The sequence below is a fragment of the Streptomyces sp. NPDC101776 genome (genome assembly GCF_044766845.1).
Taxonomy (GTDB): Bacteria; Actinomycetota; Actinomycetes; order Streptomycetales; family Streptomycetaceae; genus Streptomyces.
On sequence record NZ_JBIWMV010000003.1, the window covers coordinates 111,873 to 158,229 of the forward strand.

Sequence of the window (46,357 nt, forward strand, 5' to 3'; positions counted from 1 at the left end):
CACATCACGCACGGAGCCGGGGGACGACTTGCCGTACGAGTAGACGAGCGCGGTGTCGGCGTCGCCGGTGAGGAGTTTGGTCCATGCCTCGTAGAGGGCCCAGGCGCCGTCCATCTCGACGTGCGACTCGGAGATCGGCGGCCAGGCGCCGACACCGTCGAGGGCGAGGGTGAAGGAGAAGGCGCGGCCCGCGAGGTAGTCGCTGGAGCCGGAGCAGGTGAAGTCGATGTCGGCGGTCTTCAGCCCGGTCTGTTCGAGGACGCCGTGCAGGACCGGCATCAGCATCTCCACCTCGGAGAGCTCGTCGGTGGTGCGCCGGTGGTCGGTCTGCGCGAAGGCGACGACGGCGATCTCACGCATCGCGGCAGCTCCATGCATCACAGCAGCTCCTTGTAGACGTCGTAGTCCGCGTCGGGCTCGCCGCTCGGCCGGTAGTGGTCCGGATAACGCCCGCCCTCGCTCCACACCGCCTCGACGCGCAGCCCCATGCGCACCTGGTCGTAGGGGATGCCGCCGATCCGTCCGTGCAGCGCGAGGTCGGCGCCGTCGAGGGCGATGTGCGCGTAGACGTACGGCACCTCGATGTCGAGGTTCTTCGCCTTGATGTTGACGATGCAGAACGTGGTGACCGTGCCGCGCGGCCCCACTTCCACATGTTCCGCAGTGGCGACACCGCAGGTGGGGCAGGCACCCCTCGGCGGGACGTACACCTTGCGGCAGGAGGGGCAGCGTTCGCCGACGGTGCGTTGTTCGGAGAGCGCGTGGATGTAGTCGGTCTGCGCGCGACCGGGCGAGTAGACGTAGTCGAGGCGGGCCGAGGCCACGATGCCGGTGACCATGTTCTCGAACTCGCCGGTGTGGAGGGTGGGTTGAGATCCCTCGTCGCCTTCGTTCCCGTACGACTCGAAGCAGGCGATGTCCGTGATGGCACCGGTGCGTTCCTCGGCCCAGCGGACGCGGACACGCATGCCGGTGTGCACGGCGTCGGGGCCGGAGGCGTCGAGGGCGTGCAGCAGAGCGGTGTCGGCACCGTCGAGCCGGACCAGCACCCAGGCGAAGGGCGCGTCGAGGGGTTGGCCACGCCGGGATTCGTGGTTCCAGGCCCAGGTGGTGACCGTCCCGGTGGAAGCGACCTCGACGAGATCCCGGATCTCCTCGGCGGTGACGGGGTCGTACTCGACGGGAGGGACGAGGGTACGTCCGTCGCCCGTCTTCACCCCGAGCACGACACGTTCCCGCAGCCCGGTGAGAAACGCGCTCTGGACGGGCCCGAGGGAGCGGGTAAAGGGGAATTCCAGAGTCAGGGGCGCTTTGAGCACTTCAGGCACGACATCTCCTCACTAAACAGATGCGGGCCGACTGTCCCCACCCAGGGGCGCGGGGAACTGCGCGACCAGCCACAACGAACCCGCAGACACAAACGGGCCGACCAGCGGAGCACTACGCCCGCTTATAAACAGGCGCCCGCTTCTCCGCAAAGGCACGCGCCCCCTCCTTCGCATCGGCCGTGTCGAACACCGGCCACCCCCGCTTGAGTTCGGCCGCAAGCCCCTCCGTCTCGGTCAACTCCGCGCTCTCGTACACCGACGCCTTCACCGCCTCGACAGCCAACGGCCCACAGGAGTTGACGAGTTCAGCGATCTCCAACGCCTTGGCCAGAGCCGTCCCGTCGGGGACGACATGCCCGATCAGACCGACGTCCGCCGCCTCCCGCGCGCTGTACGGACGCCCCGTGAGCAGCATCTCCAACGCATGCGTACGCGGAATCTGCCGCTGGAGACGGACAGTTGAGCCCCCGATCGGAAACAGCCCGCGCTTGACCTCGAACAGCCCGAACGTCGCCGACTCCCCCGCGACCCGGATATCGGTGCCCTGAAGAATCTCCGTACCGCCGGCCACGCAGTACCCCTCGACCGCGGCGATCACCGGCTTGCGGGGCCGATGGTGCCGCAGCATCGCCTTCCAGTGCAGGTCGGGATCGGCGGTAAGCCGGTCACGGTACTGCTGCCCCTCCATGCCCTTGCCGGCCAGCGCCTTGAGGTCCATGCCCGCGCAGAACGCGCCCCCCGCACCGGTCAGCACGATCGAACGGATCGCGTCGTCCGCGTCGGCCTCGATCCACCCGTCGTAGAGACCGACCAGCATCGGCAACGAGAGCGCGTTCTTCGCCTCGGGCCTGTTGAGGGTGAGCACCAACGTGGCGCCCTCGCGCCGCACGGTCAGGTGTTCCGTACCGCCCATGGTCGTCTCCCGTCGCCGTACCGCCTCCGGAACGAGAACAGGTTGCAGGAGGCGCCCTGCCAGTACAAGAGGTTTCTGACACTCAGTCAGATTTCTTCTGCGCGGACCCTTCACAGTTGCCGCGCCCTTTGCTCTGATGACCGGCGAACCGACGTCAGGAGGAGTGGTGGAGTACAACATTGCCGACCTGTTCGAGTCGGTCGTCGACGTGGTCCCGGACCGCGAGGCGCTCGTGTACATCGACCACCCGGGGACGGGCGCGGAACGCCGCCTGACCTACGCGGAGTTGGACGCGGCGGCGAACCGCGTCGCCCATCATCTGATCGACGCCGGGATACGCCCGGGCGAGCACCTCGGGCTCCATCTCTACAACGGCGTCGAGTACGTGCAGACGGTGCTGGGCTGTCTCAAGGCGCGGGTGGTACCGGTCAACGTCAACTACCGCTACGTCGAAGAGGAGTTGGTGTACCTCTACCAGGACGCCGACCTCGTGGCGCTGGTCTTCGACACGGAGTTCACCGAGCGGGTGGCGGCCGCGCTGCCGCGGGCGGAGCAGCTTCGGCACCTGGTGCGGGTGGGGACACCGCCGCAAGACGCCCCGGACGTACCGGCGGTGGCCTTCACGGACGCGGAGGCGAGCGGGTCTCCTGAGCGCGGGTTCCCGGCCCGTTCGGGCGACGACCAGTTCATCATCTACACCGGCGGTACGACGGGGATGCCCAAGGGTGTGATGTGGCGCCAGGAGGACCTGTTCTTCTCGGGGCTCGGCGGCGGCGCGCCGACCGGTGAACCCGTCAAGAAACCCGAGGAGTTGGCCGAGCGGGTCGCGGCCGGCGGGGCGGGGATCACCTTCTTCCCCGCTCCTCCGCTGATGCACGGCACCTCCACGCTCACGGCGTTCATCGGCTTCAACTTCGGCCAACGCGTGGTGATCCATCGCAAGTTCGTCCCTGAGGAGGTGCTGCGGACCATCGAGAAGGAGAAGGTCACCAGCATGTCCCTGGTAGGCGACGCGATGCTGCGCCCGCTGATCGACGCGCTCAACGGGCCGATGAAGGGCACCGACTGCTCGTCGATGTTCAGCGTCTCGTCGTCGGGCGCGATCATGTCGGAGACGGTGCGGCGGCAGTTCCAGGAGCTGCTCCCGAACACGATGCTCCTGAACAACTACGGCTCGTCCGAGTCCGGGTTCAACGGCACGGCCACGGCCGACTCCGGGGCCGGGCAGTCCTTCCGCATCCGCGTCAACTCCCGTACCCAGGTGGTCGATCCGGCCACGCACGAGCCGGTCGCCGTGGGTGAGATCGGCCGGGTCGCGCAGTGCGGTCATGTACCGCTCGGCTACTACAACGACGCGCGGAAGACCGCCGAGACCTTCTTCGAGAAGGACGACAGGCGGTGGGTGCTGCTCGGCGACATGGCGACCGTGGACGCGGAGGGCGTCGTCACGGTTCTCGGCCGGGGTTCGCAGTGCATCAACACCGGTGGGGAGAAGGTGTACCCGGAGGAGGTCGAGCAGGCGCTCAAGTCGCATCCGGATGTCTACGACGCGCTCGTGGCCGGGGTGCCGGACGTGCGGTGGGGCAACCATGTGGCCGCCGTCGTTCAACTCCGCGGGGGTGCGGAACGGCTGTCGCTGGACGACATCCAGACGCACTGCCGTACCCACCTCGCCGGGTACAAGATCCCGCGCCAACTGGTGATCGCGGAGTCCATCCAGCGGTCGCCGAGCGGCAAGGCGGACTACCGGTGGGCGCGGGAGGTGGCCGTCGCCGCAGATCAGTGAGTCAACAGTGGGTCAATGAGTACACCGGCTTGAACTGCCGGTAGCGTGCGGCCGTACTCATGGTGACGAATCTGGTGGCCCGGGCCAGGTCCGCCATGCCGTCACCGGGCTCAGCACGGAAGGACGTTCGGGTGCCGCTCTTCACTCGCTCTCAACCGCTGGCGCACGACAAGGCCACCGGGGAGACCGACCCGACAGCGGCGACGGAGGCCGCACCGCCCGGACCACAGAAGCCACCCGAGCAACACGGCTCACCGGACTCACGGGACGCGGCCAACGCGTCCGACTCGGCCGACGGGGCCGGCTCACTTGACGAGGTTGACTCGGTTCACGGGGCCGCCCCGGACTCGGCCAGCACGTCCAACTCGGCTGACCCGGCTGACCCGGACGAATCGTCCGACGCGCCGGGGGCGCCCGAGGCGGCCAAGTCCGTCGACGCCGCCGAATCGGCCTCACCCGCAGCATCTGCCGAACCTGGCGAGCCCGCAGAATCCGCAGAGCCCGCCGGGTCCGAAGAGTCCGCTCAGCCCGGCGAATCCGCAGAGCCGGCCGAGCCTGGCAAGTCCGCAGAGCCTGCCAAGACCGCGGAACCCACCGAGTCCGCGGTGTCCGCGACGCCCGGCGAGGCCTCCGTAGGCGTCGAGACCGCGAAGTCCGGCAAATCCGCCAGCCCCGCAGCCTCCGCCACGCCCGACAAGACCTCTGAGCCCGTCGAGCCCGTCGAGCCCGCAGCGTCCGCTGAACCCGCCGAAGCCGTTGAGCCCTCCGGTCCCGCCGCGCTCGCCGATTCCGCACAATCCTCCGAAGACTCCCCCCAACTCCCCCTCCGCACCGGCTGGTTCGGCTGGCGTGCCCGTTACCCCCGTACCGCACGTGCCGTACGGGTGGGCACGAGTGTGTTGGCCGGTGCGCTGCTGCTCGTGGCTCTCGTGGTGCCCGACCGGCTCGACCGGATGACGTTTCAGTCGTTCCTCCGGCTGCCCGTGGAGCTGATCGTCCTCGCGATCGTGCTGCTCGTGCTGCCGTCGAGGGCGCGGCGGATCGCCGCCGTCGTCTCGGGCGCGTTCGTCGGGCTGTCGACCGTCCTGAAGTGCCTCGACATGGGCTTCTACCAGACCCTGGCCCGCCCGTTCGACCTGGTCTTCGACTGGGTCCTGCTGAGCGACGCGGCGGACTGGATGAAGGACTCGTTCGGGCGCTCGGGCGAGGTGCTCTCGATCGTCGCGGTGATCGTCCTGCTCGTCGTCGTGCTCGTGGCGAGCGCGCTCGCGATGGTGCGGCTGGCGGACGTGCTGGCCGAGCACCGCCCCACGGCCGTACGCACCACACTTGTCCTCGGTGTCGCGTGGATCATGTGCTTCACCCTGAGCGTGCAGGTCGGCGGCGTCACCCTCGCCACCAAGGGCTACAGCCAGTTCCTCACCAACCGCGTGAAGTACGTCCGCGAGGGTCTGGGAGACGCCGACGTCTTCAAGAAGCAGCTCACCGTCGACGCCTTCGCCAAGACCCCGCCCGACCAGCTGCTGACCGGCCTGCGCGGCAAGGACGTCCTGTTCACCTTCATCGAGAGCTACGGCCGGGTCGCACTCGACGACCCGACGATGGCACCGGAGATGGACAAGACGCTCACGGCGGGCGACGCCAGGCTCAAGGCGGCCGGCTTCTCGTCGCGCAGCGCCTGGCTCAGGTCGCCGGTGACGGGCGCGGGCAGTTGGCTGGCCCACTCGACGTTCCTGTCCGGCCTGTGGATCAAGAACCAGCAGCGGTACCGCACCGTGACCACCAGCACCCGAGCGACCCTCACGAGCTACTTCCAGAAGACCGGCGCCTGGCGCACGGTCGGTATCGTCCCCGGTGTGCGCAAGTCCTGGCCCGAGGGCAAGTACTTCGGCCTCGACAACATCTACGACTCGACCCATCTCGGATACCAGGGCCCGTACTTCAGCTGGACGCCGGTGCCGGACCAGTTCAGCCTGGAGTCCTTCGAGAAGCTGGAGTTCGGCAAGAAGAACCGCGACCCGATCATGGCGGAGATCATCCTGGCCTCCAGCCACAACCCCTGGTCCCCCATCGCCCACACCATCCCCTGGGACCAGCTCGGGGACGGCACGATCTTCAACCAGATCAAGAAGGAGGGCACGAACCCGACGGAGGTCTGGAAGAGCGCGAAGCGTGTGCGGACCGAGTACCGCAAGGCCATCCAGTACTCCGTGGACAGCCTGACCCAGTGGGTCCAGCGCTACGGCAACAAGAACACCGTCCTCGTCTTCCTCGGCGACCACCAGCCCGTGCCGACGGTCACCGGTGGCACCGCCGACAGGGACGTGCCGATCACCATCGTCGCCCACGACCCCAAGGTGCTGGACAAGATCTCCAGTTGGGGCTGGACGGACGGCCTCAAGCCCGCCGACAGTGCCCCGGTGCTGGGCATGGACAAGTTCCGGGACCGCTTCATGACGGCCTACGCGAAGTAGCGGCCCAAGCGAAGCAGCGCGCTACTCGTCGGCGAACCGCTGCCGCAACTCCCGCTTGAGGATCTTTCCGCTGGCGTTCCGCGGCAGCTCGGTCACGAACTCGACCCGCTTGGGCGCCTTGAAGTGAGGCAGCTTCTCCCGGGCGTGGTCGATGAGTTGGGCCTCGGTGACCTCGCCGCGCGGGACGACGACCGCTGTGACCGCCTCGATCCAGCGGTCGTCGGGGAGGCCGATCACGGCGACCTCGGCGACAGCCTCGTGGGTGTAGAGAACGTCCTCGACCTGGCGTGAAGCGACCAGTACGCCACCGGAGTTGATGACGTCCTTCACCCGGTCGACGACGGTGAAGAAGCCCTGCGCGTCCCGCACGGCGAGGTCGCCGGAGTGGAACCAGCCGTCGCGGAAGGCGGCGGCGGTCTCCTCGGGCTTGTCCCAGTAGCCCTCGCACAACTGCGGTGAGCGGTAGACGACTTCGCCCTGTGTCCCGTCGGGTACGTCCTTGCCGTCCTCGTCGACCACCCGCGCGTCCACGAACAGCACGGGACGGCCGCAGGATTCCAGCCGGCCCTTGTGCTCGTCGGGGCCCAGGACCGTGGCGAGCGGGCCGATCTCGCTCTGCCCGAAGCAGTTGTAGAAGGCCAGCTTGGGGAGCCGTTCGCGCAACCGCTCCAGGACGGGTACCGGCATGATCGACGCGCCGTAGTACGCCTTGCGCAGGCCGCTCAGGTCACGGGTCCCGAAGTCGGGGCGGTTCGCCAGCCCGATCCACACCGTGGGCGGGGCGAACAGGCTGTCCGCCTGCCCGGCCTCGATCAGGTCGAACAGCCGGTCCCCGTCGGGCGCGTCGAGGATCCTGTTGGTCGCCCCGACCGCGAGGTACGGCAGCAGGAACACATGCAGCTGCGCCGAGTGGTACAGCGGCAGCGAGTGCACCGGCCGGTCCCCGGCGCTCAGGTCCAGGGCGGCGATCGCGCTCAAGTACTCGTGCACCAGGGCCCGGTGGGTCATCATCGCGCCCTTGGGCAGCGCGGTCGTGCCCGAGGTGTAGAGCAACTGCACCAGGTCGTCGGTACGCGGCTCGGGACCGTCGTACGGCGGCGCGGTCGCCAGCAGCTCCAGCAGCGAGCCGTCCGCGTCCCGCAGCGGCAACGTCCGTACGCCGTCCGGGAGTTGACCGGCGAGATCCGGATCGGTGAGCACCAGCGCGCTGCCGGACTGGCCGACGATGTACGCGAGGTCGTCGCCGTTGAGGTTCTGGTTGACCGGCACGTGCACGAGGCCGGCCCGGGCACAGGCGAGGAAGCCGATCAGATAGGCGTCCGAGTTGTGGCCGTAGGAACCGACCCGGTCGCCCGGCGCGAGGCCCTGGTCGAGGAGCACGCTCGCGGCTCGGGAGACGGCGTCGTCGAGTTCCCCGTACGTCCAGGAGCGCTCGCCGTAGTCCACCGCCACGCGGGCGGGAGTGCGCCGGGCACTGCGTCGCAGTACCCCGTCAACCGTGCTGCCGTGTACGGGCGTCATGACACATGATCCTCGGGCCGCCGCCCGGACGGGTCAAGCCGGGTGGCCGAGGTGGGCCCGGCCCATACGTGCCGGGCCCACATATGGGGAACCCACATGTGCCGCACTCACATAGGCCGGACCCGTCCCTCCCAGTACGGCTCCCGCAGCCGCCGCTTGTACAGCTTGCCGTTGGGGTCCCGGGGCATCTCGGCGATGAAGTCGATGCTCTTGGGCCGCTTGTAGCCGGCGAGTTGCTCGGCGCAATGGGCGAGGAGCGCGGCGGCGAGATCCGGACCCGGTTCGTGGCCCGGACCCGGTTCGACGACGGCCTTGACCTCCTCGCCCCACTCGTCGTGCGGGATGCCGAAGGCCGCGGCGTCGGCGACGGCGGGATGGGCGAGCAGCGCGGACTCGATCTCGGCCGGGTAGATGTTGACGCCGCCCGAGATGATCATGTCGATCTTGCGGTCGCGGAGGAAGAGATAGCCGTCCTCGTCGAGGTAGCCGAGGTCGCCGACGGTGAAGAAGTCGCCGATGCGGTTCTTCTTCGTCTTGGCCTCGTCCTTGTGGTACGCGAAGCCGCCGGTGCTCATCTTCATGTAGACGGTGCCGAGTTCACCGGGCGGGAGCCGGTTGCCGTCGTCGTCGAAGACCGCGAGTTCGCTGATGGGCCAGGCCTTGCCGACCGTGCCGGGCTTCTTCAGCCAGTCCTCGGCGGTCGCGAAGGCGCCACCGCCCTCGCTGGCCGCGTAGTACTCCTCCACACACATGCCCCACCAGTCGATCATCGCCCGCTTCACATGGTCCGGGCACGGGGCGGCGCCGTGGATGGAGTGCCGCATGGACGAGACGTCGTAGCGCGCCCGTGTGTCCTCGGGGAGGGCGAGGAGTCGGTGGAACTGGGTGGGGACCATGTGGGTGTGGGTGCACTTCTCGCGGTCGATGAGGCGGAGCATCTCCTCCGGGGTCCACTTGTCCATCAGGACCAGGCGGTGCCCTATGTGCAGGCTGGCGCCCGCGAACTGGAGGACGGCCGTGTGGTAGAGCGGCGAGCAGACCAGGTGCACGTTGTCGTCGAACGGCTTGATGCCGAAGATGCCGAGGAAGCCGCCGAGGTACGCCGACTCGGGTGGCTTGCCGGGCAGGGGGCGGCGGATGCCGCGGGGGCGGCCGGTGGTGCCCGAGGTGTAGTTCATGACCCAGCCGAGGGTGCGGTCCGTGGGCGCCGACTCCGGTTGTCCGTCGAGGAGTTCGGCGTACGGCCGGAAGCCCTCGACCGTGCCGACCGCGTACCGGTGGGTGGCGGGCAGGCCCGCCTCGTCGGCGGCCTGGCGGGCGGCTTCGGCGAACCGCTCGTGCGCGATGAGCACCTTGGCGCCGGAGTCGGCGACTATCCAGGCGATCTCCGGTGCGACGAAGTGGTGGTTGACGGGGACGAGGTAGAACCCGGCCTGGGTGGCGGCCAGATGGGCCGTGAAGAACTCGACTCCGTTGGGCAGGACGACCGCGAAGGCGTCGCCGGTTTCCAGTCCGGCGGCGCGCAGTCCGTGGACGAGCTGGTTGGCGGCGGCGTGCAGTCGGCCGGCCGTCCACTCCTCGCCGTCGGGCGCGACGAGGACCACGCGGCCGGGGTCCTGGGCCGCCTGGGCCCAGAAACCGGCGGGGGGTGTGCTCACTCCCTGTGCGGCGGCCCCACCTGCCGTGGCTCCGCCCTGTGTGGTCTCACCCTGTGTGCTCTCGCGCTGTGTGCTCACTGGCCGCTCCTTCCGGCGATGCGGTTGATGCGGTCGACGGCGTGCTCGAAGCCGCGGGTGAGGTCGTCGAAGACGGCCTGGACACTGCGTTCGCTGTTCATCCGGCCGACGATCTGGCCGACGGGGGTGCCGAGCAGCGGTTCGATCTCGTACTTCTGGATGCGCGAGACGGCCTCCGCGACCAGCAGGCCCTGGAGCGGCATGGGGAGGGTGCCCGGACCGTCCGGGTCGTCCCAGGCGTCGGTCCATTCGGTGCGCAGTTGGCGGGCCGGCTTCCCGGTCAGGGCACGGGAGCGGACGGTGTCGCCGGATCCGGCGGCGAGCAGTTTGCGGGTCACTCCGGGCGAGTGCATATCGGCTTCCGTGGTGGTCAGCCACAGGGAGCCCAGCCACACACCTTGGGCGCCGAGGCTGAGCGCGGCGGCCACCTGCTGTCCGCTGCCGATGCCGCCCGCGGCGAGTACCGGCAACGGGTCGACGGCGTCGACGACTTCGGGCGTGAGCACCATGGAGGCGATCTCGCCGGTGTGGCCGCCCGCCTCGTAGCCCTGGGCCACGACGATGTCGATGCCGCCCTCCGCGTGCTTGCGGGCGTGCCGGGCGCTGCCCGCGAGCGCGGCGACGAGGACGTTCCGGTCATGGGCGCGGGCGACGACGTCGGCGGGCGGCGAGCCCAGCGCGTTGGCGAGCAGCTTGATCGGGTAGTCGAAGGCGACGTCGAGCTGGGTGCGGGCGACCTGTTCCATCCACCCGGTGATGCGCCAGCCGGACACCTCGCCCTCGGCGAGTTCGGGAACGCCGTACTTGGCCAGGGTCTCGGTGACGAACTGCCGGTGCCCTTCCGGGATCATCGCATCGACCTGGGCCTCGGTGACGCCCTCGACCTTCTTCGCCGGCATGACGACGTCGAGGCCGTACGGCATCCCCTCGACATGCGCCTCCAGCCAGTCGAGGTCGCGCTTGAGGTCGTCGGGGGCGGTGTAGCGGACCGCGCCGAGCACTCCGAAACCGCCGGCCCGGCTGATGGCCGCGGCGACGGCGGGGAACGGCGTGAAGCCGAAGATGGCGTGCTCGATTCCCAGTTTCTTGCTCAACTCCGTCTGCATGGGCGCAGAATGCCGCAGTCCTCCGGACGACGGAAGGCCTTTTCTGATGCTCCGTCAGATTTTCCTCGCGGCGGGCCCACAGGACACGGGCCGTCAGGCGTCCCCGCCCTCCAGCACCGCCATCGCCGCGTTGTGCCCAGGCACCCCGCTGACTCCCCCGCCGCGCACGGCGCCCGCGCCGCACAGGAGCACGTTCGCGTGCCGGGTCTCGACGCCCCAGCGGCCGGTGGTCTCCTGGGCGTACGGCCAGGTCAGTTCGCGGTGGAAGATGTTGCCGCCGGGCAGCCGGAGGTCGCGTTCCAGGTCCAGCGGGGTCTTCGCCTCGATGCAGGGACGGCCGTCGGCGTCGGTGGCGAGGCAGTCGGCGAGCGGCTCGGCGAGGTGGGTGTCCAACTGGGCGAGCGTCGCCTTCAACAACTCGTCGCGTACGGCGTCGTTGTCCCGTTCGAACAGCCGCGCCGGGGTGTGCAGACCGAAGAGGGTGAGGGTCTGGTAGCCGTTCTCGACGAGGTTCCGGCCGAGGATGCTCGGGTCGGTGAGCGAGTGGCAGTAGATCTCCGAGGGCGGCGCGGCGGGCAGCGCACCGGACGCGGCCTGGGCGTGCGCTGCGGCCAGTTGGCCGTAGCCCTCGGCGATGTGGAAGGTGCCGGCGAACGCCTCGCGCGGGTCGACCGAGGTGTCGCGGAGCCGGGGCAGCCGCTTGAGCAGCATGTTCACCTTGAGCTGGGCGCCCTCGGCGGGGGCGGGCGGTTCGTCGCCGGTGAGGGCGGCCAGTTGCTGCGGGGAGGCGCCGACGAGGACGTGCCGGGCGCCCACGACGCCTTCGCCGTCCGCCGTGCGATAGGTGATCTCGGCGGCGCGTCCGTCCGTGTCGATGTGGACGGCCTCGTGACCGGTGGCGAGTACGGCGCCGGCCGTGCGCGCGGCGGTGGCCAAGGCGTCGGTGAGGGCGCCCATACCGCCGACCGGCACGTCCCAGGCACCGGTGCCGCCGCCGATGACGTGGTAGAGGAAGCAGCGGTTCTGGGCGAGCGTGGGGTCGTGGGCGTCGGCGAAGGTGCCGATGAGGGCATCGGTGAGGACGACGCCCCGGACCAGGTCGTCCGCGAAGTTCTCCTCGATCGCGACGCCGATCGGCTCCTCGAAGAGCATCCGCCAGGCGTCCTCGTCGTTGACGCGACGGCGCAGTTCGTCGCGGCTGGGCAGCGGCTCGGTGAGCGTGGGGAAGACCCGCTGCGCGAGGCGGCCGGTCATGCCGTAGAGCCGCTGCCAGGCCGCGTACTCACGGTCACCGCCGGTCAGCCGGGCGAAGGCGTCACGGGTCCGGCGCTCGCCGCCGCCGACGAGGAGGCCGGTGGAGCGTCCGTCGCGCTCGACGGGGGTGTACGACGAGATGGTGCGCCCCCGGACACGGAAGTCGAGGCCGAGGTCCCGCACGATCTTCTTGGGCAACAGGCTGACCAGGTACGAGTACCGGGACAGCCGCGCGTCGACCCCCGCGAACGGCCGCGTCGACACGGCGGCGCCACCGGTGCCGTCGAGCCGCTCCAGCACGAGCACGGAGCGCCCGGCGCGGGCCAGGTAGGCGGCGGCGACCAGGCCGTTGTGGCCACCGCCGACGATGACGGCGTCGTACGTCCGGTGTCCGGGTCCCTCGTGTGCAGGCATGGTTCTTGGTAACACGAGGTGATCTAGGTCGGCCAGAGGTGGGCCGGGATGGGCGGTAGGCGGTAGGTAGGCCGGGGAGCGGTGGGCGCGGGTGGCGGGTGGCGGGTGGCGGGTGGCGGGTGGCGGAGCTCGGGTGTTGCAAGTGCGGCCATGGGCAGGGCGCGGGGTGACCGGGGCGGACACACAGGACACACGGGACGCACCGCCGTCAGCAGCCTCGGCCCGACGAGCTCGCCGCCTGGCGATGCGGCAGCCCTCCGCGCCGATGCCTCCGCGATCCCATGGACTGACGGACTGACGGTCTCGCGCCCGGCGCCCCCGCAGCCCGACAAACCCACAACCCGGCAGCCCGACAACCCCACGGACCAGAAACTCCCCCGCCAACCACCCGCGGCTAGCTGCCCCCCGGCACCCGCCCCTGCCGAAGCGCCGCCACCCGGCGGTACAGCTCGGCCGCCTCCGTGGTGCGGCCGAGTTGTTCCAGGCAGTGGGCCTCGTCGTTGCGGCTGGCGAGGGTGTCGGGGTGGGCGGGGCCCAGGACGCGCTCGCGGGCCGCGGCAACCCGGCGGTACTCGGTGAGGGCGTCGGACCAGCGGCCCAGCCAGCCGAGGCCGACGGCGACCTCGCGGCGGCTGACCAGGGTGTCGGTGTGGTCGGCGCCCAGGACGCGCTCGCGGATCGCGCACACGTCGCGGGACTCGGCGAGGGCCTCCTCCCAGCGGCCGAGGCGGCCGAGGTTGACGCCGAGGCCGTGGCGGGCGCGGAGGGTCTCGGGGTGGGCGGGGCCGTGGACGCGGGTGCGGTCGTCGATCAGGTCGCGGTACAGCTTGAGGGCGTCGGCGCTGCGGCCGAGCCGGCCGAGGCTGATGCCGACCTCGTAGCGGGCGGCGAGCGTGTCGGCGTGGTCCGGGCCGAGAGCTTGCGCGCGGGCCTCGGCCACCTCGCCGTAGGTCTGGAGGGCTTCCGCCCAGCGTCCCAACTGGCCCAGTGCGTAAGCCACTTCGTAGCGGGTGACCAGGGTGTCGGGATGGCCCGGGCCCAACACGCGGGCGCGCGCGGCGGCGACCTCGCAGGCCATGCGGTACGAGTCCTCCAGGCGGCCGAGCCGGCTGAGGTTGAAGGCGAGGTTGTGGCGGCAGCGCAGGGTGTCCGGGTGGTCGGGGCCCATCGTGCGTTCGCGGGCGGCGAGTACGGACGTGTACACCTGGTGTGCGTCGAAGTGACGGCCCAACTGGCCCAGGACGTATGCCATTTCCTGCCGGGCGGCGAGCGTGTCGGCGTGGTCGGCGCCCACCGCCCGTTCCCTGGCGCGGGCGACATGGGTGTACTCGTGCAGGGCGTCGGCGGCGCGGCCGGTGCGGCTGAGGGTGAAGCCGAGTTCGTAGCGGCTGGCGAGGGTGTCGGGGTGGTCCGGGCCGAGGAGATGGGTGCGTTCGGCGGCGACCGCGCGGTGCACCTCACCCGCCTCCGCCCAGCGGCCGAGCCGGCCCAGGCTCAGGCCCGCGTTGTGGCGCCCGGCAAGGGAGTTGAGGGTCTCCGCGGAGGGCGCGGACGGTGACTCCGGTGCGGGTTCCTCCGCGTGGCCGGTGGCCGGGCGGGCGATCCACTCGCCGGTGAGTCCGGCACCGGCGTCCGGCGGTGTGGTGCGCAGTCCGGCGCCGGTCGCCTTGTGTCCGGTGGTCATCCCGCGTGTCCAGGACGGCAGACGCGGCTCGCCGGACACCGCCTCCGGCGGGCGCGGTCGGGGCTGCGGGGTCACAACGGTCGGCACGTACAGGGGTGTCGTACGGCCCAAGGTGATCCGGCGCCCCAACTCGCGCGCGTCGTGCGGACGTTGCTCCGGGAGCTTGGCCAGCAGGTCGAGGATGACCTTCTCCAGGTACTCGGGAACCTCGGGGCGCCTCTCACGCGGCGGGCTGGGCACGGTGTCGCGGTGGCCGATGAGGATCGCCCAGGCGTCGCCGAGATCGAACGGCGGCGCCCCGGTGGCGAGTTCGTACAGCACGCAGCCGAAGGAGTAGAGGTCGCTGCGCTGGTCGACCTCGGTGCCGCTGATCTGTTCCGGCGACATGTAGTGCGGGGTGCCCATCGCGATTCCCGTGCCGGTGAGCCGGGAGGTGAAACCGATGTCGGCGCCGAGGCGGGCGATGCCGAAGTCGCAGATCTTCACCGTGCCGTCGGTCAGCCGCATGATGTTCGCGGGCTTCAAGTCGCGGTGCACGATGCCCTGTTGGTGGCAGTAGGCGAGGGCGGAGGCGACCTGCTCGGCGATCTCGACGACGTCAGCGACGGGCAGCGCCCGCTGTTCGTCGTCCTCCAGGAGCTGGCTGAGATTGCGGCCGTCGAGCAGCTCCATCACCAGGTAGAGGACGCCGTCGGACTCGCCGAAGTCATGAACGACGGTCACCCCGCGGTGCTGCAACCCCGCGGCCACCCGCGCCTCACGCCGGAACCGCTCGCGCAGCACCCGGGTGAACGACTGGTCGTGGTGCGGGTTCATCGGCTTGAGGCACTTCACGGCGACCAGCCGCCCCAGCGACTCGTCCCGCGCACGCCACACCTCGCCCATGCCGCCGCGCCCGATCAGATCGAGCAGCCGGTAGCGGCCCTGGATCAGCCTGCTGTCCCCCATCTCCCGCGATCGCCCCCGTCAGTGTTCGTCCCGCCCTCCCCTGGCTCGTCCAGTATGGCGAGCGATCGTCCGACTTTGTACGCCGGCGGGTCAGCGTGGCGGCCGCGGGTGCCGGTGCGTCGGGGCCGGGGGGCCGTTCCGCCGTACAACTGACGGGCGTACGACGGCAGGAGGACGTAGGGCAAATGCACCACGCGCCGCCGGAGCGCCTCGCACGCCGGGACGAGGACGGGGTGCGCCGGGACGAGGACGGGATATGGCGGGACGAGAGCGGGATATGGCGGGCTAGCGCCGCACCCTCGGCATCCCCAGCCCGATCCACGAGATGATCTCCCGCTGGATCTCGTTGTTGCCGCCGCCGAAGGTGAAGATGACGGCGGAGCGGTAGCCGCGTTCCAGTTCGCCGTGCAGGACGACGCCCGCGGAGCCCTCCTTCAGGGCGCCGGTCGCGGCGACGATCTCCATCAGCCAGGCGTAGGCGTCGCGGCGGGCCTCGGAGCCGTAGACCTTGACGGCGGAGGCGTCCTGGGGGGTGAGGGTGCCTTCCTGGACGGCGTTCACCATCTGCCAGTTGAGGAGCTTCATCGCGTCGAGCCGCGCGTGGGTGCGGGCGAGGAGGCGGCGGACCCAGGGAAGGTCGACGACGCGGCGGCCGTCGGCGAGTTTGGTCTCCATGGCCCAGTGCTGGACGTCGTGCAGGGCGCGGATCGCCATCGTGCCGTGGGCGGCGAGGGTGACGCGTTCGTGGTTGAGCTGGTTGGTGATCAGGCGCCAGCCGTGGTTCTCCTGGCCGACGCGGCGGGAGACCGGGACGCGGATGTCCTCGTAGTAACTCGCGGTGGTGTCGTGCGAGGCGAGGGTGTTGATCACCGTGCAGGTGTAACCGGGGTCGGCGGTCGGGACCAGGAGCATGGTGATGCCCTTGTGCGGCGGGGCGTCGGGGTCGGTGCGGACGGCGAGCCAGACCCAGTCGGCGGTGTCGCCGTTGGTCGTCCAGATCTTCTGGCCGTTGACGACGTATTCGTCGCCGTCACGTACGGCCCGTGTCTTGAGCGCGGCCAGATCCGTGCCGGCCTCGGGCTCGCTGTAGCCGATCGCGAAGTCGATCTCGCCGGCGAGGATCTTCGGGAGGAAGTACGCCTTCTGCTCGTCGGTGCCGAACCGCATGATCGTCGGGCCGACGGTGTTGAGGGCCATCAACGGCAGCGGTACGCCGGCCTGCGCGGCCTCGTCGAAGAAGATGAACTGCTCCATCGGCGTCAGCCCGCGCCCGCCGTACTCCTCGGGCCAGCCGACGCCGAGCCAGCCGTCCGTGCCGAGCCGCCGGATGGTCTCGCGGTAGAAACGCTTCTGGGCGGCCGGGTCGGCGTAGCGGGAGTAGGCGTGGTCGGGCACCAACTCGGCGAAGTAGGCGCGCAGTTCGGTGCGCAGTCGCTGCTGCTCGGGCGTGTATTCGAGATGCACGGCGCCTCCTGGCTCCCCAAGGCCGGTCCTGACGGCGCACACCGTAGAACGTGTTCCAGAAATAGGGAATGGCGAGGCGGCGACGACCCGGACCTTGCGCCGTGTCTTTCACCTTGAGCGAGCCCCTGGGGTTGTACGGGTGCCGCGAGTGGCGCTTCCCCGCACCGGGGCCGATGGAGCTCATGCGCTGCTACATCGGCAGGACCGGCGACGGCTTCGAACTGGATCCGGAGCGGATTCTCGCCCTGGACTTCGGGGAGCACCGCTTCGCCGTCCCGCTGGACTCCGACAACAGCCGGGGCCCCGAGTCGGCCCATCCGATCCGCGTCGGAGAGGACGGCCGGACCTCTCCCCGCGGCGGGTTCCGGATCTGGTAGCGAGGGCGGCGGCGGTCCGGAACGACCGGCTGTCCGTGGGTCCGGCGGCAGAACGGCACAACTGCCCGTCAGTTCAGCGTCGCCAGGAACTCCGTGCACGCCCGTGCGCAGTCCCGGCAGGCCGCCGCCTCCGTCGCGGCACCCGGCCGTGCGTCGAAGACCTGCGCGCTCTCCAGGCAGACGAGCAGGCACCACTTGGTCTGGAGGCGCAGGGCGGACTCGTCCTGGAGGTTCTGCTCGGCCAGCATCCGGCAGGTCGCGTCGCACACCTCCGCGCACAGCAGCGCCTTGCTTCGGACGAGGGCCTCGTGGCCGGTCGCGTCCGGACCGGAGCGGCTGACGCGCAGCACACAGGCCCGCGCACATCCGGTGCAGGCCTGTGCGCAGGCGAAGCGGTCCTCCAGGAAGCGGACGAGCTCCTGCTGGGTGGTCAACGAGGTCACACCCTCCGGATTGCCGCTGACGGCCGGCGCAAACCCGGCACGGCGGGCGTACGGGGCGCGTAAAGGGCACATACGGGGTGCACACGGGGTGCGCGGGCCCCCGGCGATCAGTACGGTGGCGATCAGTACGGTCGCTGTCCAGGTGTTCGACCTTGGACAGGAGCGACCGCGCACGTCATCGAGGGGTTGAGGCGGCATGGCCGGCAAGAAGGCGGCAAAGCTGCCGCGCGCGAAGTACGAGACGGAACTGCTGCGCCTTCAGACGGAGTTGGTGAAACTCCAGGAGTGGGTGCGGGCCGAGGGCACCCGGCTGGTGATCGTCTTCGAGGGGCGGGACGCGGCGGGCAAGGGCGGCACCATCAAGCGGGTCGCCGAGCACCTCAACCCGCGCGTCGCCCGGATCGCCGCACTGCCGAAGCCGACCGACCGCCAGCGCACCCAGTGGTACTTCCAGCGGTACGTCGAGCATCTGCCGGCCGCGGGCGAGATCGTGCTGTTCGACCGCTCCTGGTACAACCGGGCGGGCGTCGAGCGGGTGATGGGCTTCTGCTCCAAGGAGGAGTACCAGCTGTTCCTGCGCCAGTGCCCGATCTTCGAGCGGATGCTCGTGGAGGACGGGATCGTGCTGCGCAAGTACTGGTTCTCGGTGAGCGACGCCGTGCAGCAGGACCGGTTCCGGCGCCGGCTGGAGGATCCGCTGCGGCGCTGGAAGCTCTCGCCGATGGACCTGGAGTCCATCACCCACTGGGAGGACTACTCGCGGGCCAAGGACGAGATGCTGGTGCACACCGACATCTCCGAGGCCCCGTGGTCCGTCGTCGAGAGCGACGACAAGCGCCGGGCCCGGCTGAACATGATCGCCCACCTGCTCGGCTCCCTCCCCTACCACGAGGTGTCGCCCCCGGTCCTCGAACTCCCGCCCCGCCCGCCGTCCACCGGCTACAAACGTCCGCCGCGCGACCTCCAGACGTACGTCCCGGACCACGCGGCGAGCCTCTGAACCGGAACCCCGTGTCCACCGGCCCGGCCGGGCGCCTCCTGGACTGGCGGCGCCTGACGCCCGGAATCGCCGCGCTCGCCGGATACCGGCGTGCCTGGCTGCGCGGCGATCTGCTGGCCGGGGTCACGGTGGCCGCGTATCTCGTCCCTCAGGTGATGGCGTACGCCGGGGTCGCCGGGCTCCCGCCGGTCGCCGGGCTGTGGGCGATCCTGCCCGCGCTCGCCCTGTACGCCGTGCTGGGCTCGTCGCGGCTGCTCTCGGTGGGCCCCGAGTCGACGACCGCGCTGATGACGGCGACCGTCGTGGGCCCCCTCGCGGCCGGCGACCCGAGCCGCTACGCCACGCTGGCCGCCGCCCTCGCGGTCACGGTCGGTCTGCTGTGTCTGGTCGCGTGGGCGGTACGGCTCGGCTTCGTCGCCGATCTCCTCTCGCGCCCGGTCCTGATCGGTTATCTGGCGGGCGTGGCCCTGATCATGATCGTGGACCAACTGCCCAAGCTCACCGGGGTGTCGACGACCGGTACGGCGTTCTTCCCCCAACTCTGGTCGTTCCTGCGACACTTGGGTCAACTCCACACGCCCACGCTGGTGTTCGCGGTGGCCCTGCTCGGGTTCCTCTTCACGGTGGCGCGGCTGTCCCGGACGGTGCCCGGCCCGCTGCTGGCCGTGGTGCTGGGCACGGCGGCCGTGGCTGTCTTCGACCTCGACGACCGCTACGACATCAAGGTGATCGGCCACGTCCCGGCGGGACTTCCCACGATCGGGCTGCCGGACCTCACCGAACTGCCCCACCTGGTGCTGCCCGCGCTCGGTGTCCTGCTCGTCGCCTACACCGACTTCATCCTCACCGCACGGGCCTTCACCGGCGACGACGCGGACGACGACGGCCCCGGTCTCGACGCCGACCAGGAGTTCCTGGCCCTGGGCGCGGCCAATCTCGGCGCGGGCGTGCTGCACGGCTTCCCGGTGAGCAGCAGCGCGAGCCGCACCGCGCTGGCCTCCTCGACGGGCGCCCGCAGCCAGGCGTACTCGCTGATCGCGGGCGCGGTCGTCCTGGCGGTCCTCCTCTTCCTGAGCCCCCTCCTGTCGCGCACCCCCTCGGCGGTCCTCGGCGCCCTCGTCGTCTACGCGGCCGTCCGCATGATCGACCTCACCGGCTTCCACCGGCTGGCGACCTTCCGCCGCCGCGAACTCCTGCTCGCCCTGGGCTGCTTGGCCGGCGTCCTGGCCCTGGACATCCTCTACGGCGTGATCGTCGCCGTAGGTCTGTCGGTGGCCGAACTCCTCACGCGGGTGGCCCGTCCGCACGACGCCGTCGAGGGTCTGGTCCCCGGTGTGGCCGGCATGCACGACGTGGACGACTACCCGCAGGCCCGCACGATCCCGGGCCTGCTCGTCTACCGCTACGACTCCCCGCTCTTCTTCGCCAACGCGGAGAACTTCCGCCGCCGCGCCCTGGCCGCCGTAGCCCAACAGGCCATCCCCGTACGGTGGTTCGTTCTCAACGCCGAGGCCAATGTGGAGGTGGACATCACCGCCCTGGACGCGGTCGACGAACTCCGCCGCGAACTCGCCCACCGCGGCGTCGTGTTCGCCCTCGCCCGGGTCAAGCAGGACCTCCTCGACGACCTGGAGGCGTACGGGCTGGTGGAGTCGGTGGGCACGGACCACATCTTCCCGACGCTGCCGACGGCGGTGGCCGCGTACCGGGAGTGGAGCGGCACACCCGACGAGGGAACGACCTGACGTGGTGCCCGCGGTCTACAGCCAGGCGGTGAGGAGGTTCTGTACCGGGTCGCCGCCGTCGCGCGCCAGGCAGAGGGCTCGCGCGCCGACCCACAGGACGGTCGTGCCGAGGCGGTCGGGGTAGCGGTCGAGCATCGCGTGGAAGTAGGCCTCGGGGGTGTCGCGGTCGGCCAGGACGTCCTCGGCGTCGTCGAAGTACTGGCGGGTCTCGCGGACGAGGCGGGCCTCGTCGTCGTCGAGGGTCTTGTTCTGGTGGCTCGCGACGATCCGGCGCGGCTCCAGCGCGGCGACCGTGTCGACGGCCTTCCGCCAGGCGTCGAGACCGTCGTCGGCCGCCTCGCCGAGGTACTGGTGCACGCCGTTGTAGATGACGTCACCGGCCACCACCAGGTCGAGGTCGGGCACATCCGGCACGGCGCAGTCGTCGGAGTCGGCGTGGCCCACTTCGCCGATGTTCAGAGCGTGCCCTTCGAGGGTGAGGCGGTTTCCCGGCACCGTAACCGCGGTGTCGGGCGAGGGCGGGATCCGGCCGGGGAACAGCCTGTCCCGGAGCACCTCCCGGAACGCCTCGTTGCCGCGCATCTGCCGAGAGCCTGAGCCCCTCCCCCAACACCCTTGGTACCCATGTCCGTACGATCTTCGCGAAGCTGGGCGTTCACTCACGCGTGCGACCGGCCAACGCCCTCCACACTCACCAAGCCGGACTGTCCGGGCCGTAGCCCGTGCTGCCCGGTCGCCCGCTAGCTCTTCTGCAGGGCGCGGGTGACACCGGCGATGACCGCTGTCGTCAGCACCCAGCCGAAGGCGATCAACAGGTAGGCCAGCAACTGGAGGCCACCGTTCGACCAGTACCAGGACGTGCGTTGGCCCAGGCCGCCGAAGGGGATCAAGAGGTCGAGCGTGTAGACGAGGGGCTGGAAGGGGGCGCCTTCGCCTCGTTGGACCGGGGCGGGGGTGTGCGTGCCGAAGGACAGCGTGCCGAGCAAGGTGAGCGCGAGGAGCCAGACGCCGGCCAGCCAGGGGCGGTAGCCGTAGCCGACGGTCATGTCGAGGAGGTGTCCCCACGCGCGTGCGGCCCAGGGCAGGGTCTGCCGCCGATGGCGCTGTCTGGCCAGGAGTACCCGGCGGGCTTCGTCGTCGTGGCCGGCTTTGCGGTACCAGCTGGCCAACTGCTCATAGGGCTGGGGGTTGTAGCCGGGGCTGCGGCGTATCCATGCCACGCGCGAGGCCGCGGAGTTCCGCCGGCCCGCTGTCTCCTGCCGCTCGTCCGCCTTGATGGAGCCGTAGACGAACCCTTCCAACTCCACCACGTCCGGCCAGCTCTGCTCGCTGTCGTGGAGGTAGGACACCTGCGCGCCCTGGAGGTCCACGGTGCCGGAAGGCGGCCGGGCGAGGGTGAGGTCGAAGTCGACGGCCTGCATCAACAAGGCGGTCAGGGACGGGCCTTGGCCTTCGGGCGGTCCGTTGAGGACGGCTCCTTGGAAGGTCAGGGTGCCCGATACCCGGGTGCCGTGCAGCCGTACGGTCCCGTCCGCGGTGAACCCGTCGGAGAAGTCGAGTGTCGAGGCCACCGCGTTGTCCAGGAAGAGCGCCACTCCGCTCGGACCGGGGTCCGTCAGGTGCGCGCCCCGCATGAACAGTCCGCCCGGCAACTGGGCTCCCGGCAAACGCACTTCACCCCGTGCGACGAAGCTCCGGCAGAAGAAGCCCCCTTCCATGACCAGGCCACCGGCGGCCACGGCCCAGCCTCCGGGCGCGTTCATCTCGGCCCGGTTGAGGACCACTCCGCCGGTCACCCGGGCGTTGGTGAGCGAGAGGGCGGTGATGTCGTGGTTGAAGGGCGAGGCGGCGCCGCCCTCCACGTATGAGCGCCGCAGGTCGAAGTTCCCGTCGATGCGCGCCGAGCCGGCGTCGATGCCGGGTACCCGGCTGCTTTTGATCACAAGCGTCTGTGTCGACGCCCCGAAGAGGCTCACCGGCTCCTCGAACCAGCACTCCTCGATCCAGACGGACTGACCGATCTGCGCGCCGGCCAGGTTGAGGGACCCGGTGATCCGCGCCCCGGCCAGCCTCAGGCAGGCGACGGCGCCCGGTTGCACGGTGTTCGCGCCCAGGAGGAGCGCCATGAGCACGGCGGTCCGGACCGTCCTGGCCGGACCCCACTGCCCGCCTTCGGCGACACGGTCGTCCTCGGGGACGCCCGTGCGCAGATCCACGGGGCGCCCTTCCGGGAACGCGTCCCACAGTTCACGCTCCGGTGCGGTCAACTCGTCGTAGGAGAGCACCTGTTCAGAGTAGTGATCTTCCGCTGCGTTCGCGCCGGCCTTGTTCCCCGTCGAAGACGCCGGTGCCCGAGCCGCGCGGCAGCCGTTTCGCCGCGTCGTCGGTCGAGCGCCGCTCATCGAGGAGAGCCGGGGCCTGTTCCTCGATGAGCGGTGTCGCGGACGGAACTGCCCACTGACTACCGGCTATTGGCGGCCCGGCCTCACTTCAGGTGCCGGTCCAGGAAGCGGCCACCGTCCTCCAACTCGAACGACGGGGTGCCGGTGTGCCCGCCCAGATTGGCGTGCAGCGTCTTCTCCTCGGTGCCGAAGGCGTCGAACAGGTCCAGGGCGCGCTGCCTGGGGTTCCCCTCGTCGTCCCACTGCAGGAGGAACAGCAGCGGAACGGTGACCCGCTTGGCCTCCTCGCGCTGGGCGCGGGGCACATAGCCCCCGGCGAAGAAGCCGACGGCCGCGATGCGCGGCTCGGTCACGGCGAGGCGGATGCCGAGGGCGGTCCACCCCGAGTACCCGACCGGGCCGCCGATCCCGGGCAGCGCGAGGAGGGCGTCCAGGGTGGCCAGCCACTCCGGGACCGCGTTCTCGACGAGCGGGCCGACGAGGGACTCGAAGATCTCGTCGACCGGTTCGCCGGCCCGCATCGCCCGGCGGAGATCGGCGCGGGCCTGCTCGGCGGCGGCGGAACGGGGCCGGTCACCGCACCCGGGGGCGTCGATGGTGGCCACCGCGTAGCCGTACGTCGCGGTCTTCCGGCCCCGGGCGATCAGCCGGGGATCGCTCTTGGGCAGGCCGTTGTTGTGGGCCATCAGGATCAGCGGAGCCGGTGCGGCGGACTCGGGCGTCCAGAGGGTGCCGGGAATCCCGCCGAGGGTGAATTCGCGTTGGAGGACGCCGTCGTCGAGGCGCTGCTCGGAAGTGAAGTCCATGGTCGTGCCTTTCGGGAGAGCTCATATGGCGCTCCCGGACGACCTAGCGTCCGACCGTGACCCCGGAGGAGAGCACCCATGTCGTCGATGTGTTCACGGGTACCACCTCCTCGTTCTCTCGCACGGCCTCGGGAAAGGTAACAGCGGTCGCCGTGGTCCGCCAACGGGTTTTCACGGGGAACGCCCCGGTCCGTGGCCGTGGACCGGGGCGCGCTTGTCGTGAGCGGTCAGGCGACGGTCCTGGCGGCGTCGAGGATGAGGTCGGCGACGGCCTTGGGGTGGCTGAGCATCGCGACGTGGGACGAGCGCGGCACCTCGACGATCTTGCGCGCGTTCGCCCGGCTGTACATCCAGCGCTCGCACGCCGGCGGGATCGCCTTGTCCCGGCCGGCCACCAGCCCCCACGCCGGGATGGTCTTCCAGGCCGCGGCCGTGGTCGGGAAGGTGAAGGAGTCGGCGTCGAAGGGCCGTTGGGTGGCTTGGAGGACCTTGAAGTCGGAGGTGGAGATGTCGGCGGCGAAGGCCGCCTTTCCGTCCTTGCTCAGGTACAGGTCGATTCCGGTGGTGCCGTCGGCCTTCGTGTACGGGACCGGCACGCTCACCGGCTCGACCTCGCTGCCGGGGAACTTGGTGATGAGCTCGCCCTGTGTCTCGCCCGCCTCGGGCACGAAGGCGGCGATGTAGACCAGCGCCTTGACGTTGGCCTTCCCGGCGGCGGCGTTCGTGATGACCGTTCCGCCCATGGAGTGCGCGACCAGCACGACCGGTCCGCTGATGGAGTCCAGCAGACTCGCGATGTAGGGGGCGTCGGTCGGGATGCCCCGCAGCGGGTTCGACCCGCTGATCGCGGTGTAGCCCTTGTCCTGCAACTTCGCGATGGTGGCGTTCCAGCACGACGAATCGGCGTAACCGCCGTGCACCAGCACGATCGTGGGCTTCACCTTCGACTTCTCCCCACTGGTGCCGGAGGCGGCCGTGGCCGCTCCGGCTGTTCCTGCGGAGCCGGCCACCAGCGCCGCCGAACCGGCCAACGCCGCTCCGGTGGCCAGTACGTGACGGCGGGAAACTTCGGCACTCATGGGACTCCTCGCGGACCGCGATGGGGGATGGGGCTCGTCCACGCTGGGGCGGCTTGATCGGCGTGGCATGCCATGGACACTACGAGGAGCGCTTTTGCGGTGGCATCGGCAATATGACCTAGAGTCCGGGGCCGCGACCCGGCCGGTCACTTCCGTCAGCGGGCCGCGCCCCTCGTCGACAGTCGCAACGTCGGCCCCGGTTCGGTCAGTTGGCCCCGCTCCTGCCCATCGGTCGCGTCCCACACCCGACCCCCGACAACTTCCCCATCCTTGACAATTTTTTTTGTCGGCTGGATCCTGGGGTGACCCGCACGCACACCGACCACCCGAGGAACCACGATGCGCACCCTGATCAGCACCGCCTTCATCTCCCTCGACGGCGTCATGGAGGCCCCGGGCGGCGAGCCCGGCTACCGCAACTCCGGCTGGACCTTCAAGGACATCGAGTTCCTGCCCGAGGCGTTCGACATCAAGGGGCGGGAGCAGCAGGAGTCCACCGCGATCCTGATGGGCCGGGCCAGCTACGAGGCGTTCAGTCCGGTGTGGCCGGACATGGAGGAGTTCGCGCACTACAAGACCCTGCCGAAGTACGTCGTCTCCACCACCCTCACCGACGACAGGCTCGTGTCGAACTGGGGCGAGACCACCGTCCTGCGCACCCTCGACGAGGTCGCCGCCCTCAAGGAGACCGAGGGCGGCCCGATCATCGTGCACGGCAGCGCCGCCCTCAACCACGGCCTCGCGGACGCCGGTCTGGTCGACCGCTACCACCTGCTCGTCTTCCCGCTGCTGCTCGGCGCCGGAAAGCGGCTGTTCCCGGCCAGTGACAAGGACGCCCAGAAGCTGAAGCTGGTCGAGCACGCCGTGTACGCCAACGGTCTGCAGCTGAACGTCCTGGACGTCGTCCGTTGAGCACGCGGCATTTCGCGCTGGCATCGGACTCGTCCGCTCAGTAGCCTCCGGGACATGCGGATCTCTGTTTCCTCGGACATGGACGAACCCGTCGCCCGCGCCCTCGTCGCCGAGTTGCGCGGCCGGGGCCACGAGGTGGTGACGCACGGGGCGCTGCGGCCCGGGGACGACCCGCAGTGGGCGGTGTGCTCGGAGGTCGCGGCCCGCGAGGTCGCCACCGGGGCGTCGGACCAGGCGGTCGTGTGCTGCTGGACCGGCACCGGCGCGTCGATCGCCGCGAACAAGGTGCCGGGCGTCCGGGCGGCCCTGTGCGCGGACTCCTACACGGCGGACGGCGCACGCCGCTGGAACGACGCGAACGTGCTGGCCCTCAGCCTGCGACTGACGTCCGAGCCCCTGCTGAAGGAGATCCTCGACGCCTGGTTCACCGCGGCGCCCAGCGAGGACGCCGACGACCGGGAGAACGTGTCCCGCATCGGACAGCTCGACCTCAACAGGTCCGCGCCGTAGCCGAGTTCGGGCCCGCACCCGCTCAGCGTGGGCCCGCCGGGGGCGCGGATGGTGCCGATGTGTCGATCGCCTGGTGAAGAGCGCGGCGGCAGGGCCCGGTCCGGCATTCGCTGGACCAGACATACGGTTGGACACATCCTGGTCGTGTGTCCAAGACCTCCTTCCCCTCCGGCAGCCCCGCCGCGCGCCGGCTGCCGTGGTACGCCCGGTCCGCGGCCGGCGCCTGGACCTGTGCGCCGCCGTCGGCCGACGTACGGGACTTCCATGCCGGCCTGCCCGGTTACGCGCCCACCGCGCTGACCGAACTCCCCTTCCTGGCAAGGGAACTCGGTGTCGGGCGGGTGTTCGTCAAGGACGAGTCCGCGCGGCTGGGGCTGCCCGCGTTCAAGGCGCTGGGCGCGTCCTGGGCGATTCACCGGGTGCTGGCGCGGCGGCCGGCCGGCGGCGGCCCGGTGCGGCTGGTCACCGCGACCGACGGCAACCACGGCCGGGCCGTGGCCCGGATGGCGCGGCTGTTCGGGCAGCGGGCACAGGTCTTCGTGCCGAGGGGCGTCCATCCGGCGGCCGTGACCGCGATCGAGGACGAGGGCGCGGACGTCGTCCTGGTACCCGGCCCCTACGACGAGGCCGTGCGCCGGGCGGCCGACGCGGCGGCGGGCGGGCCGGACAGCGTGCTCGTGCAGGACACCGCGTGGCCCGGGTACGAGCGGATTCCCGGCTGGATCGTGGAGGGCTACTCGACCCTGTTCGCCGAGACCGACGAGCAGTTGAGGGCCGCGGGTGTGGAGGCTCCGGGGCTGGTGGTGGTCCCGGCGGGCGTGGGCTCGCTCGCGCAGGCCGCCGTCGCCCACTACCGGAGTCGTGGGCCCGAGTCCGCTCCGGCCGCCCTGATGACGGTCGAGCCCGACACCGCCGCCTGTGTCCTGGCCAGTCTCGCCCGCGGGGAGCCGGTCAGCGTGCCGACCGGTGCCACCACCATGGCCGGCCTGAACTGCGGCACCGTCTCCAGCCTGGCCTGGCCGTATCTGCGCCAGGGTCTGGACGCCGCCGTCGCGGTCACGGACGCCGAGAGCGCCGACGCCGCACGCGGACTCGCCGCGGCCGGGGTCTCCTCCGGCCCCTGCGGCGCGGCCTCGTCGGCGGGCGCCCGCGCCGCCCTCACCGGTGACGGCGCCGCCGTACGCCGTAGAGCCCTGGACGTCGGTCCCGCCTCGGCCGTCGTCCTGCTCAGCACCGAAGGCACGGCCGCGAACCCGCACACGGAGGAGGGGTCGCGATGACCCGGTGACGTGCGGCCCGCCCGTACAGGTCGTGACCGGCGGTTCTCGTCCTCGGTACGGTTTCTCAATTCCTCCAGGTGCATGATTCATTTTCGGCAGGGCACTCGGATGCCTGGAGGTCGATACATATGTTTCCCCTGATCCTTGTTCTTCTTCTCGCGCTGCTGCTTTTCGGTGCGGGATTCGCCGTCAAGATTCTCTGGTGGGTCGCGATCGTCGTTCTCGTCCTGTGGCTGCTGGGATTCGTCGCCCGTTCGACGGGGTCCAGCGGTGCTCGAGGACGTTGGTACCGCTGGTAGGAGATAGATCTCCGACCGCGAAATTCACCCACCACAGAGCGAGGTTTACATGGCGGACGAAATGTGGGACTACCAGGCCGAGTCGGGCCACCGGACCGGAACGGATCTGACCGGATTCAAGGTCGAGGCGAGCGACGGTTCGATCGGCAAGGTCGACAAGCACTCCGAGGACGTCGGCGCCATGTACATCGTCGTCGACACCGGTGTGTGGATCTTCGGCAAGCACGTCCTGCTGCCCGTCGGCACGATCGCGTCCATCGACGTCGCGGGCCGCACGGTCCACGTCGGCCGGACGAAGGAAGAGATCAAGAACTCCCCGGAGTTCGACAAGGACAAGCACACCGGTGACTCCGGCTACCACGAGCAGGTCGGCGGCTACTACGGGAACCCGCGCACCTGATCGGCGTTCCGCGGTGCGAGAGGGTGGTGGGGACCGGCGGAACTACCGCTCCCCACCACCCTCTCGTGCTACCCCCGTAGACTGCTGGCCCGGCCTGACAAGGATCGAGGTGGCGGCACGATGAGCACGGCCACCCACGGCGCACCGTTCGCGCATCCCGCGCTGTTCTACCGGGGCGAGGCGCAGTACACGGCCGCCACGGTGCCGTTCGTGCGAGCGGGGCTGGCCGCCGGGGAGGCCGTCGCGGTCGCCGTTCCCGGCCCGCGCCTCGAACTGATCAGAGCAGGGCTCGGATCGACCGGCGCCGGTGTGCGGTTCCTCGACATGACGGAGGTCGGCCGCAATCCGGGGCGGATCATCCCGGGCGTGCTGCGGGCCTTCGCCGACGCCCACGCCGACAGCGGCCGGGTGCGGATCGTCGGCGAGCCGATCTGGCCCGGCCGCACCGCCGTCGAGTACCCGGCGTGCGTCCAGCACGAGGCGCTGATCAACTCGGCGTTCCGGGATCGCGAGGTGACGATCCTGTGCCCGTACGACGCGGACCGGCTGGAGCCCGACGTGCTCGCAGACGCCCGCGCCACCCATCCGGTCGTCATCGACGGGGACGCCCAACTCCCCAGCGCCGCCTACGACCCGCAGGGCGCGATCGCCCGCTACAACGAGCCGCTCCCCCACCCGCCGGGCGCGGCGTCCATCGCGTTCGACGCCCAAGAGCTCCCGAAGGCCCGCTACTTCGCGGTCCAGGAGGCCGAGCGGCTGGGCCTGGCCGGCGTACGGCTGCAGGATCTGACACTGGCCGTCGCGGAGTTGACCACCAACAGCGTGCTGCACGGCGGCGGTTCGGGGTCGCTGCGGATCTGGGCGGAGGACGAGCGGATCGTCTGCGAGGTCCGGGACCACGGCCGGCTGACGGATCCGCTGGCCGGCCGCCGACCGCCCCCACGCGACCAACCCGGCGGCCGCGGCCTCCTGTTGGTGCACTACGTCGCCGATCTCGTCCGCGTCCACACGGCTCCAAACGGCACGGCCATCCGTTTCTACCTGGCCCGTTGACGCCTCAGGCGCGGGGTGACGGCGGTGTCCAGGCCGCTTCGGCGTCCTGTGCTGTGGGATGGGTCGGGAAGACCTGGTCCAGCCCGACCATCTCGAAGATCCGGCTGATGTGACCCGGGACCGCGGCCAGGGTGATGCCCGCCCGGGCGGCGAGGGCGTGGTTGCGGGCCGCGAGCAGGGCGGTGATGCCGCTGGAGTCGCAGAACGTGACACCGGCCAGGTCGACGACGAGCTGCTGGCCCTCCTGGAGCACGAGCCCGGGCAGGAGGTCACGCACCTGGGAGGAACTGTCGTAGTCGAGTTCTCCGGTCAGTTCGACGACGGGTCCCGCGGGTGTGGTCCGGGTGCGGATGGCGAGTTGGGTCACGGCTGCTCTTCACTGGTGGGTCGGGGCACGTTGATGGCGAGGACGGCGGTGTCGTCGTCGACGCCGGTGCCGAAGGTGTCGAGCAGGTCGCGGATCGCGGCGACGGCGGCCGAGGCGGTGGTGGGTGCCAGGCCGCGGGCGAAGTCGAGGAGGGCCTCGTCGCCGTAGCGGTCGCCGTTCCTGGTGCGGTCCGGGCGGGCCTCGGTGAGGCCGTCCGTGTGGAGCAGCAGGGTGTCGCCCGCCGTCAAGTGGACGGTGGCGGTGGCGATATGGGCGTCGGGCAGGACGCCGATGAGCTGTCCTCCGGGGGTGTGCAGTGGTTCGACGCTGCCGTCGGCGCGCAGCAGCAGCGCGGGCGGGTGGCCGCCGCTGGCCAGGGTGATACGGAAGCCGCCGAGTTCGCCCTCGGGGGTGAGCAGTCCGAAGACGACGGTGCAGAACCGCGGGTCCTGGCCGTTGTACTCGTGGTGGAGGACGGTGTTGAGGTTGCTCAGCACGGCGGCCGGATCGGGGTCGTAGACGGCGGCGGCACGCAGTGTGTACCGGGCCAGCGAGGTGACGGCCGCCGCCGCGGCGCCCTTGCCGCACACGTCCCCGAGGAACAGCCCCCAGGTACCGGCGGAGAGCGGGAAGAGGTCGTAGAAGTCGCCGCCGACCATGTCGGTGGAGGCGACGTGGTAGTGCGCGGCCACATCAAGTCCCGGCACGCTCACCAGAGTCGGGGGCAGCAGGGTCTGCTGGAGAGTGGCGTTGAGGCGCATGAGCTCCTCGCGTTCGAGTTCCGCCTCCTTGCGGGCGCGCAGCAGTTCCGTCTCGTAGGCGCGGCGGTCGCGGGCGTCGAAGACGGTGGTGCGGATGAGCAGCGGTCGGCCGTCGCGGCCCGTCTTGACGGTGGAGGTCACCAGCACGGGCAGCCGGCTGCCGTCGGTCGCCTTGAGTTCGAGGGCGATGCCGCTGACCTCGCCCTGCATGCGCAGCAGCGGGCCGAAGTGGGTCTCGTGGTAGAGCCGGCCGCCCACGGTGAGCAGGTCGGAGAAGGTTCTACGGCCCACCAGGTCGCCGCGGTCGTGGCCGAGCCAGTCGAGCAGCGTCGTGTTGATCTTCGCGATGGTGCCGTCCATCAGCGTGGAGAGGTATCCGCACGGCGCGTGTTCGTACAGGTCCTCGGCGCTGTCCTCCAGGAGTGCGGAGAACGTCGCGTGATCGCCGCTCTCGCTGTCGCCGTCGGCGCTCATCAGCGCACGGCTCGGACGAAGTCGGAGATGGCGGCGGCCGTCTCCTGCGGTGCGGATAGCTGGGGGCAGTGCCCGGTCGCGTTCAGGGTGACCAGTCGGCTGCCCGGGATCCGCGCGTGGACGAAGGCGCCGACCTCCGGGGGTGCGATCGCGTCGACGGAGCACTGGGCGACCAGTGTGGGCACGGTGACTCCGGCGAGGTCCTCGCGGTTGTCGGAGAGGAAGGTGACGCGGGCGAAGACGCGGGCGATGTCGGGGTCGGTGCGGCAGAAGCTGTTGGTCAACTCCTCGCCCAGTTCCGGGCGTTCGGGGTTGCCCATGATCACCGGGGCCATGGCGCCCGACCAGCCCAGGTAGTTCGCGTCCAGGGACTCCAGCAGCTCGTCGATGTCGTCGGCGCTGAACCCGCCGCGATAACCGGCGGCGGGGTCGTCGATGAAGCACGGCGAGGGGGCGAGCAGCACCAGACCGGCGAACGCCTCCGGCTCGCGGGCCGCGGCCAGGACGCCCATCATCGCGCTCACGGAGTGCCCCACGAACGTCACCGGGCCGAGCGCCAGCTCATGGCAGATCTCCAGCACGTCCTCGGTGTAGCCGTCCAGGGTGGAGTAGCGCTCGCGGCTCCACGCCGACAGATCGGAGCGGCCGGCGCCCACATGGTCGAAGAGCACCACGGTGGCCTCGCGCTCCAGGAGCGGTACCACCAGCCGCCACATGTGCTGGTCGCACCCGAACCCGTGCGCCAGCATCACGACCGGCCCTCCGGACCGGCCCGAGACCGTCACATGGTTCCTGCTCCGCACACTCATGCGGCACATCCTCACAGACCGCGCCCCCGTCCACCCGCCGCGCCTACTCCGTGCCGACGCCTCAGAGCTGCTTCGGCCTGCCCAGGGACCAGCCGGACACGTCCGTGAGCCGCCCGCGCCACAGGGGCATGACGACGGAGCCGCCTCCGGCGCCGACACCGGTGGCGTCGCGCAGATGGATCCACTGCGGCAGCCGTTGCGGGCCGGGGCCGCCCTGCTTCTCCACGACAGCCTCGTCCACCTGCCGCGGGAACCGCTCCAGGAGATGCGCGCCGGGACCGTCCGTCCCGTGCAGACCGCGTGCCCAGTCGGTGGTCCAGGCCTCGTGGGAGATCAGGTCGCCGTGGAGGAAGGCGCCGCCCACGGTGAGGGTGACGGGCAGCGCTGCCTGCGCGTCCTCGCCCATCAGCCGTACCAGCATCTGCAGTTGGAGGTCGGGGACGGGCTCCGTCACGATCGGGGCGGCGGGCTGGTGCAGGGGATCGTGGTCGGCGCTCGTGGAGCTCATGCGGGGTGATCCTTTCGGTGCCGCGCGAGGGAGAGTCTGTCGGGCGGGGGGATCACGTGGGCAGGAGGCCGGTGCGCAGTTTGGCGAGGGTGCGGTTGAGCAGGCGGGAGATGTGCATCTGCGAGAGGTTCAGTACGCGGCCGATCTCCGCCTGCGTCATCTCCTGGCCGAAGCGCATCTCGATGATGGTCCGCTCCCGCTCGTCGAGCTGTTGCAGCAGGGGGGCGAGCGTGTGGAGGTCCTCGAACAGCTCCATCGCCGGGTCGGCGTCGCCCATCGTGTCCGCGTACTTGGGCGCGCTGTCGGCCTCGTCGTCACCGCTCGGGGTGTCGATGGAGCCGGCGACATAGCCGTTCGCGGCGACCAGGCCCTCGATGACCTCGTCCTCGGACAGCTCCAGGTGGGCGGCGAGTTCCTTGACCGTGGGGGTACGGCCCAGCTCGGTGCCGAGGGTCTCCTTGCTCTTGGCGAGGTCGACCCGGAGTTCCTGGAGGCGGCGCGGGACGTGCACGGCCCAGGTGGTGTCGCGGAAGAAGCGCTTGATCTCGCCGAGGATGTAGGGGATCGCGAAGGAGGTGAACTCGACCTCGCGGGTCAGGTCGAACCGGTCGATGGCCTTGATGAGGCCGATCGTGCCGACCTGGATGACGTCCTCCATGTCGCCGCTGCCCCGGTTGCGGAACCGGCGCGCCGCGAAGGACACCAGCGACAGGTTCATCTCGATCAGCGTGTTCCGGGCGTACTGGTACTCCCGGGTGCCCTCCTCCAGTTCCTGCAGCCGGTCGAGGAACAGCTTGGACAGCACCCGTGCGTCCTTGGGGGCGACCTTGGCCCCGTCCTCGATGTACGGCAGGTCGTCCACGAGCTCCGGTGCCGTCGTACGGACAGAAGCAGTCGCTTCGAGGGCGTTCACGGAGGTAGCCACGATGCCGCCTTAGCTGGGGAACAGGACGAACGTCGCGTGCCCCCTTCCCGCGCGTTCATGTCCCCCGGACCGCACAATTCCGAAGCCTGTCCGAAAAGTTGCCCCGCCGGACTCCGCCGACAGAGGAAGTGGGCGCGTTTTCACCCCGGTTGGGGGGTTCTACGGCGGTGTCGTGCACCGGGTCGCGGCCGGATGCCGGGCTTCACAGCCGGCGCCGGCGTGCCGAGGCGAAGGAGAAGCCGCCGAAGAGGACCAGCCCGATCGCGACGGCGACCAGCAGCCACGGCCCCGCCGGAGTGTGCGCGAAGGTGCGCAGGGTGGCGTCCATTCCCTTGGCCTGCTGGGGATCGAAGCGGATGGCCGCCACCAGCACGAACACCCCCACCCCCGCGAACACGGCACCACGCGCCGTACCGCCGCCCACACCCAGAGCGGTGACGGCCTGCCGTACCCGGCGGCCCATCTTCCCGGTCTCCAGCTTCCGCAGGAAACGCCGCATCACCGCGCGCACCGCGAGGGTCACACCGACCCCGATCAGGACGACGCCGGCGAGACCCACCAGCACCTGACCGCCCGGCAGCTTCAACGCCGAGGCCGTCCAGTCCCGCGACTTGGCGTCACTGCCGGACGAGCCGCCGGTCCCGGCGGCGAAGGACGCCGTACCCCAGCAGACGAAGCCGTAGAACACGGCACGGCCGGCGTCCAGCAGTCGTGAACCGACCTTGTGCGAGGGCCCGTTGTCCAGGAGCGCCCCGGAGGCGCGCCAGAGCGCCATGCAGCCGAAGCCGACGACGAGCAGCCACAGCATCACCTTCCCGAAGGGCTGCGCCGCGACCTGTTGCAACGCCCCCTGCCGGTCCGCCTCCCGACCCCCTCCGCCGAACGCGATCTGCAGGGCGAGAGCGCCGACGAGGACGTACACGACGCCTCGTGCGACGAAGCCGGCGCGCCCGGTTGCGCGCAGCGCCTGTTTTCCCTCGGCCGGTCCCGGTGTGGGGCTCCGGTCGGTGGAGCTCGAACTCGCCCTCTGGAGGCCCCACTTGTATGTGTGCGGCGACGTCATGATGCCTTTCCTGGAAACACTGGGCGGCCCTGAGGCCGACGCGCGGTACGCGTCCCGTCCTGTCGCGTGCCCCGGGTCGGGACTTCGATGTGTGTCGCGGAACGGCATCGGCCGATCCCCCGGCGGCGGCCCCCTCGAAGCTGTTACGTTCCTTTCAAGATCCCCGGATCTCCCTGTGCCCCCACCCCCCACCCCCTGTCGAGGCCGCCCCTATGTCCAACTCCCCTTCCGCGGACCGCGCGAGCGGACGCCACCGCAAGAGCCGGACGGCCGGCCCGGTGCTCCGCCGTGTCGCCGTCATCGCGGTGACCGCGCCGGTCGCCGGGACGATCCTGTTCGGCACCTCCGCGTTCGCGGCCGAGCAGGCCGCCCCGAAGACCCTCGCCAAGGCCGACACCGTCACGCTCGACACCGCCGAGCAGGCGATCGCGGACAATCTCAACACCCGTGTCCAGGACGTCCGTCTGGGCAGCACGTTCAGCGGTGTCGTCATCGACGCCCAGTCCACGGCGGCCATCTGGGGTCACGACGCGACGACCGCGCTGATGCCCGCGTCGAACACCAAACTCGCCACCTCCACGGCCGCGTTGACGATCCTCGGCCCGGACCACCGCTTCACCACGAAGGCCGTCTACGACAACGGCACGCTCACCCTGGTCGGGGGCGGGGACCGCACCCTGACCACGGCCGACCTCACCGCGATGGCCACAACTGCCGTAGCGGGCCTGAAGAGTGCGGGCCTGACCTCGGTGAAGGTGGCGGTCGACGACAGCCTCTTCCCCGAGCCCACGCTCGCCACCGGCTGGAACACGGGCTACTACCCCGACTCCATCGCTCCGGTGCGGGCGTTGGTGGTCGACGGCCGCCATGTCACCGACACCTCGCTGGACGCGGGCCAGATCTTCGCCAAGCTGGTCGCCAAACAGGGTGTCACCGTCACCGGGACCGTGGCCCACGCCACCGCGGCCACCTCGGCCGTTCCCGTGGCCCAGCACAATTCCGCCGCGCTGTCGGCCGTCGTGGAGCACATGCTCAAGGTGAGCGACAACGACATCGCCGAGACCCTGCTGCGGATGACCGCGCTGGCCGCAGGCCGCCCGGCCACCTTCGAGGACGGCACAGCGGTCGTACGCCAGGTACTCACCCAGTACGGCGTCTCCCTGGCCAACTTCGAGGTCTACGACGGCAGCGGGCTCTCCCGCTCGAACCGCATCCCGGCCCAGACCATCGCCGACATCCTGCATCTCGCCGACGACCCGGCCAACGCCCCGATCCTGAAGTACATCGTGGACGGGCTGCCGGTCTCGGGGGAGGCAGGTTCGACGCTGGGTCCCGAGTGGGGGCGCTTCGACACCGCGGACTCGAAGTGCGCCGTCGGGAAGGTCAGCGCCAAGACGGGGACGCTGACCGGAGCGATCGCGCTGAGCGGTCTGACCGTGGCCGCGGACGGGCGCTGGAAGATCTTCTCGTTCATCGAGAACAACTCGACGGCCGCCCCGGACGCCACGAAGGACGCCCTGGACGGCCTCGCCGCCACGGTCAACGGCTGCTGGGCTTAGGAGAGCTACGAGGTTGCGGCCACCGCGGCGCGTCAGAGCGCCGCGGTCGTCCCCTCGCCGGCGCCGCTGCCCGCGAGCCACTGGTCCCAGCCGAGGTTGAAGTCGGCGTAGCCGTTGTCGGCCGGGGCCTTGCCTCGGGGCGAGCCGGTGATGGTGATGGGGTCGCCCTGCTTGACCTGGCCGTAGAACCACTTGGCGTCCGACAGGGACAGGTGGACGCAGCCGTGTGAGCCGCGGGCGCTGCCGCTGCCCGGGTTCGGGTCACCGGTCGAGTAGTGCACGTAGGTGCCGGACTGGGTGAGGTGGATGTCCCAGGGCAGGGTCAGGTCGTAGAAGTTGGGGCTGCTCTTGTCGCAGCTGATGCCGACGCTGCAGGAGGTCATGTGGACCTTCTCCTGCTTGTCGATGACGGCCATCGTGCCGTCCCACGTCGGGTACTCGGCGCTGCCCGCGTTGATCGACAGGGTGCGCACCGCCGCGCCGTTCTTGGTCACCTTCATGGTGTGGTTGGTGACCGAGACATCCGCGCGGACGTCGTCGCCGATCTTGAAGGTGTGCGTGTAACTGTGCACGCCGTAGCGCCCGTTGCCGTTGGTGACGCCGTTCATGTCGGCGTCGATCTTCACGGTCGTACCGGAGGGCCAGTACGTCTTGGGGCGCCAGTCGACGCGCCTGTCGCCCATCCAGTGCCAGGCACCGACGACCGACTGCGAGGCGCTGACCTTCATGTGCTTCTCGACCGTGGCCCGGGCCTTGGACGCCACCGGGTTGGTGAAGATCACCGAGATCGGCATGGCCACGCCGACCGTGGTTCCGGTCTGCGGGGTGATCGTGTCCAGCAGCATCGGCGGGCCCGCGGGCTTGGTCGGCGACGGAGAGGCACTCGCGCTCGCCTTGGCCGACGCCTTCGCGTCGTCCGCGCTCGCCTTGTCGCTGCCACCCCCGCCACAGGCAGTCGCGCCCACCAGCACCGCACCCGTGACGAGTGCGATCCCTATGCTGCCCTTGCGCCGTCCCACGACGTGCCCCACTCTCTAGCTCCTCGGCCCTGACGGGCCCGACTCTCTGTCAGACAGCGACAGAGGGGGCCTCAGTTGCACGCGCCGCGTAAAGCATGTCTCAAGATTCGGTACGCGGCGGATGATCAGCCCTGTCCTGGCGCCTACCACGAAGAAGCCCGGGTATGCAGCTTCCGCCGGTCTTCCCGGTGTCACCGGGAGAACCGCTCCGGGCGGAAGTCCGCGAGCAACTCGTCCCTCTGCCCGTCGAGGATCTCGGCCGCGAGGAGCCGGCCGATCACCGGCCCGAGGGTGATGCCGCTGTGGGAGACGGCCTCGTAGTAGCCCGGTACGGACGGCACCGCTCCCACCGAGGGGAAACCGTCGGCCGGAATGGGGCGGAACGCCACCCGGGTCTGTGCGATGCGGGAATCGGTGAGTGCGGGAACGACCTGTCGTACCGATGCGTGCAGCAGCCGGGCGAGTTCCGCAGGATCCTCCTCGCCGGTGTCGATGAGCGCGTCCACCTCGCGGCTGTGGAGGACCATCGAGCTGTCTCCGTCGGGACGGATCTCGATGTGGGGCGCGTGCATGGCCCGGTGGATAGGAACCGGGGCGCAGTCGATCCGGGTAACGACTCCGGGTTCCCGGCGCATCGGCAGATGACGCCCGACGAGTTCGGCGATCCGGGAGGCACTCGGGCCCGCCGCGTTCACGACGGCATCGACGTCGAGAACACTCCCGTCGGACAGGGCGACGGTCCACACGCTCCCGTCGGCCTCGGTGGCGACGTCACGGACCTCGGTACCGGACCTCAACTCGCCCCCTGCGGCGACGGCTTGGCCGACCAGACGGCCAACCAGACGACGGCCGTGCACCCAGGCCTCGTCGGGGTAGAGCAGGACGGGTGTCTCGTCGGGCAGCGCGAGGGCGGGTTCCAGGCGGCGGCGCACCTCGGCCCCCGTGGACACCTCGACCCGGTAGCCCCAGCGGGCCAGCAGTTCGGCCGTGTCGAGGAACTTCGCCTCCTTCGCGGGCTCGTCCGCCCAGCGCAGATGGCCGCCGGGATACCACCAGGAGTCCGGCCCGACGGTCGCGGCGAGTTCGCGGTGCGCCGCCATGCCCGCCACGTTCAGGTCGAAGTAGGACCTGCGCACGGTCTTGTTGCTCGCGTTGACCCACGAGAAGGACCAGTCGGTGACGCCTTCGCCCGGCCGGCCCGCGTCGATGAGGACCACCTCGGCACCGCGCCGGGACAGGTTCCAGCCCACGCAGGCTCCGAGGATGCCCACGCCGATGACAACGACACGGCCTGGTGGCCGCACGGAACCTGTCCTCACCATCGAGACTTTCCCCGTCTGCCCCCGTTCACCCGCCCCCTGCACAATCGCCGGTGTGACGATCATCGAGAACGTGCCGGCGCCCACGCGCAACACTCCCCTCGCCTTCGCCCGGGGGATTCTCACGGGTGGTGTGACCGGGGCGTCGTCGGCCGCCTTCGTCGTCGGCTGCGTCATCGAGAGCGTGACGTTGTGCGCGCTGAGCGTGGGCGTGCCCGTGGTCTACGGTCTGCTGTTCTTTCTCGCCGCGATGCCGAGGTGGGTTCGGGAGGCGGCGGTTCCGCTCTGTACGGCTCTCGCGCGGATCGAGACGCTGGAGGCCGTCGGGGGTGAGGCGACGAGCGATGTGGCGGTGCGGTTCGACGTGACGGTCGCGCCGGACGACGGGCCGGCGTACCGCGTCGTGTTCAAGCAGAACATCAACCTCGTCGACCTGTCCGACTACCGGCCGGGCTCGGTCGTGGTGGTCCAGTATCCGCAGGACCGGCTGTGGCGGGTGCGGATCGTGAAGCGGCCGGAGCCGGAGTGGGCGGAGCGGGTGGCCGGGGCCGGCATCGACTCGGTGCCCGGACCGGCCGTGGTGCGTGACCCCGCCGAGGGCTGTGGTGCCGTCGGCTTCGTGTCGCTGATCGCGCTGCTGCTCGCCGCGGCCGCCGTGATCCTGGTGTTCCGTGCCGACCTGTTCGACGAGGACACCACCGCGCAGCCGTCCGTCTCCTCCACCTCGTCGACCACGGTCGTCAGCTCGGCGTCCGGCACGGTCGCCCTCGGCGCCGGCCAGTCGTTCCTCGACCAGGGCGAACTGCGCCGGGCCGTCGGCTCGTTGACCAAGGGCAAGGACACCGGCCGGGCGCTCACCGTCGTCGTACAGGACCGTCTGCTGTCGGTCGTGTTCGTCCCCACCGGCTCGCAGGCCCCGGCGTTCGACCCGGACTCCGTGCCGTACGAGCGTTTCCCCGCCCTGGTCGAGGAGGCCAGGTCCACGCTCGGCGTCCGCTCTCCGGCGACCTGGCAGATCACCGTCGACCGCCTCGCCGGCTCCCTCACCGTCCGCGTCGGCGTGACCGGCAACGACGGCGCGGCCTCGCTGGAGGCGGACGACCAGGGCAAGGTGGTACGGCGCACCCCGGTCGGCTGACAGGCGGAAGACCGCCCGACCGCCGTCTCACCCCCCGCCCCCGCCGAACCGCAGCAGCGAGCGCCGCAGTTCCTGCTTGCGTCGGGTCACCGCCGCCGATCGCAGGCCGTCGCCGTCCTCCCTCAACTCCCTTTCCAGGGCACGCGTTTCGTCCACGTGTCCCAGCGGCAGGAGTACGTCCGCCAGGCGCAGCCGGGTCAGGGCCGCGCCCCGGCGATCGTCCGAGGCGCGGGCCGCCAACGCGTACTCGAATGCGGTCACCGCTTCCCCGGCCTCGCGAAGCGCCAGCAGCGCCTCGCCCCGCTGGAACTCGAAGTCGGCGCGTGCGTAGGACTCGACGAGGCCGAACGCGCCCACCTCGACGACCTCGCCCGTACGGCCAACACCAGCCGCCGACCGGCGCGCCGCCGGGCCCCACAGCCGATCCGCCCGAGCCTCCAGCACCTGCTCGACGCGATGACCGAGGCCCCGGCCTTCATCCGCAACGGCCGCCTCGACATCCTCGCCACCAATCGGCTCGGCCGCGCGCTGTACGCCCCGGTCTTCGCCGACCCCGCCTGCCCCGTCAACCTCGCCCGCTACGAGTTCCTCAACCCCGGCGCCGCCGACTTCCTCCCCCGGCTGGAGCTCCAGGCGGCCGGTGCCGTGGCGCTGCTGCGCACCGAGGCAGGACGGGACCCCTATAACCGGGACTTGACCGACCTCGTCGGTCAACTCTCCACCCGCAGCGAGAAGTTCCGCATCCTGTGGGCCGCCCACGACGTACGGCTGCACCAGACCGGCATCAAGTACTTCCACCACCCCGCGGTCGGCGAACTCGCCCTCCCCTTCGAGGCGATGCCCATCCCGACCGAGCCCGGCCTCACCATCACCGCACTCAGCGCCGAACCGGGCACCCCGGCCCACGACAGCCTTCAACTCCTTGCCAGTTGGGCCGCCACGCTGGACCAGGACAGCACCACCGCGAGCACCAACTAACTCCGCGCACGGCCGAGTTGCGCGAGGTCGTACGCCCCCTCGGAACCGGAGCCTCGGAAATCCAGTTCGCCGCGACGGCAACCGACTCCCCCGCCGACGACCACTGGAGCCCGACACATCCCACACACCGAGGGAACGAACCACCCCATGAGATCACCCCGTACGTCCCACCGACTGCGGCACCGCTTCCTCCGCCCGGTCCCCCTCGCGGTCGCCGCCGCACTCGTGGCCGGAACCGGCGCGCTGGTACCGATGCCGGCCAACGGCGCCGAACCGACCTACGCGGTGGACTACGACGTCGCCGGCCAGTGGACGAACGGCTTCCAGGGAACGGTCGGCATCACCAACAAGGGCGCGGCGCGGACCAGTTGGACCGGCGCCGAGCGGCGGGTCGACCGCCCGGGGGTACCGGCCGTATCGCCGTTCCCCGAGGTCGTGACCTGAGCACGGATCAGCCGCCGGGGGCGTTGTCAGTGGTCACGGGCACACTGACGGCATGAGCGCCTCTTCGCCTACGGCCGCCAACGCGTCCCCCGCCGCCCCTGTCTGGGTGGAGTCGATGGGCGGGCCCTTGATCGTCGTCCCCGTCTCCGCGTTGGCCGCGTGGCACGGGTGCACGGAGACCGGGGTCATGGCGGGAGACGCCACCGCTCCGGACGACTACGACCGGGCCTGCGCGGTGGACGATCTGGCCGGTGTGATCGCCGTGGGCGAGGACGGTGCACAGGCACTGGTGCTGGCGGACGAACCGGCCACCAGTTGCTATCTGCCCGAGCATCGAGCCTTCCTGCGGTGGCTCGCCGCCGACTCCGAGGCCGGGCTGAGGGCGGCGGCCGAGGCTGTCCTAACGGACCCGGCCACCGCGTGGGAGGAGTGCGGCACGTGGCTGTCGGACGGTCCGGCCACGCTCATGGACTCCGCCGAAGCGGGCTCCGCGCTGGACACCGAGTATCCCGGCGGCGGGACGCCCGCCCAGGCACCGGTCTCACTGCCCGCCGGCCACTGGAGAGTCCGAGCCACCCATACCCAGGCCGGCGAGGGGAACCGGGTCGGCCTGGTCCAGATCCTGCACGTCGCATCGTGATCGGCCGTCGCCCGGCGGGCTCCACGGCCGTCTCCGCCGCACACGGCGCAGCCGCGGCACAGTCCGAAGTGGTCGAGCGGACCCCTGAGCGTCCGAGCCCGTGACCTTCGCTGCCACAAGGTCGATACTCGAAGTCGGCGTCAACCCCGCCAAAAGCCGCGTCCGACCGTCAGGAACCACCAGGACCGTCCACTGCCGTAACCCACTCTGGCCGGCGAAGGCCCAGGTCAGAGACACATCTGTCAGGCTCGCCAGGAGGTAACCATGAAGATGTTGATCAACGTCGCGGAGACCGTGGTCACGGACGCGCTGCGAGGCATGGCGTCCGCCCATCCCGAGTTGACCGTGGACGTCGAGAACCGGGTGATCGTACGGCGGGACGCCCCCGTGGCCGGGCAGGTCGGGCTGGTTTCCGGTGGGGGGTCGGGGCACGAGCCCTTGCACGGCGGGTTTGTCGGGCCGGGGATGTTGTCGGCGGCCTGTCCTGGTGAGGTGTTCACGTCGCCGGTGCCCGATCAGATGGTGCGGGCGGCTGCCGCCGTGGACAGTGGCGCCGGGGTGCTTTTCATCGTGAAGAACTACACGGGCGACGTCCTCAACTTCGACATGGCGGCCGAGCTCGCCGAGGAGGAGGGCATCCAGACCGCCAAGGTGCTGGTCAACGATGACGTCGCCGTCACCGACAGCCTCTACACCGCGGGGCGGCGCGGCACCGGCGCGACGCTGTTCGTGGAGAAGATCGCCGGTGCCGCGGCGGCCGAGGGGCAGCCGTTGGACCAGGTGGCGGCCGTCGCCCGGCAGGTCAACGAGAACGCGCGCAGTTTCGGCGTCGCGCTCAGCGCCTGCACCACCCCGGCCAAGGGCAGCCCCACCTTCGATCTGCCGCCGGGCGAGCTGGAGTTGGGCGTCGGTATCCACGGCGAGCCGGGCCGGGAGCGGCGCCCGATGATGACCTCCGGCGAGATCGCCGACTTCGCCGTCCACGCGATCCTCGAGGACATGCCACCGCGCAACCCCGTCCTGCTCCTGGTCAACGGCATGGGCGCGACCCCGCTCCTGGAGCTCTACGGCTTCAACGCCGAGGTCCAGCGCGTGCTCACCGAGCGCGGGGTCGTCGTCGCCCGCACACTGGTCGGCAACTACGTCACGTCCCTCGACATGGCGGGTGCCTCGGTCACCCTGTGCCAGATCGACGAGGAGCTGCTGCGGCTGTGGGACGCCCCGGTGAAGACCCCGGGGCTGCGCTGGGGCATGTGACCCGGCGGCCCACCCGGTCAACTCACCCACCACGCAAGGAGATTCCGTGCTCGACGCCGACTTCTTCCGCCGTTGGTTGACGGCCACCGCCGCCTCCGTGACCCGCGAGGCGGACCGGCTCACCGACCTCGACTCACCCATCGGCGACGCCGACCACGGCGCGAACCTGAAACGCGGGTTCACCGCCGTGACAGCCACCCTGGAGAAGGAGGCACCGGACACCCCGGGCGCCGTCCTCACCCTCGCCGGCCGCCAGCTCATCTCCACGGTCGGCGGCGCGTCGGGGCCGCTCTACGGCACGCTGCTGCGCCGGACCGGCAAGGCGCTCGGCGATGCCGCCGAGGTGAGCGAGGAGGAGTTCGCCCTCGCGCTGCGCACCGGAGTAGACGCGGTCATGACCCTCGGCGGTGCGGCGCCCGGTGACAAGACCATGATCGACGCTCTCGTCCCGGCGGTCGACGCGCTCCCGGACGGCTTCGCCGCGGCACGCGCCGCCGCCGAGGAGGGCGCCCTGGCCACCACGCCCCTACAGGCCCACAAGGGCCGGGCGAGCTACCTCGGGGAGCGGAGCATCGGACACCAGGACCCGGGCGCGACCTCCTCGGCACTGCTGATCGCCGCGCTCCAGGAAGCGGCCGGGGCGACCGGCGAGGGAGATGAGTGACGTGAGCGATGTGAGAGACGAGCAGCTCGTGGGGATCGTGCTGGTGTCCCACAGCGCCGAAGTCGCCGCCTCCGTGGCCGAGTTGGCGCGGGGACTGTCCGGCACGGGCGCCTCGGTGCCGCTCGCCGCCGCCGGCGGTACCGAGGGCGGCGGGCTCGGCACCAGTTCCGAACTCATCGCCGCGGCGGCCGCGTCCGTCGACCGCGGCGCCGGAGTCGCCGTCCTCACCGACCTCGGCAGCGCCGTACTCACCGTGAAGGCCCTGCTCGCCGAAGGCGACGAACTCCCGGTCGGCACCCGCCTGGTGGACGCCCCGTTCGTCGAGGGCGCGGTGGCCGCGGTCGTCACGGCCTCGACGGGAGCGGACCTGGACGCGGTGGAGGCGGCGGCCGCGGAGGCGTACACCTACCGGAAGGTGTGAGAAGCCCACCCGAAGGTGCGAGGCGTCCACTGGGAGGTGTGAGGCCGCTCCGCTACGAAACCCCCTCCGCCACGATCACCAGCGCCGAGCGCAACGCCCCCGCCACATCGACCTCCCCCATCACCGCGTCCGTCCCCTCACCCGCGTCCGTCCCCGCCTCTCCCCCACGCCAGGCAAACCGCTCAACCGCCGCACGCAGCGCGGCGTTCAGCATCGCCGCCTGGATCATGGGGCGCAGGTCGTCGGCCGGCAGACCGGCGCGGTCGGCCAGGGCGCGGGCGAAGGCCGGCTCGGCCTCGTCGTAGGTCTGGAGCCAGATCGCGCGCAGGCCGGGTTCGGTGCGGGTGAGGCGTACCAGCGCGCTGCCCGTCGCGCCGTCGGGGCCTGTCGCGGCGAGGAGGCCGGTCGCGAGTTCCGGGTCGAAGAGGTCTTCCAGGGCGTGGCCGGGGCGCCAGTCCGGCAGCCGGGCGGCGATCACGTCGATACCGGCCGAGAAGAGCGGCCGTACACAACTCTCCTTGCTCGGGAAGTAGCGCCACACGGTGCGCGCGGAGACGCCGACCGCCTGGCCGATCTGTTCGCCGGTGGTCGCCGCGACGCCCTGGGCGACGAACAGTTCCACCGCGGCCCGGGCGATCTCCAGGCGGATCTCGGCCTTGCGCGCCTCGGTGAGAGGCGGTCGTCCCGTGCGTCCGCTGGATGCGGTCATCAGTTCCCCTCCGGGTGCGGTCGTGACCTCCCGGGATTCTCCACCATGACTCGCCCTCGACTTTATGTCACTCGAAGACACTAAGTCGTATGGTGAGTACACAACGGGCGCGGAGCCCTCGCACTACGGACAGGAGCACCTCATGGCCACTGGACTCGACGGACGCAGCGTCATCGTCACCGGAGCGGGTTCGGGCATCGGACGTGCCGCCGCCCTGGCCTTCGCCGCGGAGGGCGCCAAGGTCGTGGTCGCCGATCTCAACGTCGACGGCGCCGAGGCGGTCGTCAAGGAGATCGAGCAGGCGGGCGGCACCGCCGTCGCGGTCACGGGCGACCTGAGCGAGCAGGCGGTTGTGGACGAGGTCGCCGCGACCGCCGTGGAGCGGTTCGGCGGGGTCGACGTGCTGGTGAACAACGCCGGGATCATGGACCGCATGTCGGCGCTGGCGGACGTGGCCGACGCGGAGTGGGAGCGGGTCATCCGGGTCAATCCGACCGCGCCCTTCCTGCTCGCCCGGGCCGTGCTGCCGCACATGCTGGCGGCGGGCCGGGGCGCGATCGTGAACACCGCGTCCGAGGCGGGTTTCCGGGGCAGCGCGGCGGGCGCCGCGTACACGGCCTCCAAGCACGGCGTCGTCGGCCTGACCAAGTCCCTGGCCGTGATGTACCGCAAGCAGGGCATCCGGGCCAACGCCATCGCCCCCGGCGGTACGGCGACCAACATCTCCGTGGACGCCGACCGGACCGCCCTCGGCCCCGCGGCACTCGGCCCGCACTTCGTCAACGTGGGCCGCGTGGCCCAGCCCGAGGAGCAGGCCGCCGCCATCGTGTTCCTCGCCTCGGACGCGGCGAGCAACATCAACGGCGTGATCCTGCCGGTCGACGACGGCTGGTCGGCGGTCTGACGACACCGCCTCGGCCACGGCCCGCGGTCTCAGTCGATGCCGGTGCCGGTGCCCGCACCAGCTCCTGCTCCGGCTCCGGCTCCGACGAAGAGCCGGGCCAGCCGCTGTCCCGTCTCCACGGCCGCCGCGTGGTCCTCGATGGGCTTCACCCGCGAGTCCTTGAACACGATGTAGGTGACCCCGGAGTCCGTCCCGCCGCCGCGCGGGTCGGTGCGGATGCCCAGGCCCTTGGCCGTGGCGTACGAGGCCTCGCCGATGATGTCGTGCGGTCCGACGTCTCCTACGACGGCGTACTGCACCCGGTCCCGGTAGACGACGGCGGCGACCGAGCCGCCGCGGACGCCGTGGTCCCGGTGGTTCCAGAGGCCGCTCGCGGCGGGGACGACGATGTACGGGAGCCGTTCGGCGTCCAGATAGCGGCCGTCGGACTGCTGGAACGCCGTCATGGACGAGAAGAGCGGGTCGGTGCGCGCGTTGCAATGGGCACCGGCCTGACCGTCGCAGTCGATGTCCAGGTCGGCCTTCCAGTAGACGGCCTCCTTGGTGCCGCAGACCGGGATCGTCGCGCGCTCCCCGTCGTCGCTGCGGTACCGGCCGCGCGAGACGGGGGCGCAGTCCCGCACCTTGGCCAGCAGGTCGGCGGCACGGACGTCGCCCTCGCGCAGCGCACCCGGCCCCGCCAGGGGCCGGACCCAGGCGACAGGTGCGGCGGGCAGCATGGTCGGGGCGAGCAGGACGGCGCCGGCCACGGCCAGCGTCAGCGACTGGACACGCACGATAGAGAACCCTCTCCTGGGGGATCTGACGAACACTCAGCCCACCCTGGTGCCGGTCCGATCACGCGGCCACTGTTAGGGGGCCGGACGGTGCACGGCCCGAACTCCCGACAGGCACGGGGGACCGGAGACCCCGAGCCCGTGCCATGCCGAACAAAGACCAGGAGCCCTGAGCCCGTGCCGCACCGAACAGGGACCGGACCCCTGGTCCCGTGCCATATCGAGCAGGGGTCGGACCCCTGGTCCTGTGTCATGGCGAGCAGGGATCGGACCTCTGGTCCCGTGTCACATCGCACGGGGATCGGGCCCCTGAAGGCGCGTCACTCGCAGCGAGAGCCAAGCCCTTGAACCCTGCATCACTCCGGACGGATTCCGAGCCCGCGCGCCTGTGCCGCTCCGAACGGATGGAGCCTCGAGTCCCGTGCCACTCCGGACGGATGGAGCCTCGAGTCCCGTGCCACTCCGGACGGAAACCGAGCCTCCAAGCCCGCGTCACTCCTGACGGAAGCCAAGCCCGCACACCCGCGTCACTCCTAGCGGAAACCGAGCCCGCACGCCCGCGCTCTCCCGACGGGGGCCGGGGGGGGCGGGGGGGCCCCCGCCCGCCGGGGCCCCCCCCCGCCCGCGGCGGGCCGGGGGCGCCCGCCCACCGCGCGCGCCCCCCCCCCCCCGACACCAACACGAGGGG

Annotated in this window: 45 protein-coding genes (1 of these 45 running past the window's edge); 20 read left to right on the forward strand and 25 right to left on the reverse strand. The window is 70.8% G+C overall.

Features of this window, described 5'->3' with window-relative positions; genetic code table 11:
* From ACIRRY_RS11935 to ACIRRY_RS11945, 3 genes are all read right to left on the reverse strand, one after another.
* A protein-coding gene (locus ACIRRY_RS11935; RefSeq protein WP_403971091.1) for a thiolase domain-containing protein crosses the window boundary here: on the reverse strand, positions 1–360 show its beginning. It extends 687 nt beyond the left edge of the window; 360 of the gene's 1,047 nt are visible here — the first part of the coding sequence; the start codon lies at positions 358–360; the stop codon falls past the left edge of the window.
* A gap of 17 nt (positions 361–377) precedes the next feature.
* Positions 378–1,328: a Zn-ribbon domain-containing OB-fold protein gene (locus tag ACIRRY_RS11940; protein ID WP_403971093.1), complete on the reverse strand. Its 951-nt coding sequence runs from the start codon at positions 1,326–1,328 to the stop codon at positions 378–380.
* 112 nt (positions 1,329–1,440) lie between these two features.
* Complete coding sequence (locus ACIRRY_RS11945) at positions 1,441–2,241, reverse strand: crotonase/enoyl-CoA hydratase family protein (protein WP_403971095.1); 801 nt, start codon at positions 2,239–2,241, stop codon at positions 1,441–1,443.
* Between the two features lie 166 nt (positions 2,242–2,407).
* Here ACIRRY_RS11945 and ACIRRY_RS11950 point away from each other — a divergent pair, with 166 nt between their 5' ends.
* Both ACIRRY_RS11950 and ACIRRY_RS11955 read left to right on the forward strand, forming a co-directional pair.
* Positions 2,408–4,027: an acyl-CoA synthetase gene (locus ACIRRY_RS11950; protein WP_403971097.1), complete on the forward strand. Its 1,620-nt coding sequence runs from the start codon at positions 2,408–2,410 to the stop codon at positions 4,025–4,027.
* Between the two features lie 884 nt (positions 4,028–4,911).
* Positions 4,912–6,501 (forward strand): sulfatase, encoded by a 1,590-nt coding sequence (locus tag ACIRRY_RS11955; RefSeq protein WP_403972238.1) that lies wholly within the window; start codon positions 4,912–4,914, stop codon positions 6,499–6,501.
* Positions 6,502–6,522: 21 nt separating this feature from the next.
* Here ACIRRY_RS11955 and ACIRRY_RS11960 read toward each other — a convergent pair whose 3' ends face one another.
* The 6 genes from ACIRRY_RS11960 to ACIRRY_RS11985 form a co-directional block, all read right to left on the reverse strand.
* Complete coding sequence (locus ACIRRY_RS11960) at positions 6,523–8,022, reverse strand: acyl-CoA synthetase (RefSeq protein ID WP_403971099.1); 1,500 nt, start codon at positions 8,020–8,022, stop codon at positions 6,523–6,525.
* Positions 8,023–8,129: 107 nt separating this feature from the next.
* Complete coding sequence (locus tag ACIRRY_RS11965; RefSeq protein ID WP_403972240.1) at positions 8,130–9,680, reverse strand: acyl-CoA synthetase; 1,551 nt, start codon at positions 9,678–9,680, stop codon at positions 8,130–8,132.
* 74 nt (positions 9,681–9,754) lie between these two features.
* Complete coding sequence (locus ACIRRY_RS11970; protein WP_403971101.1) at positions 9,755–10,864, reverse strand: nitronate monooxygenase; 1,110 nt, start codon at positions 10,862–10,864, stop codon at positions 9,755–9,757.
* 93 nt (positions 10,865–10,957) lie between these two features.
* Positions 10,958–12,532: a phytoene desaturase family protein gene (locus ACIRRY_RS11975; protein ID WP_403971103.1), complete on the reverse strand. Its 1,575-nt coding sequence runs from the start codon at positions 12,530–12,532 to the stop codon at positions 10,958–10,960.
* A gap of 394 nt (positions 12,533–12,926) precedes the next feature.
* Positions 12,927–15,164, reverse strand: coding sequence for a tetratricopeptide repeat protein (locus tag ACIRRY_RS11980; RefSeq protein ID WP_403971105.1), 2,238 nt, complete (start codon positions 15,162–15,164; stop codon positions 12,927–12,929).
* 285 nt (positions 15,165–15,449) lie between these two features.
* Positions 15,450–16,628, reverse strand: a complete 1,179-nt coding sequence (locus ACIRRY_RS11985) for an acyl-CoA dehydrogenase family protein (RefSeq protein ID WP_403971107.1) — start codon at positions 16,626–16,628, stop codon at positions 15,450–15,452.
* Positions 16,629–16,810: 182 nt separating this feature from the next.
* On the opposite strand from ACIRRY_RS11985, the gene ACIRRY_RS11990 reads away from it, so the two are divergent.
* The gene (locus tag ACIRRY_RS11990) at positions 16,811–17,005 is read left to right on the forward strand and encodes a hypothetical protein (protein ID WP_403971109.1); all 195 of its coding nucleotides are present in this window, start codon (positions 16,811–16,813) and stop codon (positions 17,003–17,005) included.
* 68 nt (positions 17,006–17,073) lie between these two features.
* Here ACIRRY_RS11990 and ACIRRY_RS11995 read toward each other — a convergent pair whose 3' ends face one another.
* Positions 17,074–17,448 (reverse strand): ferredoxin, encoded by a 375-nt coding sequence (locus ACIRRY_RS11995; protein ID WP_403971111.1) that lies wholly within the window; start codon positions 17,446–17,448, stop codon positions 17,074–17,076.
* Between the two features lie 196 nt (positions 17,449–17,644).
* Between ACIRRY_RS11995 and ppk2 the strand changes: the two genes are divergently transcribed.
* Positions 17,645–18,448: a polyphosphate kinase 2 gene (gene ppk2, locus ACIRRY_RS12000; RefSeq protein ID WP_403971113.1), complete on the forward strand. Its 804-nt coding sequence runs from the start codon at positions 17,645–17,647 to the stop codon at positions 18,446–18,448.
* 11 nt (positions 18,449–18,459) lie between these two features.
* Positions 18,460–20,193 carry a SulP family inorganic anion transporter gene (locus ACIRRY_RS12005; RefSeq protein WP_403971115.1) on the forward strand — a complete coding sequence of 578 codons (1,734 nt, stop codon included), beginning with the start codon at positions 18,460–18,462 and terminating at the stop codon, positions 20,191–20,193.
* A gap of 15 nt (positions 20,194–20,208) precedes the next feature.
* Here ACIRRY_RS12005 and ACIRRY_RS12010 read toward each other — a convergent pair whose 3' ends face one another.
* The 4 genes from ACIRRY_RS12010 to ACIRRY_RS12025 form a co-directional block, all read right to left on the reverse strand.
* The gene (locus tag ACIRRY_RS12010; RefSeq protein WP_403971117.1) at positions 20,209–20,775 is read right to left on the reverse strand and encodes a hypothetical protein; all 567 of its coding nucleotides are present in this window, start codon (positions 20,773–20,775) and stop codon (positions 20,209–20,211) included.
* A 158-nt stretch (positions 20,776–20,933) separates the two neighbouring features.
* Positions 20,934–22,478: an oxidoreductase gene (locus ACIRRY_RS12015; RefSeq protein WP_403971119.1), complete on the reverse strand. Its 1,545-nt coding sequence runs from the start codon at positions 22,476–22,478 to the stop codon at positions 20,934–20,936.
* Between the two features lie 200 nt (positions 22,479–22,678).
* Positions 22,679–23,401 carry a dienelactone hydrolase family protein gene (locus ACIRRY_RS12020; RefSeq protein WP_403971120.1) on the reverse strand — a complete coding sequence of 241 codons (723 nt, stop codon included), beginning with the start codon at positions 23,399–23,401 and terminating at the stop codon, positions 22,679–22,681.
* Positions 23,402–23,628: 227 nt separating this feature from the next.
* Entirely contained in the window at positions 23,629–24,480 is an 852-nt protein-coding gene (locus tag ACIRRY_RS12025; protein WP_403971122.1) for an alpha/beta fold hydrolase, read from the reverse strand.
* Between the two features lie 339 nt (positions 24,481–24,819).
* Between ACIRRY_RS12025 and ACIRRY_RS12030 the strand changes: the two genes are divergently transcribed.
* The 6 genes from ACIRRY_RS12030 to ACIRRY_RS12055 all read left to right on the forward strand — a co-directional run bounded on the left by ACIRRY_RS12030 (position 24,820) and on the right by ACIRRY_RS12055 (position 28,934).
* Complete coding sequence (locus tag ACIRRY_RS12030) at positions 24,820–25,392, forward strand: dihydrofolate reductase family protein (protein WP_403971124.1); 573 nt, start codon at positions 24,820–24,822, stop codon at positions 25,390–25,392.
* A 54-nt stretch (positions 25,393–25,446) separates the two neighbouring features.
* Positions 25,447–25,902, forward strand: a complete 456-nt coding sequence (locus ACIRRY_RS12035) for an RpiB/LacA/LacB family sugar-phosphate isomerase (RefSeq protein ID WP_403971126.1) — start codon at positions 25,447–25,449, stop codon at positions 25,900–25,902.
* A 146-nt stretch (positions 25,903–26,048) separates the two neighbouring features.
* Positions 26,049–27,182, forward strand: coding sequence for a diaminopropionate ammonia-lyase (locus tag ACIRRY_RS12040; RefSeq protein WP_403971128.1), 1,134 nt, complete (start codon positions 26,049–26,051; stop codon positions 27,180–27,182).
* Positions 27,183–27,310: 128 nt separating this feature from the next.
* The gene (locus ACIRRY_RS12045) at positions 27,311–27,481 is read left to right on the forward strand and encodes a DUF5670 family protein (RefSeq protein ID WP_403971130.1); all 171 of its coding nucleotides are present in this window, start codon (positions 27,311–27,313) and stop codon (positions 27,479–27,481) included.
* A gap of 49 nt (positions 27,482–27,530) precedes the next feature.
* Positions 27,531–27,881 (forward strand): PRC-barrel domain containing protein, encoded by a 351-nt coding sequence (locus tag ACIRRY_RS12050; protein ID WP_403971132.1) that lies wholly within the window; start codon positions 27,531–27,533, stop codon positions 27,879–27,881.
* A gap of 120 nt (positions 27,882–28,001) precedes the next feature.
* Positions 28,002–28,934: an anti-sigma factor RsbA family regulatory protein gene (locus ACIRRY_RS12055; protein WP_403971134.1), complete on the forward strand. Its 933-nt coding sequence runs from the start codon at positions 28,002–28,004 to the stop codon at positions 28,932–28,934.
* Positions 28,935–28,938: 4 nt separating this feature from the next.
* Here the strand turns inward: ACIRRY_RS12055 and ACIRRY_RS12060 are convergent, their stop codons facing one another.
* From ACIRRY_RS12060 to ACIRRY_RS12085, 6 genes are all read right to left on the reverse strand, one after another.
* On the reverse strand, positions 28,939–29,301 hold the full coding sequence (locus ACIRRY_RS12060) for an STAS domain-containing protein (RefSeq protein WP_403971136.1): 363 nt from the start codon (positions 29,299–29,301) through the stop codon (positions 28,939–28,941).
* On the reverse strand, positions 29,298–30,536 hold the full coding sequence (locus ACIRRY_RS12065) for a PP2C family protein-serine/threonine phosphatase (protein WP_403971138.1): 1,239 nt from the start codon (positions 30,534–30,536) through the stop codon (positions 29,298–29,300). Before ACIRRY_RS12065 ends, ACIRRY_RS12060 begins: the two co-directional genes overlap by 4 nt.
* Entirely contained in the window at positions 30,536–31,345 is an 810-nt protein-coding gene (locus ACIRRY_RS12070) for an alpha/beta fold hydrolase (RefSeq protein WP_403971140.1), read from the reverse strand. Before ACIRRY_RS12070 ends, ACIRRY_RS12065 begins: the two co-directional genes overlap by 1 nt.
* Positions 31,346–31,406: 61 nt before the next feature.
* Positions 31,407–31,853: a hypothetical protein gene (locus ACIRRY_RS12075; RefSeq protein ID WP_403971142.1), complete on the reverse strand. Its 447-nt coding sequence runs from the start codon at positions 31,851–31,853 to the stop codon at positions 31,407–31,409.
* A gap of 52 nt (positions 31,854–31,905) precedes the next feature.
* On the reverse strand, positions 31,906–32,766 hold the full coding sequence (locus tag ACIRRY_RS12080) for an RNA polymerase sigma factor SigF (RefSeq protein ID WP_403972242.1): 861 nt from the start codon (positions 32,764–32,766) through the stop codon (positions 31,906–31,908).
* A 214-nt stretch (positions 32,767–32,980) separates the two neighbouring features.
* Entirely contained in the window at positions 32,981–33,841 is an 861-nt protein-coding gene (locus ACIRRY_RS12085; protein ID WP_403971144.1) for a DUF1206 domain-containing protein, read from the reverse strand.
* A 212-nt stretch (positions 33,842–34,053) separates the two neighbouring features.
* On the opposite strand from ACIRRY_RS12085, the gene dacB reads away from it, so the two are divergent.
* Positions 34,054–35,400: a D-alanyl-D-alanine carboxypeptidase/D-alanyl-D-alanine-endopeptidase gene (gene dacB, locus ACIRRY_RS12090; protein WP_403971146.1), complete on the forward strand. Its 1,347-nt coding sequence runs from the start codon at positions 34,054–34,056 to the stop codon at positions 35,398–35,400.
* A 32-nt stretch (positions 35,401–35,432) separates the two neighbouring features.
* Here the strand turns inward: dacB and ACIRRY_RS12095 are convergent, their stop codons facing one another.
* Positions 35,433–36,431 (reverse strand): Ig-like domain-containing protein, encoded by a 999-nt coding sequence (locus tag ACIRRY_RS12095; RefSeq protein WP_403971148.1) that lies wholly within the window; start codon positions 36,429–36,431, stop codon positions 35,433–35,435.
* 179 nt (positions 36,432–36,610) lie between these two features.
* The gene (locus ACIRRY_RS12100; RefSeq protein WP_403971150.1) at positions 36,611–37,723 is read right to left on the reverse strand and encodes an NAD(P)/FAD-dependent oxidoreductase; all 1,113 of its coding nucleotides are present in this window, start codon (positions 37,721–37,723) and stop codon (positions 36,611–36,613) included.
* A gap of 70 nt (positions 37,724–37,793) precedes the next feature.
* Between ACIRRY_RS12100 and ACIRRY_RS12105 the strand changes: the two genes are divergently transcribed.
* Entirely contained in the window at positions 37,794–38,876 is a 1,083-nt protein-coding gene (locus ACIRRY_RS12105; protein WP_403971152.1) for a hypothetical protein, read from the forward strand.
* Between the two features lie 27 nt (positions 38,877–38,903).
* Here the strand turns inward: ACIRRY_RS12105 and ACIRRY_RS12110 are convergent, their stop codons facing one another.
* Positions 38,904–39,032, reverse strand: coding sequence for a hypothetical protein (locus ACIRRY_RS12110; RefSeq protein ID WP_403971154.1), 129 nt, complete (start codon positions 39,030–39,032; stop codon positions 38,904–38,906).
* Between ACIRRY_RS12110 and ACIRRY_RS12115 the strand changes: the two genes are divergently transcribed.
* The 6 genes from ACIRRY_RS12115 to ACIRRY_RS12140 all read left to right on the forward strand — a co-directional run bounded on the left by ACIRRY_RS12115 (position 39,033) and on the right by ACIRRY_RS12140 (position 43,280).
* Entirely contained in the window at positions 39,033–39,854 is an 822-nt protein-coding gene (locus tag ACIRRY_RS12115) for a transcriptional regulator (protein ID WP_403971156.1), read from the forward strand.
* Positions 39,855–40,001: 147 nt separating this feature from the next.
* Positions 40,002–40,298: a hypothetical protein gene (locus ACIRRY_RS12120; protein WP_403971158.1), complete on the forward strand. Its 297-nt coding sequence runs from the start codon at positions 40,002–40,004 to the stop codon at positions 40,296–40,298.
* 52 nt (positions 40,299–40,350) lie between these two features.
* Positions 40,351–40,938 (forward strand): Imm21 family immunity protein, encoded by a 588-nt coding sequence (locus tag ACIRRY_RS12125; protein WP_403971160.1) that lies wholly within the window; start codon positions 40,351–40,353, stop codon positions 40,936–40,938.
* Positions 40,939–41,202: 264 nt separating this feature from the next.
* The gene (gene dhaK, locus ACIRRY_RS12130) at positions 41,203–42,195 is read left to right on the forward strand and encodes a dihydroxyacetone kinase subunit DhaK (protein ID WP_403971162.1); all 993 of its coding nucleotides are present in this window, start codon (positions 41,203–41,205) and stop codon (positions 42,193–42,195) included.
* A gap of 46 nt (positions 42,196–42,241) precedes the next feature.
* The gene (gene dhaL / locus ACIRRY_RS12135) at positions 42,242–42,859 is read left to right on the forward strand and encodes a dihydroxyacetone kinase subunit DhaL (protein ID WP_403971164.1); all 618 of its coding nucleotides are present in this window, start codon (positions 42,242–42,244) and stop codon (positions 42,857–42,859) included.
* 10 nt (positions 42,860–42,869) lie between these two features.
* Positions 42,870–43,280 carry a PTS-dependent dihydroxyacetone kinase phosphotransferase subunit DhaM gene (locus ACIRRY_RS12140; RefSeq protein ID WP_403972243.1) on the forward strand — a complete coding sequence of 137 codons (411 nt, stop codon included), beginning with the start codon at positions 42,870–42,872 and terminating at the stop codon, positions 43,278–43,280.
* 52 nt (positions 43,281–43,332) lie between these two features.
* Here the strand turns inward: ACIRRY_RS12140 and ACIRRY_RS12145 are convergent, their stop codons facing one another.
* Positions 43,333–43,989, reverse strand: coding sequence for a TetR/AcrR family transcriptional regulator (locus tag ACIRRY_RS12145; protein WP_403971166.1), 657 nt, complete (start codon positions 43,987–43,989; stop codon positions 43,333–43,335).
* 142 nt (positions 43,990–44,131) lie between these two features.
* Between ACIRRY_RS12145 and ACIRRY_RS12150 the strand changes: the two genes are divergently transcribed.
* The gene (locus ACIRRY_RS12150; protein WP_403971168.1) at positions 44,132–44,893 is read left to right on the forward strand and encodes an SDR family NAD(P)-dependent oxidoreductase; all 762 of its coding nucleotides are present in this window, start codon (positions 44,132–44,134) and stop codon (positions 44,891–44,893) included.
* A gap of 29 nt (positions 44,894–44,922) precedes the next feature.
* Here the strand turns inward: ACIRRY_RS12150 and ACIRRY_RS12155 are convergent, their stop codons facing one another.
* Positions 44,923–45,669: a glycoside hydrolase family 75 protein gene (locus ACIRRY_RS12155; protein ID WP_403971170.1), complete on the reverse strand. Its 747-nt coding sequence runs from the start codon at positions 45,667–45,669 to the stop codon at positions 44,923–44,925.
* Positions 45,670–46,357 lie beyond the last annotated feature (688 nt).

What these genes read in the sequence shown, in the direction of transcription:
- ACIRRY_RS11945 (WP_403971095.1), bottom strand. Translation starts at nt 2,241, where the DNA reads ATGGGCGGTACGGAACACCTGACCGTGCGGCGCGAGGGCGCCACGTTG.
- ACIRRY_RS11960 (WP_403971099.1), bottom strand. Translation starts at nt 8,022, where the DNA reads ATGACGCCCGTACACGGCAGCACGGTTGACGGGGTACTGCGACGCAGT.
- ACIRRY_RS11970 (WP_403971101.1), bottom strand. Translation starts at nt 10,864, where the DNA reads ATGCAGACGGAGTTGAGCAAGAAACTGGGAATCGAGCACGCCATCTTC.
- ACIRRY_RS11975 (WP_403971103.1), bottom strand. Translation starts at nt 12,532, where the DNA reads ATGCCTGCACACGAGGGACCCGGACACCGGACGTACGACGCCGTCATC.
- ACIRRY_RS11980 (WP_403971105.1), bottom strand. Translation starts at nt 15,164, where the DNA reads ATGGGGGACAGCAGGCTGATCCAGGGCCGCTACCGGCTGCTCGATCTG.
- ACIRRY_RS11990 (WP_403971109.1), top strand. Translation starts at nt 16,811, where the DNA reads ATGCGCTGCTACATCGGCAGGACCGGCGACGGCTTCGAACTGGATCCG.
- ppk2 (WP_403971113.1), top strand. Translation starts at nt 17,645, where the DNA reads ATGGCCGGCAAGAAGGCGGCAAAGCTGCCGCGCGCGAAGTACGAGACG.
- ACIRRY_RS12010 (WP_403971117.1), bottom strand. Translation starts at nt 20,775, where the DNA reads ATGCGCGGCAACGAGGCGTTCCGGGAGGTGCTCCGGGACAGGCTGTTC.
- ACIRRY_RS12020 (WP_403971120.1), bottom strand. Translation starts at nt 23,401, where the DNA reads ATGGACTTCACTTCCGAGCAGCGCCTCGACGACGGCGTCCTCCAACGC.
- ACIRRY_RS12025 (WP_403971122.1), bottom strand. Translation starts at nt 24,480, where the DNA reads ATGAGTGCCGAAGTTTCCCGCCGTCACGTACTGGCCACCGGAGCGGCG.
- ACIRRY_RS12030 (WP_403971124.1), top strand. Translation starts at nt 24,820, where the DNA reads ATGCGCACCCTGATCAGCACCGCCTTCATCTCCCTCGACGGCGTCATG.
- ACIRRY_RS12035 (WP_403971126.1), top strand. Translation starts at nt 25,447, where the DNA reads ATGCGGATCTCTGTTTCCTCGGACATGGACGAACCCGTCGCCCGCGCC.
- ACIRRY_RS12045 (WP_403971130.1), top strand. Translation starts at nt 27,311, where the DNA reads ATGTTTCCCCTGATCCTTGTTCTTCTTCTCGCGCTGCTGCTTTTCGGT.
- ACIRRY_RS12050 (WP_403971132.1), top strand. Translation starts at nt 27,531, where the DNA reads ATGGCGGACGAAATGTGGGACTACCAGGCCGAGTCGGGCCACCGGACC.
- ACIRRY_RS12055 (WP_403971134.1), top strand. Translation starts at nt 28,002, where the DNA reads ATGAGCACGGCCACCCACGGCGCACCGTTCGCGCATCCCGCGCTGTTC.
- ACIRRY_RS12065 (WP_403971138.1), bottom strand. Translation starts at nt 30,536, where the DNA reads ATGAGCGCCGACGGCGACAGCGAGAGCGGCGATCACGCGACGTTCTCC.
- ACIRRY_RS12070 (WP_403971140.1), bottom strand. Translation starts at nt 31,345, where the DNA reads ATGAGTGTGCGGAGCAGGAACCATGTGACGGTCTCGGGCCGGTCCGGA.
- ACIRRY_RS12075 (WP_403971142.1), bottom strand. Translation starts at nt 31,853, where the DNA reads ATGAGCTCCACGAGCGCCGACCACGATCCCCTGCACCAGCCCGCCGCC.
- ACIRRY_RS12085 (WP_403971144.1), bottom strand. Translation starts at nt 33,841, where the DNA reads ATGACGTCGCCGCACACATACAAGTGGGGCCTCCAGAGGGCGAGTTCG.
- dacB (WP_403971146.1), top strand. Translation starts at nt 34,054, where the DNA reads ATGTCCAACTCCCCTTCCGCGGACCGCGCGAGCGGACGCCACCGCAAG.
- ACIRRY_RS12120 (WP_403971158.1), top strand. Translation starts at nt 40,002, where the DNA reads ATGAGATCACCCCGTACGTCCCACCGACTGCGGCACCGCTTCCTCCGC.
- ACIRRY_RS12125 (WP_403971160.1), top strand. Translation starts at nt 40,351, where the DNA reads ATGAGCGCCTCTTCGCCTACGGCCGCCAACGCGTCCCCCGCCGCCCCT.
- dhaK (WP_403971162.1), top strand. Translation starts at nt 41,203, where the DNA reads ATGAAGATGTTGATCAACGTCGCGGAGACCGTGGTCACGGACGCGCTG.
- ACIRRY_RS12145 (WP_403971166.1), bottom strand. Translation starts at nt 43,989, where the DNA reads ATGACCGCATCCAGCGGACGCACGGGACGACCGCCTCTCACCGAGGCG.
- ACIRRY_RS12150 (WP_403971168.1), top strand. Translation starts at nt 44,132, where the DNA reads ATGGCCACTGGACTCGACGGACGCAGCGTCATCGTCACCGGAGCGGGT.